Source organism: Paraconexibacter sp. AEG42_29 (assembly GCF_040581415.1).
GTDB lineage: Bacteria > Actinomycetota > Thermoleophilia > Solirubrobacterales > Solirubrobacteraceae > Paraconexibacter.
On the sequence record NZ_CP114014.1, the window covers coordinates 1,953,986 to 2,007,330 of the forward strand.

At 73.0% G+C, this 53,345-nt stretch carries 60 protein-coding genes and 1 tRNA gene (2 of these 61 running past the window's edge); 39 read left to right on the forward strand and 22 right to left on the reverse strand.

All coding sequences use genetic code 11. From position 1 onward, the window contains the following. The 3 genes in view from DSM112329_RS09385 to DSM112329_RS09395 are tightly spaced (at most 54 nt apart) and all read right to left on the reverse strand, a layout consistent with a single transcriptional unit that may run on beyond the window. A protein-coding gene (locus DSM112329_RS09385; protein ID WP_354701556.1) for an LLM class F420-dependent oxidoreductase crosses the window boundary here: on the reverse strand, positions 1 to 72 show its start. The gene continues 969 nt to the left of window position 1, outside the view; only the first 72 of its 1,041 coding nucleotides appear in the window; the start codon lies at positions 70 to 72; its stop codon lies off the left edge, out of view. A gap of 54 nt (positions 73 to 126) precedes the next feature. Next, positions 127 to 849 carry a glycosyltransferase gene (locus DSM112329_RS09390; RefSeq protein ID WP_354701557.1) on the reverse strand — a complete coding sequence of 241 codons (723 nt, stop codon included), beginning with the start codon at positions 847 to 849 and terminating at the stop codon, positions 127 to 129. Positions 850 to 861: 12 nt separating this feature from the next. Then, positions 862 to 2,544, reverse strand: coding sequence for an alkaline phosphatase D family protein (locus tag DSM112329_RS09395; RefSeq protein WP_354701558.1), 1,683 nt, complete (start codon positions 2,542 to 2,544; stop codon positions 862 to 864). Between the two features lie 151 nt (positions 2,545 to 2,695). On the opposite strand from DSM112329_RS09395, the gene DSM112329_RS09400 reads away from it, so the two are divergent. Beyond that, positions 2,696 to 3,091 carry a hypothetical protein gene (locus tag DSM112329_RS09400; RefSeq protein WP_354701559.1) on the forward strand — a complete coding sequence of 132 codons (396 nt, stop codon included), beginning with the start codon at positions 2,696 to 2,698 and terminating at the stop codon, positions 3,089 to 3,091. A gap of 27 nt (positions 3,092 to 3,118) precedes the next feature. Here DSM112329_RS09400 and DSM112329_RS09405 read toward each other — a convergent pair whose 3' ends face one another. Both DSM112329_RS09405 and zwf read right to left on the reverse strand, forming a co-directional pair. Further along, complete coding sequence (locus tag DSM112329_RS09405; protein ID WP_354702460.1) at positions 3,119 to 4,990, reverse strand: glycoside hydrolase family 15 protein; 1,872 nt, start codon at positions 4,988 to 4,990, stop codon at positions 3,119 to 3,121. 44 nt (positions 4,991 to 5,034) lie between these two features. Continuing rightward, positions 5,035 to 6,480: a glucose-6-phosphate dehydrogenase gene (gene zwf / locus DSM112329_RS09410; protein WP_354701560.1), complete on the reverse strand. Its 1,446-nt coding sequence runs from the start codon at positions 6,478 to 6,480 to the stop codon at positions 5,035 to 5,037. 114 nt (positions 6,481 to 6,594) lie between these two features. Between zwf and DSM112329_RS09415 the strand changes: the two genes are divergently transcribed. After that, the gene (locus DSM112329_RS09415; RefSeq protein ID WP_354701561.1) at positions 6,595 to 8,085 is read left to right on the forward strand and encodes a gluconokinase; all 1,491 of its coding nucleotides are present in this window, start codon (positions 6,595 to 6,597) and stop codon (positions 8,083 to 8,085) included. A 14-nt stretch (positions 8,086 to 8,099) separates the two neighbouring features. On the opposite strand, the gene DSM112329_RS09420 is transcribed toward DSM112329_RS09415, so the two are convergent. Beyond that, positions 8,100 to 8,516 (reverse strand): cupin domain-containing protein, encoded by a 417-nt coding sequence (locus DSM112329_RS09420; protein ID WP_354701562.1) that lies wholly within the window; start codon positions 8,514 to 8,516, stop codon positions 8,100 to 8,102. 144 nt (positions 8,517 to 8,660) lie between these two features. Between DSM112329_RS09420 and DSM112329_RS09425 the strand changes: the two genes are divergently transcribed. After that, positions 8,661 to 9,356: a hypothetical protein gene (locus DSM112329_RS09425; RefSeq protein WP_354701563.1), complete on the forward strand. Its 696-nt coding sequence runs from the start codon at positions 8,661 to 8,663 to the stop codon at positions 9,354 to 9,356. 27 nt (positions 9,357 to 9,383) lie between these two features. Here the strand turns inward: DSM112329_RS09425 and DSM112329_RS09430 are convergent, their stop codons facing one another. After that, positions 9,384 to 9,737, reverse strand: a complete 354-nt coding sequence (locus DSM112329_RS09430) for an STAS domain-containing protein (RefSeq protein ID WP_354701564.1) — start codon at positions 9,735 to 9,737, stop codon at positions 9,384 to 9,386. 213 nt (positions 9,738 to 9,950) lie between these two features. Here DSM112329_RS09430 and DSM112329_RS09435 point away from each other — a divergent pair, with 213 nt between their 5' ends. Then, positions 9,951 to 10,340: an ATP-binding protein gene (locus tag DSM112329_RS09435; protein ID WP_354701565.1), complete on the forward strand. Its 390-nt coding sequence runs from the start codon at positions 9,951 to 9,953 to the stop codon at positions 10,338 to 10,340. Positions 10,341 to 10,399: 59 nt separating this feature from the next. Beyond that, complete coding sequence (locus DSM112329_RS09440) at positions 10,400 to 10,747, forward strand: hypothetical protein (protein ID WP_354701566.1); 348 nt, start codon at positions 10,400 to 10,402, stop codon at positions 10,745 to 10,747. Between the two features lie 72 nt (positions 10,748 to 10,819). On the opposite strand, the gene DSM112329_RS09445 is transcribed toward DSM112329_RS09440, so the two are convergent. Next, positions 10,820 to 11,620, reverse strand: a complete 801-nt coding sequence (locus tag DSM112329_RS09445; protein WP_354701567.1) for a methyltransferase domain-containing protein — start codon at positions 11,618 to 11,620, stop codon at positions 10,820 to 10,822. A 304-nt stretch (positions 11,621 to 11,924) separates the two neighbouring features. Here DSM112329_RS09445 and DSM112329_RS09450 point away from each other — a divergent pair, with 304 nt between their 5' ends. The 9 genes from DSM112329_RS09450 (at position 11,925) to DSM112329_RS09490 (ending at position 18,685) form a co-directional block, all read left to right on the forward strand. Next, positions 11,925 to 12,644, forward strand: coding sequence for a hypothetical protein (locus DSM112329_RS09450; protein ID WP_354701568.1), 720 nt, complete (start codon positions 11,925 to 11,927; stop codon positions 12,642 to 12,644). Positions 12,645 to 12,730: 86 nt separating this feature from the next. Next, positions 12,731 to 13,189 carry a hypothetical protein gene (locus DSM112329_RS09455; protein WP_354701569.1) on the forward strand — a complete coding sequence of 153 codons (459 nt, stop codon included), beginning with the start codon at positions 12,731 to 12,733 and terminating at the stop codon, positions 13,187 to 13,189. A 38-nt stretch (positions 13,190 to 13,227) separates the two neighbouring features. Next, positions 13,228 to 14,085: a glucosyl-3-phosphoglycerate synthase gene (locus tag DSM112329_RS09460; protein WP_354701570.1), complete on the forward strand. Its 858-nt coding sequence runs from the start codon at positions 13,228 to 13,230 to the stop codon at positions 14,083 to 14,085. Continuing rightward, on the forward strand, positions 14,082 to 14,699 hold the full coding sequence (locus DSM112329_RS09465) for a polysaccharide deacetylase family protein (protein ID WP_354701571.1): 618 nt from the start codon (positions 14,082 to 14,084) through the stop codon (positions 14,697 to 14,699). The genes DSM112329_RS09460 and DSM112329_RS09465 overlap by 4 nt, the downstream gene beginning before the upstream one ends. Then, the gene (locus DSM112329_RS09470) at positions 14,696 to 15,799 is read left to right on the forward strand and encodes an acyl-CoA dehydrogenase family protein (RefSeq protein WP_354701572.1); all 1,104 of its coding nucleotides are present in this window, start codon (positions 14,696 to 14,698) and stop codon (positions 15,797 to 15,799) included. The genes DSM112329_RS09465 and DSM112329_RS09470 overlap by 4 nt, the downstream gene beginning before the upstream one ends. Continuing rightward, a complete protein-coding gene (locus DSM112329_RS09475) occupies positions 15,799 to 16,362 on the forward strand; it encodes an SAM-dependent methyltransferase (protein WP_354701573.1) in 564 nt (187 codons plus the stop codon). The genes DSM112329_RS09470 and DSM112329_RS09475 overlap by 1 nt, the downstream gene beginning before the upstream one ends. Before the next feature lie 4 nt (positions 16,363 to 16,366). After that, positions 16,367 to 17,104 (forward strand): glycosyltransferase family A protein, encoded by a 738-nt coding sequence (locus DSM112329_RS09480; RefSeq protein WP_354701574.1) that lies wholly within the window; start codon positions 16,367 to 16,369, stop codon positions 17,102 to 17,104. A gap of 39 nt (positions 17,105 to 17,143) precedes the next feature. Then, complete coding sequence (locus DSM112329_RS09485) at positions 17,144 to 18,097, forward strand: TIGR03557 family F420-dependent LLM class oxidoreductase (protein ID WP_354701575.1); 954 nt, start codon at positions 17,144 to 17,146, stop codon at positions 18,095 to 18,097. 180 nt (positions 18,098 to 18,277) lie between these two features. After that, positions 18,278 to 18,685: a Na-translocating system protein MpsC family protein gene (locus tag DSM112329_RS09490; protein ID WP_354701576.1), complete on the forward strand. Its 408-nt coding sequence runs from the start codon at positions 18,278 to 18,280 to the stop codon at positions 18,683 to 18,685. A gap of 7 nt (positions 18,686 to 18,692) precedes the next feature. Here DSM112329_RS09490 and DSM112329_RS09495 read toward each other — a convergent pair whose 3' ends face one another. Together DSM112329_RS09495 and DSM112329_RS09500 are read right to left on the reverse strand one after the other, a co-directional pair. After that, a complete protein-coding gene (locus DSM112329_RS09495) occupies positions 18,693 to 19,859 on the reverse strand; it encodes an FAD-dependent oxidoreductase (protein WP_354701577.1) in 1,167 nt (388 codons plus the stop codon). Between the two features lie 16 nt (positions 19,860 to 19,875). After that, the gene (locus DSM112329_RS09500; protein WP_354701578.1) at positions 19,876 to 20,091 is read right to left on the reverse strand and encodes a hypothetical protein; all 216 of its coding nucleotides are present in this window, start codon (positions 20,089 to 20,091) and stop codon (positions 19,876 to 19,878) included. A 110-nt stretch (positions 20,092 to 20,201) separates the two neighbouring features. On the opposite strand from DSM112329_RS09500, the gene DSM112329_RS09505 reads away from it, so the two are divergent. The 14 genes from DSM112329_RS09505 to DSM112329_RS09570 all read left to right on the forward strand — a co-directional run bounded on the left by DSM112329_RS09505 (position 20,202) and on the right by DSM112329_RS09570 (position 34,431). Further along, positions 20,202 to 20,274: transfer RNA gene (locus DSM112329_RS09505), tRNA-Gly, on the forward strand. Positions 20,275 to 20,526: 252 nt separating this feature from the next. Beyond that, a complete protein-coding gene (locus DSM112329_RS09510) occupies positions 20,527 to 22,596 on the forward strand; it encodes a hydantoinase/oxoprolinase family protein (protein WP_354701579.1) in 2,070 nt (689 codons plus the stop codon). Position 22,597: 1 nt separating this feature from the next. Then, positions 22,598 to 24,973, forward strand: coding sequence for a hydantoinase B/oxoprolinase family protein (locus DSM112329_RS09515; protein ID WP_354701580.1), 2,376 nt, complete (start codon positions 22,598 to 22,600; stop codon positions 24,971 to 24,973). 3 nt (positions 24,974 to 24,976) lie between these two features. Beyond that, on the forward strand, positions 24,977 to 26,095 hold the full coding sequence (locus tag DSM112329_RS09520) for a CaiB/BaiF CoA-transferase family protein (RefSeq protein ID WP_354702461.1): 1,119 nt from the start codon (positions 24,977 to 24,979) through the stop codon (positions 26,093 to 26,095). Positions 26,096 to 26,104: 9 nt separating this feature from the next. Then, positions 26,105 to 26,866, forward strand: a complete 762-nt coding sequence (locus DSM112329_RS09525) for a glucose 1-dehydrogenase (protein WP_354701581.1) — start codon at positions 26,105 to 26,107, stop codon at positions 26,864 to 26,866. A gap of 70 nt (positions 26,867 to 26,936) precedes the next feature. Beyond that, positions 26,937 to 28,094 carry an acyl-CoA dehydrogenase family protein gene (locus DSM112329_RS09530; protein ID WP_354701582.1) on the forward strand — a complete coding sequence of 386 codons (1,158 nt, stop codon included), beginning with the start codon at positions 26,937 to 26,939 and terminating at the stop codon, positions 28,092 to 28,094. Then, a complete protein-coding gene (locus DSM112329_RS09535) occupies positions 28,087 to 29,289 on the forward strand; it encodes a thiolase family protein (protein ID WP_354701583.1) in 1,203 nt (400 codons plus the stop codon). Before DSM112329_RS09530 ends, DSM112329_RS09535 begins: the two co-directional genes overlap by 8 nt. Further along, positions 29,286 to 30,083 (forward strand): enoyl-CoA hydratase/isomerase family protein, encoded by a 798-nt coding sequence (locus DSM112329_RS09540; protein ID WP_354701584.1) that lies wholly within the window; start codon positions 29,286 to 29,288, stop codon positions 30,081 to 30,083. The genes DSM112329_RS09535 and DSM112329_RS09540 overlap by 4 nt, the downstream gene beginning before the upstream one ends. A 2-nt stretch (positions 30,084 to 30,085) precedes the next feature. Next, on the forward strand, positions 30,086 to 30,865 hold the full coding sequence (locus DSM112329_RS09545) for an SDR family oxidoreductase (RefSeq protein WP_354701585.1): 780 nt from the start codon (positions 30,086 to 30,088) through the stop codon (positions 30,863 to 30,865). Positions 30,866 to 30,877: 12 nt separating this feature from the next. Beyond that, positions 30,878 to 31,003, forward strand: a complete 126-nt coding sequence (locus DSM112329_RS09550; protein WP_354701586.1) for a hypothetical protein — start codon at positions 30,878 to 30,880, stop codon at positions 31,001 to 31,003. 9 nt (positions 31,004 to 31,012) lie between these two features. Continuing rightward, the gene (locus tag DSM112329_RS09555) at positions 31,013 to 31,873 is read left to right on the forward strand and encodes an N-acyl homoserine lactonase family protein (protein WP_354701587.1); all 861 of its coding nucleotides are present in this window, start codon (positions 31,013 to 31,015) and stop codon (positions 31,871 to 31,873) included. After that, a complete protein-coding gene (locus DSM112329_RS09560; protein ID WP_354701588.1) occupies positions 31,870 to 32,631 on the forward strand; it encodes an enoyl-CoA hydratase-related protein in 762 nt (253 codons plus the stop codon). The genes DSM112329_RS09555 and DSM112329_RS09560 overlap by 4 nt, the downstream gene beginning before the upstream one ends. A gap of 148 nt (positions 32,632 to 32,779) precedes the next feature. Next, positions 32,780 to 33,769, forward strand: coding sequence for an NADPH:quinone reductase (locus DSM112329_RS09565; protein ID WP_354701589.1), 990 nt, complete (start codon positions 32,780 to 32,782; stop codon positions 33,767 to 33,769). 50 nt (positions 33,770 to 33,819) lie between these two features. Then, complete coding sequence (locus DSM112329_RS09570) at positions 33,820 to 34,431, forward strand: TetR family transcriptional regulator (protein WP_354701590.1); 612 nt, start codon at positions 33,820 to 33,822, stop codon at positions 34,429 to 34,431. A 22-nt stretch (positions 34,432 to 34,453) separates the two neighbouring features. On the opposite strand, the gene DSM112329_RS09575 is transcribed toward DSM112329_RS09570, so the two are convergent. Next, positions 34,454 to 35,107 (reverse strand): response regulator transcription factor, encoded by a 654-nt coding sequence (locus tag DSM112329_RS09575; protein ID WP_354701591.1) that lies wholly within the window; start codon positions 35,105 to 35,107, stop codon positions 34,454 to 34,456. 183 nt (positions 35,108 to 35,290) lie between these two features. Between DSM112329_RS09575 and DSM112329_RS09580 the strand changes: the two genes are divergently transcribed. From DSM112329_RS09580 to DSM112329_RS09590, 3 genes are all read left to right on the forward strand, one after another. Then, complete coding sequence (locus DSM112329_RS09580) at positions 35,291 to 36,511, forward strand: iron-containing alcohol dehydrogenase (RefSeq protein WP_354701592.1); 1,221 nt, start codon at positions 35,291 to 35,293, stop codon at positions 36,509 to 36,511. A 5-nt stretch (positions 36,512 to 36,516) separates the two neighbouring features. Further along, entirely contained in the window at positions 36,517 to 38,148 is a 1,632-nt protein-coding gene (locus DSM112329_RS09585; RefSeq protein ID WP_354701593.1) for an AMP-binding protein, read from the forward strand. A gap of 179 nt (positions 38,149 to 38,327) precedes the next feature. Further along, positions 38,328 to 38,495: a hypothetical protein gene (locus DSM112329_RS09590; protein WP_354701594.1), complete on the forward strand. Its 168-nt coding sequence runs from the start codon at positions 38,328 to 38,330 to the stop codon at positions 38,493 to 38,495. Positions 38,496 to 38,517: 22 nt separating this feature from the next. Here the strand turns inward: DSM112329_RS09590 and DSM112329_RS09595 are convergent, their stop codons facing one another. Genes DSM112329_RS09595 through DSM112329_RS09605 form a run of 3 tightly spaced genes read right to left on the reverse strand, consistent with a single transcriptional unit; the run spans position 38,518 to position 41,559 of the window. Then, positions 38,518 to 39,753 (reverse strand): FAD-dependent oxidoreductase, encoded by a 1,236-nt coding sequence (locus DSM112329_RS09595; RefSeq protein WP_354701595.1) that lies wholly within the window; start codon positions 39,751 to 39,753, stop codon positions 38,518 to 38,520. Between the two features lie 32 nt (positions 39,754 to 39,785). Further along, positions 39,786 to 41,192 carry a cytochrome P450 gene (locus tag DSM112329_RS09600; protein ID WP_354701596.1) on the reverse strand — a complete coding sequence of 469 codons (1,407 nt, stop codon included), beginning with the start codon at positions 41,190 to 41,192 and terminating at the stop codon, positions 39,786 to 39,788. A 40-nt stretch (positions 41,193 to 41,232) separates the two neighbouring features. Continuing rightward, positions 41,233 to 41,559, reverse strand: coding sequence for a 2Fe-2S iron-sulfur cluster-binding protein (locus DSM112329_RS09605; protein ID WP_354701597.1), 327 nt, complete (start codon positions 41,557 to 41,559; stop codon positions 41,233 to 41,235). Positions 41,560 to 41,629: 70 nt separating this feature from the next. On the opposite strand from DSM112329_RS09605, the gene DSM112329_RS09610 reads away from it, so the two are divergent. Next, positions 41,630 to 42,220 carry a TetR/AcrR family transcriptional regulator gene (locus DSM112329_RS09610; protein WP_354701598.1) on the forward strand — a complete coding sequence of 197 codons (591 nt, stop codon included), beginning with the start codon at positions 41,630 to 41,632 and terminating at the stop codon, positions 42,218 to 42,220. A 21-nt stretch (positions 42,221 to 42,241) separates the two neighbouring features. Here DSM112329_RS09610 and DSM112329_RS09615 read toward each other — a convergent pair whose 3' ends face one another. Genes DSM112329_RS09615 through DSM112329_RS09640 form a run of 6 tightly spaced genes read right to left on the reverse strand, consistent with a single transcriptional unit; the run spans position 42,242 to position 47,784 of the window. Continuing rightward, positions 42,242 to 42,640, reverse strand: coding sequence for a gamma-glutamylcyclotransferase (locus tag DSM112329_RS09615; RefSeq protein ID WP_354701599.1), 399 nt, complete (start codon positions 42,638 to 42,640; stop codon positions 42,242 to 42,244). Beyond that, entirely contained in the window at positions 42,637 to 44,025 is a 1,389-nt protein-coding gene (atzF, locus tag DSM112329_RS09620; RefSeq protein WP_354701600.1) for an allophanate hydrolase, read from the reverse strand. The genes DSM112329_RS09615 and atzF overlap by 4 nt, the downstream gene beginning before the upstream one ends. 3 nt (positions 44,026 to 44,028) lie before the next feature. Beyond that, positions 44,029 to 44,712, reverse strand: coding sequence for an isochorismatase family cysteine hydrolase (locus tag DSM112329_RS09625; protein ID WP_354702462.1), 684 nt, complete (start codon positions 44,710 to 44,712; stop codon positions 44,029 to 44,031). A 20-nt stretch (positions 44,713 to 44,732) separates the two neighbouring features. Then, positions 44,733 to 45,455 (reverse strand): alpha/beta hydrolase, encoded by a 723-nt coding sequence (locus DSM112329_RS09630; RefSeq protein ID WP_354702463.1) that lies wholly within the window; start codon positions 45,453 to 45,455, stop codon positions 44,733 to 44,735. Beyond that, positions 45,452 to 47,089 carry a regulator gene (locus DSM112329_RS09635; protein WP_354701601.1) on the reverse strand — a complete coding sequence of 546 codons (1,638 nt, stop codon included), beginning with the start codon at positions 47,087 to 47,089 and terminating at the stop codon, positions 45,452 to 45,454. Before DSM112329_RS09635 ends, DSM112329_RS09630 begins: the two co-directional genes overlap by 4 nt. Before the next feature lie 2 nt (positions 47,090 to 47,091). Beyond that, positions 47,092 to 47,784 carry an isochorismatase family cysteine hydrolase gene (locus DSM112329_RS09640; protein ID WP_354702464.1) on the reverse strand — a complete coding sequence of 231 codons (693 nt, stop codon included), beginning with the start codon at positions 47,782 to 47,784 and terminating at the stop codon, positions 47,092 to 47,094. A 189-nt stretch (positions 47,785 to 47,973) separates the two neighbouring features. Between DSM112329_RS09640 and DSM112329_RS09645 the strand changes: the two genes are divergently transcribed. From DSM112329_RS09645 to DSM112329_RS09655, 3 genes are all read left to right on the forward strand, one after another. After that, entirely contained in the window at positions 47,974 to 48,663 is a 690-nt protein-coding gene (locus DSM112329_RS09645) for a GntR family transcriptional regulator (protein WP_354701602.1), read from the forward strand. Positions 48,664 to 48,807: 144 nt separating this feature from the next. Further along, the gene (locus tag DSM112329_RS09650; protein ID WP_354701603.1) at positions 48,808 to 49,503 is read left to right on the forward strand and encodes a hypothetical protein; all 696 of its coding nucleotides are present in this window, start codon (positions 48,808 to 48,810) and stop codon (positions 49,501 to 49,503) included. Between the two features lie 103 nt (positions 49,504 to 49,606). Next, positions 49,607 to 50,398: an MOSC domain-containing protein gene (locus DSM112329_RS09655; RefSeq protein WP_354701604.1), complete on the forward strand. Its 792-nt coding sequence runs from the start codon at positions 49,607 to 49,609 to the stop codon at positions 50,396 to 50,398. Positions 50,399 to 50,482: 84 nt separating this feature from the next. Here the strand turns inward: DSM112329_RS09655 and DSM112329_RS09660 are convergent, their stop codons facing one another. Continuing rightward, positions 50,483 to 50,734, reverse strand: a complete 252-nt coding sequence (locus tag DSM112329_RS09660) for a hypothetical protein (protein WP_354701605.1) — start codon at positions 50,732 to 50,734, stop codon at positions 50,483 to 50,485. Between the two features lie 141 nt (positions 50,735 to 50,875). On the opposite strand from DSM112329_RS09660, the gene DSM112329_RS09665 reads away from it, so the two are divergent. The 3 genes from DSM112329_RS09665 to DSM112329_RS09675 all read left to right on the forward strand — a co-directional run bounded on the left by DSM112329_RS09665 (position 50,876) and on the right by DSM112329_RS09675 (position 52,466). Then, entirely contained in the window at positions 50,876 to 51,217 is a 342-nt protein-coding gene (locus DSM112329_RS09665) for a hypothetical protein (RefSeq protein ID WP_354701606.1), read from the forward strand. Positions 51,218 to 51,402: 185 nt separating this feature from the next. Then, positions 51,403 to 51,738: a hypothetical protein gene (locus tag DSM112329_RS09670; RefSeq protein WP_354701607.1), complete on the forward strand. Its 336-nt coding sequence runs from the start codon at positions 51,403 to 51,405 to the stop codon at positions 51,736 to 51,738. A 125-nt stretch (positions 51,739 to 51,863) separates the two neighbouring features. Next, on the forward strand, positions 51,864 to 52,466 hold the full coding sequence (locus DSM112329_RS09675) for a hypothetical protein (protein WP_354701608.1): 603 nt from the start codon (positions 51,864 to 51,866) through the stop codon (positions 52,464 to 52,466). 100 nt (positions 52,467 to 52,566) lie between these two features. Here the strand turns inward: DSM112329_RS09675 and DSM112329_RS09680 are convergent, their stop codons facing one another. After that, on the reverse strand, positions 52,567 to 52,959 hold the full coding sequence (locus DSM112329_RS09680) for a cupin domain-containing protein (protein ID WP_354701609.1): 393 nt from the start codon (positions 52,957 to 52,959) through the stop codon (positions 52,567 to 52,569). Between the two features lie 6 nt (positions 52,960 to 52,965). Between DSM112329_RS09680 and DSM112329_RS09685 the strand changes: the two genes are divergently transcribed. Next, positions 52,966 to 53,345, forward strand: the 5' end (the start) of a protein-coding gene (locus tag DSM112329_RS09685) for a helix-turn-helix domain-containing protein (protein WP_354701610.1). It continues 493 nt past the right edge of the window; 380 of the gene's 873 nt are visible here — the first part of the coding sequence; it begins with the start codon at positions 52,966 to 52,968; its stop codon lies beyond the right edge, outside the window.

Here is a 53,345-nt window from a genome sequence, read left to right on the forward strand (position 1 = left end):
CTTCGCGAGCGGCACGAGCTCGGTGGGTCCGGGCCCGACGACCCAATAGGCGAGGTGCAGGCTGAGCTCCATACCGGAGTAATATCAGACGTACGTTGGTACTGCCTCGGGTACGGGCGGGTGACGTCAGGCGGCGAAGCCGAGCGCCCGGGCCCGCGCGGCGAGGAACTCCATGTCCAGCGCGAACAGGTCCCGCCACTGATCGTGCGCGGTCACCTGGTGCTCGTGGTGGTAGTAGACGAAGGTCGGCGTCGCGACGTAGGAGCTCGCGTGGCGGGCGTCGACGCCGAGCATCAGCCCGATGTCCGACCCGCCGGCGAGCGCCGTCCAGCCGCCGGCCTCGCGCACTGCCACAGTGCGCCACATCGCGCCGGCCAGGTGCATCGGGACCCACCGCTCCGCCGCCCAGATGGAGGCGATCGCGCCGGCCTCCTGGCGTCCGGGGGCGAAGCGCGGCTCCGGGCGCCAGTCGGTGCCGTCGGGCCACCGCTCGACCCAGTCCCCGAACGCCATGGCGACGTCCGGGTCGGCGAAGGCCGGCGCGAGGCGGTCCATCGCCCCGGCGATCGGGACGTCGTCGCTGTCGGCGTTGAGCACGAGCGGAGCGGTGGCGCGGGCGAGGGCGCGGTTGCGAGTGACTGCGATCCCGTCCCGCCGGGCGCCTGCCTGGATCCGGACGCGGGGGTCGGCGCGGACCGCGTCCGGGAGCGCCAGCCGCGCGTCGTCCGGCCCGTCGATCTGCAGCAGCCACTCCCAGTCCAGGCGGGAGGCGCCGAGCGCCGCATGGATCTCGGCGAGGCGGTTCTGCGGGCGGGGCGCGGTGGCGGTCAGGACGGAGACGTCGGGCATACGACCCGGGGCCTACCCCGATTCGCCGCCGGCACCCACCTCGCGCTCCGCGTCCGTGATGACGCGGTCCAGGGACACGTGGAGCCGCGGCTCGCGCCACTCGTGCGCCTGCGTCTTCTCGATGCGCAGGCGCGCCGAGCGCCCGCTCAGGGACAGCGTCGCGATCTGGTTGTCGAACGTCGGCGTCTCGGGCAGCCGCCAGCGGACGGGAGGCTCGCGGACGCCGGCCGCCCGCGCGAGGCCTCGGGCGACCGCAGTGGCGATGCGCGTGTGCGCGCCGCGGAGCACGAGGCGCTCGTGCCGGTTGAGCGGGTTGCGGACCGGCGAGCAGACCGCCTGGACCACCGCGCTCCTGACCCCGCTCCCGCGCGGGAACCCGGCCTCGGCGAGGTAGGCGTGGTGCACGTCACCGGACAGGACGACGATCGAGGCGGGCGGCGTCCCGCGCTCACCCGCACCGACCGAGCGCAGCACCTCCGCGAGCTCGGCGAACGAGGTGCGGAACGCGGACCAGTGCTCGAGGTCGAGCGCCTGCCGGATGTACTCGCCGACGCGGACCCCCGTTCGGCCCCAGGCGCCCGCGCAGACCGCCTCGTTCCAGCCTTCGAGGGCGTGCACGGCGGGCGCCAGGAACAGCGGCAGCGTCGACGCGATGAGCAGGTGGTCGACGTCGCCGGTGAGCTGCGTCTGCACCCAGTCCCACTGCTCCGGCGCGAGCATGTGCCGGTCGGTGTCGTCGTCGATGACCCGGCCGGCACGGGTGTCGAGGACGACCATCCGCGAGCGCCCGAACCGGCGGGCGAAGCTCCAGCGGGTCCCGGCCTGCTCGTTCCGGGCCTCGCCCGCCCAGTACCTCAGCGTCGGCGCCACGTCGTCGGTGCTCCTACGGATCTCCTGGTAGAGGCGATGCGCGTCGAGGTCGGCCGGGGCCAGGTTCCCCAGGTGCTGGTAGACCCAGTAGGAGACGTAGGCGCCGATGATGCGCTCGTCCCACCAGTCGAGGGCGCGCATCTTGGCGCACCACGTCCCCGACGTGTTCCAGTCGTCGTGCACGTCGTGGTCGTCGAAGATCATCGCGCTGGGGACGACTGCCAGCAGCCAGCGCAGCGCCGGGTCGCCCCACGCCTCCTGGTAGAGCCAGGTGTACTCCTCGAAGTCCGCGACCTCCCCGCGGGCGCCGACGGTCAGGTCGCGACGCTCCCCGATCCGCTCGCGGATGGCGGGGGAGACCTCGTCCGCGTACACCTGGTCGCCGACCAGCAGGAGCGCGTCGGGCCACCGCTCCGGCGGCTCCGTGGTCATCCGCGCGGCCAGCGCGGCGAGGGCGTCGACCTCCCGCCCGGCCTTGTCGGCGTCCTTCGTCAGGACGTACGGCGGCTCGTGCGGGAGCGACACGCGGCAGGAGCCGAACGCGAGCATGAACTCCTCGTCGTTGCCGGCGGTGCGGATGCAGCCGCCGTCCTGGCCGGCCGCCGGCCAGACCAGCTGGTCGTCCAGGCGGACGTCGTAGGGGACGCGGGTGTCCGGCTCCAGCCCGCGGATGATCACGAGCGCGTAGTGGTGCCCGCCGACGTTGAAGGTGCGCTCGGTCGCGTCGCGGACCCGGACCTCGCAGGGGACATCGGTCTCCACCCAGACGGTCGCCTCCGTCTCGCCGACGTACCGGAGCAGGGGACCGAGGACGAGCGCAGGCATCAGGAGCGCAGTCTCTCACGCCGCGGGACGGTGGACGGCGGGCCGGCGACGCGAGCCGGCGGGTGGTCGGGCCGTGCGTCGCGGAGCGTCCATGCGCCGCGACCGGCGAGGCTGCGGTTGCGTGGGTTCGCCGCCGGACAATAAAGGGGGTATGCGCACCATCTTCGGACGCCCCGCCCTTCGGGTTGCCGCACCGCGGGGCCTTGCCGTCCTGCTCGCCGTCGGGGTGCTCGGTGGCTGCGGGGGCGGCTCGGACGACAGCGGCACCTCGTCGGGCGCTGCGTCGCCGCCGGCGGTGCCGGCCACCCCGGCACCGGCGGCCACCGCACCCGCGACCACGTCCGCCACCCCGCCGCCCGCACAGACCACCGGCGCCCCGATCACCGCAGCGCCTGCCGCCCCGGAGGCCACGCCGACGGCACCGCCCGCGACGTCGGCGCAGCCGGGGGAAGCGCAGATCGCGCCCCCGTCGCAGACGGCGCCGGACCCCGAGGAGTGCGTCGGCGTCGCCGACACCCGCAAGTGCGCGGAGCGCGGCCCGGGCTGATCGGCCCGGCCGCGGGTTGCCCGCTGGTCAGCTGCGCTCGAGCGCGCGGTCGAGGTTGTAGGCGGCGCTGATCAGCGAGAGGTGCGTCAGACCCTGCGGGAAGTTGCCCAGCTGCTGGCCGATCGGGCTTATCTGCTCGGCGTACAGCCCGAGGTGGTTCGCGTACGTGAACATCTTCTCCAGCGCGAGCTGCGCGTCGTCCAGGCGGCCGACGCGGGTGAGGGCCTCGACGTACCAGAAGGAGCACAGCGAGAAGGTCCCTTCGACCCCGTCGAGTCCGTCGGGGGAGTCGTCCGCGATGTAGCGGTGCACGAGCGTGTCGGCGACCAGCTCGTCCTCGATCGCCTCGAGCGTCGATACGAAACGCGGCTCGGTCGGCGCGCAGAACTTGACCATCGGCAGCAGGAGGACGGCGGCGTCCAGGACGTCGTCGCCGTAGCGCTGGACGAACGCGCCGCGCTCCTCGTCGTAGCCCTGGTCCATGACCTGCGCGTAGATCGCGTCCCGCACGCTGGTCCAGCGGCCGAGGTCCGCCGGGAGGCCACGGCTGCGCGCCATCCGCACCGCCCGCTCGATGGCGACCCAGCTCATGACCCGCGACACCGTGTGGTCCTGTGCGCCGGCGCGCGTCTCCCAGATGCCCATGTCCGGCTGGTCCCAGTGCTCGCACAGCCAGCCGACCAGCTCGGTCACGGCGGTCCAGGTGTCGTGCGAGATCGGCCGGCCGAGCTTGTCGTAGAGGTAGACCGAGTCGATGAGCTCGCCGTAGATGTCGAGCTGCAGGTGATCGGCGGCGCCGTTCCCGATCCGGACGGGTGCCGAGCCCGCGTGTCCGGTCAGGTGGTCGAGGATCGCCTCCGGCAGGTCGGGGTCGCCGTCGACGCGGTACATCGGCTGCAGTGGCCCGCGTTCGGTGGCCCGCCCGGTGCAGTCCTGCTCCCCGAGCCGCTCGTCGAGCCAGCCGACGAAGGCGTGCGCCTCGTCCGACAGGCCCAGGCGGAGCAGCGCGTACACGGTGAACGCCGCGTCGCGGATCCACACGAAGCGGTAATCCCAGTTGCGCTCGCCGCCGAGCTCCTCGGGCAGGCTGGTGGTCGGGGCGGCGACGATCGCGCCCGTCGGCACGTACGTGAGGAGCTTCAGCGCCAGGGCGGAGCGGTGGACCATCTCGCGCCAGCGGCCGGTGTAGGTGGACCCGGACAGCCAGCGCCGCCAGGCGGCCACCGCGGTGTCGAAGAGCTCGTCGGTGCGGTCGTGGTCGCCTGAGTGACGGTCGCCGGGATCGCCCGCGTGCAGCACGAAGCCCGCAGCCTCGCCGTGCTCGAGCGTGAAGGTCGCGCAGGCATCAGGGCCGTCGACCTCGAGGTCGACCGTCGCGCACAGCAGCAGCGGTTCGCCGTCGCCGTCGCCGTGGCCGTCGCCGACGAAGCGGACGGCGCGGCCGTCGGCGTCCGGGTCGAGGGTGTATCGCGACCGCCCGTAGTCCGGGCGGGGTGCGACGCGGACCGTCAGCTCCATGCGGCCGCGCACGCAGACGACGCGGCGGACGATGCGCTGGTGGTGCGGGTCCTCGTCGTCCAGGTCGTCCGCGCGCAGCGGCATCAGGTCCTGCAGCTCGACGACACCGTCCTGCGTCATGAGCCGCGTGATGAGGACGTTGGTGTCGGGGAAGTAGAACTGCGCGGTCCGGGCCCCGTCGCCGGTCGGGGCGATGGTCCAGCAGCCGCCGTCGTCCTCGTCGAGGATGCGGGCGAAGACCGACGGCGCGTCGAAGCGCTTGGGGCAGAACCAGGCGATGGTGCCGTCGGTGGCGATCAGCGCCGCGGAGTGCAGGTCGCCGATCAGCCCGTGATCGGCGATCGCGGTCACCGGCGCGCCCGATCCGCCCGGCCCGCCCATCTCGTCGTCGTCGCCACGTCCGCCGGCGCTGCCGCTGTCGCCGTTCACGACCCGTCGTCCTGCAGCCGCCAGCCGCGCGGGCCGGCCAGGTCCTGCGCCGCGTCCGGCCCCCAGGAGCCGCGCGGGTAGGGGAGCGCCTCCGGTGGATCGTCGAGGACGGGCTGGCAGATCTCCCAGAGCCGCTCGATCTGCTCGGCGCGGGTGAACAGCAGGCGCTCGCCGAGCATCACGTCGTGCAGCAGCCGCGCGTACGCCTCGAGCGCCGCGGCGCCGCCGAGCTCCTCCTCGACGTCGAGCCGCATCGTGGCCCGCGCGAGCTCGAGCGTCGGTCCCGGGACCTTGGTCAGCAGGTCGATGCCGATGGTCGGGTCCTCGGACAGGTCGAAGACGACCTCGGTGGGGGGTGTCCCGGCCGCGTCGTCGCCCGTCTCGTGGAGCGGGAACATCTGCAGCGGGGCATCCCGGAACCCGACGGTGATGGTGCGGCTGCTCGTGGCCATCGCCTTGCCGGTCCGCAGCAGGAACGGGACGCCGTGCCAGCGCCAGCTGTCGATGCGGACCTCGAGCGCGGCGAACGTCTCCCGCGTCGAGTCGTCCGCCACGTCGTCCTCGTCGCGGTAGCCCTCGTACTGCCCGAAGACGACCTGCGCCGGGTCGAGCGGCCTGATCGCGTCGAACAGCTTCGTGCGCTCCGCGTGCAGGGCCGCGGACTCCAGGCGCGTGGGCGGCTCGAGCGCGACGAGCGCCATCAGCTGCATGAGGTGGGTGACGATCATGTCGCGGAAGGCGCCTGTCTCCTCGTAGAAGGCGGCACGACCAGCGATGTCGAGGTCCTCCGGGACGTCGATCTGCACGTAGGCGATGTGGTCGCGGTTCCAGACCGGCTCGAACAGGCCGTTCGCAAAACGGAAGGCGAGGATGTTCTGCGCCGCCTCCTTCCCGAGGAAGTGATCGATGCGGTAGATCTGCTCCTCCTCGAGCACGTCGTGCAGCGCAGCGTTCAGGTCCTGCGCCGACGGGACGTCCATCCCGAACGGCTTCTCGACGACCAGCGCCGCACCGTCCGCGAGCCCGGTCTCGCCGAGCATTCCGACCATCGCCTTCATGGCCCCCGGCGGCACCGACAGGTACAGCAGCCGGTCGCCGTCCGCGCCGACCTCCTCCTCGGCGGCCGTCACGGCGTCCCGCAGGTCGGCGCCGTCGTCCGCGGACGAGACCACGAAGCTGATGCGCTGCAGGAAGGCATCGACCGCGTCCTGGTCCTCGACGTCCTCCGCGGCGTGCTCCTGCAGCGCGTCTGCGACGGTCTCGCGGAACTCGTCGTCCGAGCCGGGGGAATGGCGACCTGACCCGATGATGCGGTAGTCCTCCGGCATCAGGCCCTGGCGGTCGAGGTGCAGAAGCCCGGGGAAGAGCTTGCGGGCGGCGAGGTCGCCGCTGGCGCCGAACAGGACGAGGATGCGGTTGGCGGGCCGGGACGAGGCGGTCATGTGGCTGCGCTGACGGGGGACATGGCACCGGACGTACCCGCGGGACAGCGGATGATGCCTGCCGGCGCCTGACGCGGCGCGCGGCCGCGCCGGGGCTGTGTCATGGTCGCGGTCATGGACGTCGTCCTTGGAGCCGACATCGGGACGACCGCCACCAAGGTCCTTGCCTGCCGCGCGGACGGGACCGTCGTGGCGCGCACCGCGGCGCACGGCTACCCGCTGCTCGAGCCGGACGAGGGGCACGCGGTCCAGTCCCCGGACGTGGTCCTTGCGGCGGCCGCGGACGCGCTGCGCGAGGCGACCGCCGCCGCCGGGGCCGCCGGTGGACGGATCGTCGGCGTCTGCCTCTCGTCCGCGATGCACTCGCTGATCGGGGTCGACGACGGCGGGGCGCCCGTCACGCCCCTCATCACCTGGGCCGACACTCGCGCCGCGGCCACCGCGACCCGGATCGCCGTCGACCACCCGTCCCTGCACCGCCGCACCGGCACCCCGGTGCACCCGATGTCGCCGCTCGTGAAGCTCGCGCACCTGCACGAGCACGATGCCGCGACGGTGGCACGCGTGCACCGGTGGGTGGGGATCAAGGAGCTGGTCGTCGAGCGGCTGACCGGGACCTGGCTCGTCGACGCGTCGGTGGCATCGGCGACCGGGCTCGTCGCCCTCGGCCGGCAGGAGTACGACGCCGAGGCGCTGTCCGTCGCCGGGGTGGACGCGTCGGCGCTGTCGCCTGTCGCGGCGGTGACCGCCCAGGCCGGGCCCGTGACGGCGGCGGGCTGCAGCTGGTCCGGGGTGCCCGCCGGGGCGGTCGTGGTCCTGGGCGCGGGGGACGGCCCGCTCGCGAACCTCGGCGCCGGCGCGACCCGCCCTGGGGTCGCCGCCGTCTCCATCGGCACGAGCGGCGCGCTGCGCGTGACGGTGGACACGCCGCGCATCGACGACGCCGGCCGGCTGTTCTGCTTCGCCTCGACGCCCGGGCGCTGGGTGGTCGGCGGCGCGATCAACAACGGCGGGCACGTGCTCGCCTGGGCGGGGGACGCGCTGACCCCGGACCTCGACAGCCCCGAGGCCCTGCTTGCGCTGGCCGCGACCGCGCCGGTCGGCAGCGACGGGCTGCTGATGCTGCCCTACCTGCTCGGCGAACGCGCACCGCGGTGGGACACGCTCCCGAGCGCGGCCTACGTCGGCCTGCGCCGGACGCACGGGCGCCGGCACCTGCTGCGCGCGGCCCTCGAGGGGGTCTGCCAGCAGCTTGCGCTCATCCTGGACGCCGTGCGGGCTGCCGGGCATCCGGTGGACGAGGTCCGTGCCGGCGGCGGGTTCGCGACCGGCGAGCTGTGGCCGCAGATCCTCGCCGACTGCCTCGGCATGGACGTTGGCCTGCCCGCGGGACATGAGGGGTCGGCCCACGGAGCGGCGCTGCTCGGCCTCTGGGCACTCGGCCTGGGTGCCGATCCCGACATCGCTGCCGGCCGGGTCACCGTCGACCGCGTCGTACGGGCCGAGGCACGCGCGGTCGCCACCTACGCGGCGCAGCGGCCGATCTTCGCCGGCCTGTCCGACGCGCTCGCGCCGGCCTGGCAGGCGCTGGACGCGCTGCGCTGAGCGTCGAGGACGGTCTATCGCGACTGCGCGGCGTCGGGCGACGACTCCCAGAAGTCGTCGAGCTTGTGCGCGTCCCCGTGGTCGTTCGCCACCGAGAGCGCCCACAGGTCCACCGGCTCGTCGCCCTCATTGCGGTGCGAGCGCCGCGTCGCCGGCGCCACCCGGACCGCGGTCCCCGGCCCGACGCGGTGCACGTCGTCGCCCAGGCGCATCGTCAGCGTCCCGCGCGTCACGAGGTAGACCTCCTCGAGCTCGTCGTGAAAATGGCCGGTCCCCTGCTCGAAGTCCGAGTGCGGTGGCACGTGGATCATCGTCAGCGCCAGCTGCTCGGCGCCGAGCGCCCGGGTCAGCGGCCGGAACTCCCCAGGCACGTCGCTGTCGGCGTATACGTCCTCGGCATCGACGGCTCGGACGATCTCGTAGTCGCTCATTCTCCGCGGATACCCACGACCCGGTGGCCGGTGCAGGCGGCCCGGTGCGCACGATGACCGGCGGTCCCGTGGTTGATGGACGAATGACGGGCGACGCACCGTTCGTCCCTCATGGCGGCGCGCGGGATGCCGACCAGCGGGGGGATGACGCGTCTCCTCGCCGTCCTGCTCGCCCTGCTCGCGCTCGTGGTGGCCGCCGCCCCGGTCGCGAACGCCCAGCACCGTCCGTCGCAGTGGCCGGACGACCCGCAGGCCGGTCAGACGATCACCGACCCGGACGACGACGAGACCGGCGACGTCCCCGACGACGCGGGGGACCCGCAGGACGAGGACGAGGGAGCCGGCGAGGAGGACCCGGACTGGCCATGGCCGCCCGAGGTGCCGGACGTGGTGACCACGACGCTCAAGAGCATCAAGGGCAAGGTCGCCAGGATGCGCGTCGACGGCAAGGCCGCCATCCCGCAGGGCGCTCCCGTGGCCGTGCGCGCGATCCTCCGCGCCGCGAACGACATCGTCGGCAAGCCGTACAAGTGGGGCGGCGGCCATCAGCAGCTGCGCGACTCGGGGTACGACTGCTCGGGGTCGGTGAGCTACGCGCTGATCAAGGCGGGCAAGCTGCGCTCACCGCTGGTAAGCGGCGACCTCGCCAAGACGTTCGCCGCCGGCGCCGGGCGGCACGTCACCGTCTACGCCAACAAGGGCCACGTGTACATGGAGGTCGCGGGTCTGCGGCTCGACACGAGCAGCGTCGGCGACCCAGGTGGCAGGAAGGGCGTCCGCTGGCGGCCGCTGATCGGCAAGCGGGACGGCTTCAAGCGGCGCCACCCGGTCGGCCTCTGACGGTCCCGCCCGAGTGGGGAGGCCGCGCTACGGAGCGGCGGCGGTCGCGGCCACCGCATCGCCGAGGGTCGCGCGGACCGCGAGGACGTCGTCCAGGCTCGTCACCTCGAGGATCCGCCGGACCGGGCCGCCGGCGACGACGACGGACAGGCGGTCGGGCCGCTGCCGCTTGGCCGACAGGATCGCGCCGATCCCGGTCGAGTCCAGGAACTGCAGCCCGGTCAGGTCCACGACCAGCGCCGGGGCGGTCACCTCCTCGAGCGCAGCCTGGAAGCCGGGCGCCGTCGCCATGTCGAGCTCACCGAAGCAGGCGAGGACCTGGGTGGACGGATCGACGGCGTCGAGGGTCGTGCGGAACGGCGCGGGCTGGGGTACGGACATGCGAAGGAGGTCCTCGGTCGTTGCGGAGAAGTAGCCGTCCCGCGCGGCGCCCACTGAGAGCCCGCCGGTCCGAGGTGCGTTGCGGTCCGGTCGCGCGGTGGGCCCACGCGTCCGACCCGGGCAACCAGTGGTACGCACGGCTCTGCCGTCCCGATCAGTGTCGGTCCGCGACGCCTCTTGGGTGAACGGCGCGTCAACGGGTACGCACCTCTCATGGGTCAGGACTTCCGCCGCGGATTCGACGTCGGCCTGGCGGCCGCGTCGGAGGCGCGGCGCTGGCTGGTGGATGCGCTTGCGCTGCGCGGCCGCGACGCCGAGGACGTGGCGCTGCTGGTCTCAGAGCTGGTCAGCAACAGCGTGCAGCACGCCGGTCTGCAGGCCGGCCAGCAGGTCTCGGTCCGCGCGTCCCGCACGGATGCGGTGCTCCGGGTCGAGGTCAGCGACGAGGGCGGCCGGTTCGGCAAGGCCTCCGCGAGCCCGGACCGCCGTGACGGCGGCCGCGGCCTCGTCCTGGTGAGCGCGCTGAGCGACGACTGGGGCGTGCACCCCGACGACACCACGCGCCTGTGGTTCACGTACACGACGAGGGACGCGGCGGCCTGACGAACGGCGGGAGGGCCGGCGCGGTGTGTAGCGCTGCGGGGGCGGGGTAGCCGGTCGCCATGGCCGAACGATCGATGACCGGGGCAGCACGTGCCGCCGACCGCAGGACCGACGCGAGGACCGTGGTGCGCCGCTTCGGCGTTGCCGCCGTCGCGGCTCTGCTGCTCGGCGGCGGGGTCGCCGGCTGCGGCGACGAGAGCACCAGCGGCTCGGTGACCGGCGGCGGCATCGTCCCGTCGACGGGCACGGCCGGGGAGAGCACGCCGACGACCGTCCCGACCGGTACCGCCACGCCGACGACCACGTCGACGGCGCCGGAGGACCAGCCGGACGGCACCGCGACAATCCCGAACGACGCGGCCAAGGGCGGCGAGAGCGACTCGGGGAACGCGGCTCCGACGCCCTGAACCGGACGCCAGGAACGTGGCAGCGAACGCCACCGCAGCGGTGGCGTTCGCGGCCGGTCTGCCCGGCGGGGGTCAGCCCGCGGCGCGCAGCGCGGCGATGATGCGGCGGTGCCCGTCGATCTCGACTTCGTCGATGACCTCGATGGCGTCCAGGCCGACCATCGCGCCGAGCCGGCGCAGGCCCTCGGCGGGAAAGCCCCAGTGGACGAAGTCGTCGCCTGCGTAGACGTCGCCGGGGCCGTGCACGTCGAGCACCGGCTCGCTGCCGTCGCGGCGTGAGCCGTAGGTCTCGACGATGATCTCGCCGCCCGGGTCCAGGACGTCGGCGAGCGCCCGGAGCATGCCGACCGGGTCGGGGACGCGATGCAGCATCCCGAAGCAGAGGACCAGGTCGAACTTCTCACCCAGCGTCCCGACCTCGAGCGCGTCCATCTTCTCGTAGGCCACCTGCGACTTCAAGAGCGCGTGGATCGTGTCGAAGCCGGCGGCCGGCGCGAGGTCGATCCCGAAGCGGCCCTGGATCCAGTCGACGTACTGCTCGTTGTCGACGCCGACCACGCGCGACGCGCCACGCGACTCCGCGAGGAACGCGTAGAACCCGTCGAACGTGCCGACGTCGAGGACCCGGCGGCCAGCAATCCGCTCCGGACCGAGGGCGGGGATCCGGTAGCGATGGTCGCGCGCGAAGCCCGGGGTGTACACGCCCGGGGCGAGGGCGAAGGTGTGGAACCAGATCGGCACCGCATCGAGCGCGGCCTGGGCGTCGGGCCCGGAGATGTCGAAGGACAGGAGGTCGGCCACCGCCTGCTCCGCGGCCGACGTCTGCGGCACGAGCTCGAGCGGGTCGCCGACGGGCGACTGTACTTCGGTCATTTGCTGGCCTCCAAGGGCCTGGGGGCAGGTCGCCGTCCGGTCAGAGCGGAAACCCAGAACTACTGGTCTTAGCAGCAGGCAGCACAAACGAGCTCGTCCCGGGTGACTTTTCGGGGACGCAACGCCGTGGCGCCGACAAGACGCGGTTCGCCTGAGAACCTCGTGGCGCATTCGCGTTATGCCTGCGGTCTGTGAGGGAAGAATCGAGAAGGAGGCGGAGCAGACCGGAAGGCAGGCCGGTCCGTCTCACACTCAGGCAACCGAGCGTCCGGGCTCCGCGCTCGGCGAGAAGGAGTTGATCGCCATGGTCGACGTCCGACACGATGCCGCGCCCCCGCGTGCGCGCGCCCACGACGACCCGCGCGCGAGCGCGTGGCGGGAACGTGAGGAGGCCGTCGACGACCTCCTGATCGCGGCCGCGAGGCTGGCGCTCGTCGACCCGCCGGACTCGACCGGCGAGTCGCCGGCGACCGACCGGGTCGACCCTTTCGCGGGTTCGCGGCGGCGGCGATCGGCGGCCGCGGACTACGCCCGCCGGACGCTGGGCGGGGAGCCGGCGGTCGCGTCGCCGGCACCGAAAGCCCCGGGGCCTCGGCCGTCAGCGGCCGCGCGATCCGCGCCCGCGGAACCGGTGTCGTTCCGGCCGCGCCCGGCCCCCGCGTTCGCGCCCCGCCCCGCGTTCGCGCCCCGCCCCGCGTTCGCGCCCCGCCCCACGGTCACCCCGCGACCGGTCCCGCGCTCGGTGCCCGTGACCCCGCCGTCGCGCGCCGCCGTCTCCGCTACCGGGCCCGCTCACCAGCCCGCGACGAGCCCCGTCAGCACCGGGCGCGAGACCACCGTCGTCGGGATCGCGGCGCTCGTCGCCGTCCTGGTCGTCGTCGTGCTCGCGGTCGCGCTGAACCCGGGGGGCAGCAGTCCGCCCGCGCCGTCCGGGACGCCGGCCGCTGAGCAGGGGCCGGTCGAGTTCACGATCCCGTCCGACCCGAACCGCAACCTCCCGAGCGTGCCTCCGGTGAGTGAGTAGGACGCGTGGCGCAGACCGCGGTCAGCCCGCGACGAGCTGGCGTGCGGCGGCGTTCGCGCCGCGCGCCGCCGGGGCACGTCGGACCCATGTCACCACCCGGCGCCGACGACGACCGCACCCTCGACGCCCGCCATGCGCGTCCGGAAGGCACGGGTGACAAAGCCGTCGAGGCGGCCGGGAAGCTGACCGAGGCGCTGGAGACCCTCGGCCGCGCGCGCGGTCATCTGCTCTCGTTCCATCAGCTGGTGGGCGCGACCGACCTCGCCCTCGACGACGCCGTGGACCTTCTCCGCGAGGCCGGTCGCGACGACCTGGCGGACGCCGTCGCCACGGACCTCGTCGGCCGCAACGTGATCGCGGGGCGGTGGACGTTCCAGCTCGTGGAGGAGTTCGACGACGGCTACCACGCACGCTTCGCCGAGCACGAGCGGGCGGTGCGAGACGCGCTCACCGGGGGGCGGCGCCACGTCTTCGAAGCAGAGATGAAAGAGCGCAGGCGCACGCACGGTCGTCGCGGACACGAGGCGACGCCCGGGGACGTCTGACCGTTTGACCCGGGGGGGACGGGGTACGCGGCGGCACGATGACCGACCCTCGCTCGACCTGCCGCAACGACGTCCCCGTCCCGCTCGTCCCGCCTCACGACGGGCGGTCCGTCTCGGTCTGCCTCCCGGCCCGTGACGAGGCCGGGACCATCGCGGCGATCGTCCGCAGCTGCGTGGAGCTGCGGGACGCCGGCATCGTCGACGAGGTCGTCGTCGTCGACGACTCGACCGACGACACCGCCGCCGTCGCGGTGGCCGCCGGCGCCACGGTCTACGCGCAGCAGTCGCTGATGTCCGAGTTCGGCCCGGTGCAGGGCAAGGGCGACGCGATGTGGCGCGCGCTGTCCGTCCTGCGCGGGGATCTGGTCGTCTTCCTCGACGCCGACACGGCCGATCCCGGGCCGCGGTTCGTCACGGGGCTCCTGGCTCCGCTGCGTACCGATCCGCGGGTCCGCTTCGTCAAGGGGCACTACCGCCGCCCGCTGCGCGTCGGCGACATCGAGCTGCCGACCGGCGGCGGCCGCGTGACGGAGCTGACCGCCCGCCCGCTGCTGCGCCGCTGCTTCCCCGAGCTCGGCGGCATCCGCCAGCCGCTCGCCGGCGAGGTCGCCGCCGACCGCGCGCTGCTCGCCGCGCTCCCGTTCCACCTCGGGTACGGCGTCGACGTCGGCCTGCTCATCGACGCGTGGCAGGCGTGCGGGCGTGCCGCCATCGCCGAGGCGGACCTCGACGTCCGCCGCAACCGCCACCAGCCCCTGCACGACCTGCACGAGATGGCCTGCACGGTCGCCGGGGTCATCCTGGACAAGGCGAGCGGCATCGCCGCCCGTGACGAGGACCTCCGGCCGCCTATGCAGACCCTGGTCGACCCGACGCGCACGGCGGTCGCCGCATGACCGCCGGCGCCTCTTCCGCGGCCGGGGTCGCGCTGACCTTCGACGACGGCCCCGACCCGCGCTGGACGCCGGCGGTCCTGGACGCCCTCGCGGACGCCGGAGCCCACGCGACCTTCTTCCTCATGGCGCCGCGCGCCGCGCGGCACCCCGAGCTGGTCCGGCGGATCCGCGACGGCGGGCACGCGATCGGCCTGCACTGCGAGCGCCATGTGCGCCACAGCGAGCTGACCGCCGCCGCCCTGGAGGAGGACACGCGGGTCGCGCTCGGGCGTTTTGCCGACGTCGGTGAGCATCCCGTCCTGTGGCGGACGCCCTGGGGCATCGTCGCCGAACACACCCCAGCCGTCGCGCGGCGGCACGACCTCTGCCTGGTGCACTGGACCGCCGACACCGAGGACTGGGCCGGTCACGATCCCGACGCGATGCTCGGCCGGGTCGCGCCCGACATCCAGCCCGGCGCGGTGGTCCTCGCGCACGACGGGCTCGGCCCCGGATCCACGCGCGACGGCTGCGCGAACACCGTCGCGCTGATCGCCCCGCTGGTCGCGCTGGCCGCCGATCGCGGCCTCGCGTGTCGTGCCCTGACCGAGCCGGCCGTGGCGGTCCGCGCGTGAAGCCTACGACGACACCGCAACCACGGTCGGCGACCGCCGCTGCTGCGCTCGACGCCCTCGACGCGTCCGCCGTCGGCGCGGCGATGGACGACCACGACCGCCTGGCCGCGGGCGACTTTCCGGAGCACGGGTGGGCGCTGCTCGAGCAGGCCGGGCTGGTCGGCGCCACCGCGTCGCACGACGCCACCATCAGCGAGCAGCTCGCGCTCGTGCGTGCGGTGGGACGGATCGACGTGAGCCTCGGCCGCGTCTACGACGGCCACCTGAACGGGGTCGAGCGGCTGCGCGTGCAGGTCGATTCGGGGACCGCGGCCGCAGACCTCGACGCCGTCGCCCGCGGGGCGCTGAGCATCGGCGTCTGGGGCGCCGACCCCGCGCCCGGCGAGGGCGCACCGGCCGAGCTCCGGCGGACGGCGTCCGGCGACACCGTCCTGGACGGCGTCAAGGTCTTCTGCTCGGGGGCGGGCGGCGTGGACCGCGCGTTCGTCCTCGCGCGCGCCGCCGGTGATCCCGGGCCGGTCCGGCTCGCGTACGTCGACGTGTCCCGGCGCGCGACCGTCGACGCCGCGTGGTTCGGCGGCGCCGGCATGCGGGGGAGCGCGTCGCATCGCGTCGTCTTCCACGACGCCCGCGTCCTGTGGACGGCGCCCGAGCCACGCGCGCTCCTGGTGCAGCCGTGGTTCGCCGGGGACGGACTGCGGACTGCCGCCGGCTGGGCCGGCGGGGCGGACGCCGTCGTCGACGGCGTGCTCGCCGCGCTCCGCTCGAAGCCGGCCGCCAGTGAGCTCGAGCAGCTCGCGGTCGCCACCCTCGTGCAGGCACAGCGTTCGATGGACCTCTGGCTGCGCGCCGGAGCCGACGCCGTCGCCGCAGCCGCCGCGGACGTGGCCGACACGACATTGCTCGCCCGGGTGTCGATCGCCGCGGACGTGCGGACGATCCTCGCCGAGGCCGACCGCGTCCTGGGGTCGCGGCCGTTCGCGGCCGGCGGCCGCATCGAGCGGGCACGGCGGGACCTGCTCACCTACCTGCTGCAGCACCGGCTCGAGGCGCCGCAGGTGGCGCTGGGTGCACGCCGGCTCGCCGCGCCCGGCGCCTGATGTCGCTGCCGCCCGAGCACTTCGAGGCGCTCTACCGCGCGGACCCCGATCCGTGGGCCTTCGCGACGAGCGACTACGAGTCCGCGAAGTACCGGCGGACCGTGGAGGCGCTCGAGGACCGGCGTTACCCGCGCGCGCTGGAGCTGGGCTGCTCGATCGGCGTGCTCACCCGGCAGCTGGCCGGACTCTGCGACGTCCTCGTCGCCTGCGACGCCGCACCCACGGCTGTCGCCGCCGCGTTCAGCCGCGTCGAGGACCTCGACCACGTGGACGTGACGACTGCCGTCCTGCCGGAGCTCCCGGCCGGGCGCTGGGATCTCGTCGTCGCCTCCGAGGTCCTCTACTACCTCGACGACGAGGCGCTGGACCGCACGCTCGACGCGATCGAGAGCGTGCTCGTCCCCGGCGGCCGGCTGCTCGCCGTCCACTGGACGCAGCCGACGCGGACGTATCCGCAGCAGGGCGACGACGTCCATGCGGCGATCGAGCGGCGCCCGGCCTTGACCCTCGAGCACGGCGAGCGGCACGAGTCCTATCGGCTCGACCGCTTCACGCGGAGGTAGCCGGGTGGACTGGGTGGTTGTCCCCGCGCGTGACGAGGAGGCGCGGATCGCCGCCTGCCTCGGTGCGCTGTCGGCTCAGCCCGAAGCGCGGGCCGGCCGCCTCGGAGTGGTCGTCGTCCTCGACGGGTGCCGCGACCGCACCGCCGCCGAGGTCACCGCTGCCGCCCGCCGCAGCGCTCTGCGCGTCGTGACGACCGAAGGGCCTGGCGCCGGGCCCGGGCCCGCGCGCCGGCACGGCATGTCCGTCGCCCGCGAGCTCGCGGATCCCCGGACGCGCCTGCTGCTGTCGACCGATGCCGACACCCGCGTCGCCCCGGACTGGGTCGGCGTCCAGCGTCGGGCGGTCCGCGAGCGGGGGGCGCAGGCCATCGGCGGGCGCATCCTGCTGGACCCGGTCGAGGCGGCGCTGCTGGCTGATGGTGTCGTGGCCGCCCGCACAGCGGCGGCGGTCGGGCGCCTGGCGGCGGTCCGCAGGCATGCGCCCGAGGCCGAGCACCACCACTTCAGCGGTGGGTCGCTCAGCATCACCCCCGTCGCCTACGACCTGGTCGGCGGGATCCCGGCGGTCACGACCCTCGAGGACGAGGCGCTGGAGCGCGAGCTGCGGCGGGCCGGGATCGCCATCCACTACCTCGAGGCCGTCCGCGTCGTGACGTCCGCCCGCACCGACGGGCGGGCCCGCCTCGGGCTGTCGGACGCGCTGGCCGCCTGGGAGCGCGAGCGTGCGGTAGCCCTGCCGTAAGCCGTGGTTTCCGGGTCGGCTTCCGGGTACGCGCATCGGATGACCGAACTCGGCATCTTCTTCTCGTGCGAGGAGCGCTCCGCTCCTGACATCCTCGATGCGGCCGTGAAGGCCGAGCAGGCGGGCTTCCGGACAGCGTGGATCTCCGACCACTTCCATCCGTGGAACGACGAGCAGGGCAACAGCCCGTTCGTGTGGTCGGTGCTCGGAGCGGTCGCCCATGCGACGCAGGAGATGCGCTGGATGACGGCCGTCACGTGCCCGACCATCCGCACGCACCCGGGGATCGTCGCCCAGGCGGCGGCCACGACCGAGACCCTGATGCCCGGCCGGTTCCGGCTCGGGGTGGGGACGGGCGAGGCGCTCAACGAGCATATGTTCGGTGCCCGCTGGCCGGAGGCCGCCGTGCGGCGCGAGATGCTCGAGGAGGCCGTCGCGGTGATCCGCCAGCTCTGGGAGGGCGGCGAGCAGCATCACCACGGCACCCATTACACGCTCGAGGGCGCGCGGATCTACTCGCTGCCCGAGACCGCCCCGGAGATCCTCGTGTCCGGCTTCGGGGACAAGGCGATCGACCTGGCCGCCCGGATCGGCGACGGCTTCGTGAACGTCGGTCCGGACGCGGAGGCGGTCGAGCGGTACCGCGGCCAAGGCGGCAAGGGCGTCACGCAGACGGGGATCAAGGTGTGCTGGGGCGAGGACCGGGACGCCTGCCGGACGCTGGTGCACCGCCTGTGGCCGAACGACGCGCTCGAGGGCGAGCTCGCGCAGATCCTGCCGTCCCCCCATCACTTCGAGCAGGCCACGGCGCTGGTGACCGAGGAGCACATCGAGGGCTCGCTCCCGCTCGGTCCCGATCCCGAGGAGCACATCGCGGCGATCAAGGAGCACTTCGACGCGGGCTACGACGAGGTCTTCGTCAGCCAGATCGGCCCGGACCACGACGGTTTCCTCGCGTTCTACGAGCGTGAGATCCTGCCGCACTTCGCCTGAACGCCGCCGGCCGCGCCCAGCCGGGTCGAAATTCCGGCAACCTGCATAAGATGCGCGCCGGCCGCGCGCTCCATCGACGGGTGCGCGGCTGCAGATGGGCCACCTGTGCGTCGACCGTGTCCCAAGCACGATCGATGCAGTTGCATCCTGGACAGCTCGTACCGACCTGGAGTGGACCCGATGGGTGATGCATCCGCGCGCGATAGTGCGAACCCCGAAGTGGAGCTGCCGCGCGGCGAGGCGATCAGGTGCACCGCCGCAGGCGCCGAGATCTCGACGTTCGTCGTCCAGACGACACGCGGCTTCACCGGCCGCGGGCCGACGCGCACGCGGACGTTCGTCTCGGACGCGCTGGTCACGGTCGTCATGGAGGACGTCCTGAGCAAGGGGGAGCGCAGCCTCGTCCGGGAGGGCCGGGAGGACGACGTCCAGCGCATCCGGCACGCGGTGCACGACGTGCTGAAGCCGGTCTGGTCAGCCGCCGTGGAGCAGATCGTCGGGCGTCCCGTCGTCGCGTTCCTGAGCGCGCAGCACGCCGAGCCGGACATCACGATCGTGAACTTCGTGCTGGGCCGTCCGGCCCGGTGAACGAGCGCTACGCGGCGCCGGCCGCGATCTCGTCGCGACCGGCAGCGTAGTCCTCGTCGTGTCCGTGGGTGAGGACGCCGACGAGCCGTCCCCCCGCGCGGTACCGGACCGTGAACGCGCCGTCTGCCCCGTAGGTCTGCGCGACGTCGTCGTGGCCGTCGCCCCACGCGGCGTACTTGAGCGTCCGCTCGCCGATCGTCGACCAGAAGCCCGGCACGACGTCCCATTCGGCCTCGGCCCCGGCCGCGGTGCGGCCGGCGACATCGCCCTGCGCGATGGCCGAGCCCCAGTGCTCGACGTGGAGCGACCGGCCGGCGATGGCGTGCTGCGCCCGGCAGACGTCGCCCGCGGCCAGGACTCCTGGGGCTGCTGTCCGCATCCCGGCGTCCGCGGGTACGGCGCCGCCGTGCAGCGGGAGGCCGGCGCTGCGCGCAAGCTCGGTGCGCGGAGCAGCGCCGGCGGCCATCACGATCAGGTCCGCGCGCGCCGACCCGGCCGCAGTGTGGACCGCGAGCTCACCGGCCGCGCGTGTGACGCGCTCGACAGCGGCGCCGAGGGCGAGCGTGACGTCGTCCGCCTCGAGCCAGTCGCGCAGCCGCCGGCCCACGTCGTCCCCGAGGCGGCGTGCCTGCGGCAGCGGCTCGTCGGAGATCAGGTGCACCGGGTGCCCGCGGCGGCTGAGCGACGCAGCGACCTCACAGCCGACGAAACCCGACCCCATGACGATCACCCGGTGGCCTGGCTGCAGGCGGTCCACGAGGTCTCGCGCGTGCTCGAGCGTGCGGATCACCAGCACACCGGGGTCGTCCGCGCCGTCGATCGGGAGGCGGACCGGCCGGGCCCCCGGCGCGAGCAGGCAGTTTGCGTAGCTGAGCTCCCGTCCGTTCGCGAGGCCGATCCGCCGCGCCGACGGGTCCAGCGCCGTCGCGCGGCCGGCGACGAAGCCGACGCCGTTGGCCGCCGGCCAGCCGGACTCCTCGAGCGGCAGCGCGTCGGCGGTGACGGCGCCGCGCAGGTACTCCTTCGTGAGCGGCGGGCGCCGGTACGGCATGCGCCCTTCGTCCGCGACCATCACGACGGATCCGGCCGCGCCGACGTCCCGGTAGGCCCGCGCGCACGCCATGGCGGCCGGTCCGCCGCCGACGATGACGAGCTCGGCGTGATCCGGGGTCAACTGCTGCGCACCCGTCTCAGGGCCGCGTCTCGTCGTGCGGACGCTGGCTGCGCGTGACCCCGGTGGCCTCGGCGCGGAGCTCGTCGTCATGGGACGCGCCCATCGCGCTCAGCCCCACCGTTCCGCCGATCCCGATCACCAGCAGCGGGACCCACAGCACCGGACTTGCCTGGAGCACCAGCAGCACGGCGCCGAGGATGGCGACGGGCAGGAACAGCATCGACTTGGACACGACGGACCTCCGCTTTCGAATCGTCTTGTGCCCTCCGCGTGCCCCATACGGTGATCGGTCACTCGACGATCCGGCTCGCGGCCGCCCACCCCGCTACGATGAGCCCACGCGCGGGTGTAGCTCAGTTGGTAGAGCGTCAGCCTTCCAAGCTGAATGTCGCCGGTTCGAACCCGGTCGCCCGCTCCTCAGAAGACCTGCTCGTGGCAGGGTTTCTCGTTCCATGAAGCGGTGGCCCCGGACCCGTGGACGATTCCGCGGAATCGGAGAACTGCGGATCGGCCCGGGGCGGCCTGGTCCATCGCCTCCCGTGCAGCGGGCTGTGCCGGCGGTGCGTGGGGCAGGCCTTGGTCAGTCCCACGCGCCGACGTAACCCATGCGGGCTATTGCCCGCGCACCCGGCCGATGGCGCCGAAGCAGAGCGGCGACGCTGGCGGCGTGAGCTACAGCATCGGAACGGACATCGGCGGGACCTTCACCGATTGCGTCGTCGTCGACGCGCAGGGGCGGATCACCACCGGGAAGGCGCCGACCACTCCGTCCGACCGCTCGGCGGGCTTCTTCGACGCGGTCACCGACGCCGCCGGGAAGCTCGGCCTCGGGATCGAGGATCTGCTGGCGCAGACCGAGACGCTCGTGCACGCGACGACGACGGCGACCAACGCGGTCGTCGAGCACAAGGGCGCGACCGTCGGCCTGATCACGACCAAGGGGCACGGCGAGTGCCTGAGCATCATGCGCGGCGCGGGACGCTCGAAGGGTTTGGACGTCGACGATCTGCTGTACCTGCCGGGGACGAGCAAACCGCCGCCGCTCGTCGCCCCGCACCTGATCAGCGAGATCACCGAGCGCGTCGACTTCCGCGGCGAGGTCGTCGTCGCGCTCGACGAGGCGCAACTGCGCGGCGAGATCGCCCGCCTCCTGGACGCCGGCGCCGAGACCCTCGCGATCGCGTTCCTGTGGAGCCTGACGAACCCCGCGCACGAGCAGCGTGCCCGGGCGATCGCCCACGAGCTCGCGCCCGACGTGTTCGTGTCGTGCTCGCACGAGATCGCCCCGCGGGTCGGTGAGTACTACCGCTTCGTCGCGACGGTGATGAACAGCTACGTCGGCCCGCTGATGACCCGCTACACCGACCGCATCGACGAGGGCGCGCGTGCCCGCGGCTACCGGCGGCCGGTGCTGTTCGCCCAGTGCATCGGCGGGACGGCCCCCGCCGCCGAAGCGCGCCGCCGTCCGCTGCTGACGCTCGACAGCGGCCCCGTCAGCGGGATCGTCGCGTCCAACTTCCTCGGCGAAGCGGTCGGCTATCGGAACATCATCACCGCGGACATGGGCGGCACGACGTTCGACGTGAGCGTCATCGCCGCGAACCAGCCGCAGCGCCGCGAGTCGACGAACATCGACAAGTTCGAGATGTACCTGCCGATGCTCGACGTCGAGTCCATCGGCGCGGGCGGCGGCTCCATCGCCTGGATCGACCCGGCCTCGGGCACGATGAAGGTCGGGCCGCGCTCGGCCGGCGCCGAGCCGGGACCCATCTGCTACTCCCGCGGCGGCACTGAGCCGACCGTCACCGACGCCGACGTCGTCCTCGGGTTCGTCAACCCGTCGGCGTTCCTCGGTGGCCGCCAGCAGCTCGACGCCGAGGCCGCACGCGCGGGCATCGCGCGGCTCGGCGAGCAGATCGGCAAGACCGTGGAGGAGACCGCTGCCGGGATCAGCGAGATCGCCGACAACCTCATGGCCGAGAAGATCCGGCGGATGACGGTCTACCGCGGCTTCGACCCGCGGGACTTCGTCGTCTTCGCCTTCGGCGGTGCCGGCCCGGTCCACGCCGGTGCGTTCGCCCGTGACCTCGGTGTCCAGGCGGTCGTCGTGCCCATCGGCAACATCGCGTCGGTCCTGTCGGCGATGGGGACCGTCAGCTCCGACGTCGTCCACGTCCACGACAAGACGACCAAGCTGCTCGCGCCGTTCGACATGGACGCCCTGGACGTCGAGTTCGCGGCGCTGGAGGACGCGGCGAACGCCCAGCTCGTCGAGGAGGGCTTCAACCCGAGCGACATCGTCACCGTCCGCTACGTCTCGATGAAGTACGGCGCGCAGACGTTCGACCTGGAGATCCCGCTCGAGGCGGGCTCCGACAGCGCGGCGACGGCGGCGAGCTTCGAGGCCGCCTACGAGCAGCGGTACGGCAAGGGCTCGGGCTTCGCGCCCGCCGGCATCGAGATCATGCGTATCCGCGTCCATGCCAGCGGGCGTCTGCCGCGCCCACACCTGCTGACCGACCGCGCACGGCCCACGAGCAACGGCACGGCACCTGCGACGCGCCCGGTGTGGTGGCGCGAGCGTGGCGGCTGGATCGACACCCCGGTCTACACGGAGGTCGCCGGCCGCATCGACGGACCGGCGATCGTCGAGCTGCCCGACACCACCGTCCCCGTCCGCCCGGACGCGCACATCGATTGTGATGACCACGGCAACCTGATCCTGAGGTTCGACTGACATGACCGCCCTGACGAGCTCCGACGAAACCCACGCGATCGCGCGGGTGGCTGGGCCTCCGGTCCCGCAGATGCCGTGGGACGGAAAGCTCGGCCCCTACCGGCCCGCCGACCCGCTTCCGATCTCCGACAAGATCGCGCTGCACCGGGCGTCCGACACCGACCTGGACCCGATCACGTTCGAGATCCTCTCGACGAAGCTGTGGAACATCAACGAGGAGCACGCGGACACGATCCAGCGCGTCTCCGGCAGCCTGATCGTCGTCGAGTGCTACGACTTCAACACCTCGATCACGACCGAGCTCGGCGAGTCGGTGCTCTTCGCCCCGTACATCCAGTACTTCGGCGGGGCAGCCGAGTACATCGTCAAGTACACGCTCGAAAACCGCGGTGACTCGCCCGGCATCGAGCCGGGCGACGTGTTCATCTGCAACGACGCGCTGATCGCCGGCTCGCACGCGATGGACGTCGGCATCTACGCCCCGGTGTTCGTCGACGGCGAGATCTTCTGCTGGGTCTTCAACGCCGCTCACGTCCGCGACACCGGCGGCACCGCGCCCGGCGGGTTCGTCCTCGACGGGACCGACGTGTACTCCGACGCGCCGATGCTCCGCGCGGTGAAGGTCGCCGACAGGAACGGCATCCGCGCGGACATCGAGGACACCTTCATGCGGTTCTCGCGGGTCCCGCACCTGCTCGCGCTGGAGCTGCGCTCGCAGATCGTCGGCGTCAACCGGGCGCGGCTGCGGATCGAGGAGACCGTCGCCCAGTACACCGCCGCGACCGTCAAGGCGACCATGAACAAGCTGATCGACGACGCCGAGCAGTCGATCGCCGCGCGGCTGCGGCAGGTCCCTGATGGCCGCTGGACCGACGTGATTCACGCCGGCGGTGCTGTCCCCGGCGACCGCACGGTCCACAAGATCGTCCTCACCGTCGAGAAGCGCGGCGACGAGCTGTTCTTCGACAACCACGGCACCGACCCGGAGATCGGGACCATCAACTGCGGCTTCGGGCAGTGGCGTTCGGCGATCGGCTGCGCGCTGGTCCAGCTCCTCGCGTACGACCATCGCTTCTGCGTCGCCGGCGCCCTGCGGCGCGCGCACTTCGACTCCTACCAGGGGACCATCACGACGATCAGCCGTGACGCCTCGTTCTCCTCACTGCATGGCGCCATCGTCACGATCAGCCAGGCCGAGCGGATCCTCGCGAAGATGCTGTTCCCCGACCCTGAGTTGCGGCGCAGCGTCGGCGCGAGCTCCGCGCTGTCCAGCGCCGGCTACATCATCCACTTCGGTCTGGACCAGTACGGCCAGCAGTTCGCGACCGGCGTCCTCGACGCGAGCGCCGGCGGCGTCGGGGCCTTCAGCTTCCGCGACGGCATCGATCAGGGCGGGACGACGTTCTGGCCCAAGAGCGAGATCTCCGACGTGGAGACCGCCGAGCAGGCCTTCCCGTACCTGTACCTCTACCGCAAGGCCGCCCGCAACGCCGGGCACGGGAAGTACCGCGGCGGCAACGGCATCGCGTTCGCGCTCGCCGGCCACCAGACGCCGCTGCAGCTCTACACGATCATCAACGCCGCGCCAGGCCTGCCGACCCAGGGCGGCTTGTTCGGCGGCCACTGGAGCTCGACCACGCAGTTCCACGGCGTGGCCGCCTCGGACGTCGAGGCCCGGTTCGCGGCAGGCGAGCTGCCCGCAACCTCGGGCGAGATCCGCAGCCTCGCGGGGGACCACGCGGACCTGCGCGCCAAGGAGATCAACCGCAGCTTCTCCGGGTCCGATGTCGTCGAGGCGACGCTCTTCGGTGGCGGCGGGTACGGCGACCCGCTGGAGCGCGAGCCTGCGGCGGTGGCCGGCGACGTCCGCGACGGCCTCGTCCGCGCGGACCTCGCCGAGTCGGTGTACGGCGTCGTCCTGACCGATGCCGGCGAGGCGGACAGCCACGCGACCAGCGCCTTGCGCGACGCCCGCCGCGCCGCGCGCCTGGCCGACGGCGTGAAGCCGGACGCGAACCGCGACGACCGCTCGGCCGCGACCAGCGTCCGGCTCGGCGAGCAGCTCGGAGCGGCGTTCGCCGACGACGAGGTCGTCTACTGCTGCAGCGCCTGCGACAGCGTCCTGGCGCCGATCGACCAGAACTACAAGACGTTCGCGGTGCGCATCGACAGCCAGCTGACCGACATCGACGACCAGGTGTTCAGCGACCCGGCGCTCGACACCGACGCCCACGTGGTCTACTCGATGTACGCGTGCCCCTCGTGCGGGGTCGCGCTCGACAACGAGATCCGCATCGAGGGCGACGCTCCGGTCTGGGACATGCGCCCGGACCTGGCCTCGCTGACCGCAGCGATCCACGCCGCGCAGGCGGGCTGAGCCATCGCCGCCCCCGAACCTCCGGCGCTCCCGCTCGCGGGGGTCCAGGTCCTCAGCCTCGCGCAGCAGTACCCAGGGCCCTACGCGACGCTGCTGCTCAGCGACCTCGGTGCTGATGTCGTCCTCGTCGAGCGGCCCGACGGCGGTGATCCGTCGCGGCGCTACCCGGAGTTCTTCGCCGCGCTCAACCGCGGCAAGCGCTCGGTCGCGCTCGACCTCAAGGATCCAGACGGCCGCGCGGCGTGCCGGGCGCTCGCGCTGCGCAGCGACGTCCTGCTCGAGGGCTTCCGGCCCGGGGTCGCGGCACGGCTCGGCCTCGACCACGAGGAGCTCCGCAGCGAGCATCCGGGTCTGGTGTCCGTCTCGATCTCCGGCTTCGGACAGGACGGCCCGTACCGCGACCGGCCCGCGCACGACCTCTCCTTCATGGCGCTCGCCGGGCTCCTCGAGACCCCGGCGGATGGCCGCGCCCCGGCTGTCCCGGCGCTGTCGCTGGCCGATCTCGCCGCGGGGCTGTTCGGCGCGATCGCTGCACTCACGGGACTGGCCGCACGCGGCAGCAGCGGCCGCGGAGGCCACTACGACGTGGCGATGTTCGACGCCCTGATCTCGCTGCTCACGACCCTCGTCGTTCCGCCGCTCAACGGTGGGCCGGCCGAGGGGCTCGGCGACGATCCGGGCTACGGCGTCTACGCCACCGCCGACAGAGAGTGGCTGACGCTCAGCATCGCCTTCGAGGACCACTTCTGGCGCGCCCTCTGCGGGACGACGCCCGCCCTCGAGCCGTACGCCGGCGTCGATGCGAGCGAACGAGCCGCCCGCTCGGCCGAGCTGCGCGCAGTCCTCGCGCAGGCCATCGGCAGGCGGCCTATCGCCGAATGGGAGGCGCTGCTCGGTGCGGCGGACGTCCCGCACGCTGCGGTCCGCACGCCGTCTGCGGTCGCCGACGACCCGCAGGTGATCGCCCGCCAGCTGCTCACCAGCCTCCCCGGCGGGCGGCAGTTCGTTCGCCAGCCGCTCGTGGTCGACGGCGTGACGGCGGGCCCGCGCAGCGACGCGCCCGCCCTCGGCGAGCACACGCAGGCCGTGCTCGCCGAGCTCGGCGCCGCCACGACGCGATAGGACACCGACATGACCCAGCAGCCCAGCGACGGCAAGGTCGCGATCGTCCTCGGCGCGACACGCGGGATCGGCCGGGCGATCGCGCTCGCCCTCGGTGAAGCCGGAGCGATCGTCCTGCCGACCGGTCGCACCCACGACGCGGCGGCGGCCGTCGCCCGCGAGATCGAGGCCGCCGGCGGGCACGCGACACCGGTGGCCATCGACCTGCGCGATGTCGAAGCCACGACCGCGGCGATCGAGGACGCGGCGCAGGCAGCCGGCCGCCTGGACGTCGCGGTGGCGAACGCCGGCGTCAACCCGTACTTCAAACGCCCCGAGCAGCTCGCGCCATCCGAATGGGACGAGCTGATGGCCGTCAACCTGCGCGGCGCGTTCTTCGCCGTCCAGGCCGCGGGCCGGGTCATGCTCGAGCAGGGCTCCGGGAGCATCGTGTCGGTGTCCTCGGCGTCGGTCCTCGTCGGTGCGTCCCGCGGGCTGCCGTACACCGCGAGCAAGGGCGGCCTGGACGCCGTGACGCGCTCGCTCGCCCTCGACTGGGCGCCGCGCGGCGTGCGCGTCAACGGCGTCGCCCCCGGCTACATCGAGACCGACCTCACGGAGGGGCTGCGCGAGAACACGGCGCTCGCCGACGGCCTGCTGGCCAAGGTGCCGCAGGCCCGATTCGGCACGCCGGACGAGGTCGCCGCCGCGGTCTGCTTCCTCGCCTCGGAAGCGGCGAGCTACATCACCGGCCAGACCCTGTACGTCGACGGCGGCATGCTCGTCTACTGACCTGACCCGTCTGGGGGAGAGACGCCCCGGGCGTGTGGTCGCGTCCCGCGGACCGGGGGAGGGTGGGACTATGACCACGGTGACCCCGGCACCCGCGAGCGCGAGCGCGAACGCGGACCTGACCGCAGACCAGACCGACATCCGCGACCTCGCCCGGCGCGTCGCGACCGACCGCGTCGCCCCGTTCGCCGCCGAGTGGGACCGCGAGCACACGTTCCCGCGCGAGCTGTTCACCGAGCTCGGCCAGCTCGGCTTGCTGGCCGTCGACCTGCCGGCGGCGCTCGGCGGCGCGGAAGCCGGCGCACTCGCCCAGGCCCTCGTGCTGGAGGAGCTCGCCCGCGCCGACGCCGGCGTCGGCACCTCACTCGTCGTCCACTACGCCGTCACCGCGATCCTCGCCGCGAACTGCAGCGACGAGCAACGAGCACGGTGGTTCCCCGCGCTCGCCGACGGCTCGCAGCTCTGCGCGTTCGCGCTGACCGAAGCGGACGCCGGCAGCGACACCGGCGCCATCCGGACCCGCGCATCCGGCGGCCGCATCACCGGCACGAAGCAGTGGTGCACCACCGGCTCGCACGCGGCGGTGATCGCCGTGATCGCCAAGGACGACGACACCCCCGGACGCATCTCGGCGTTCCTGGTCGAGCCCGGGGCGGACGGCTTCGCCGTCACCCGCGAGGAGGACAAGCTCGGCATCCGCTCCTCCAACACCGCCGACCTCTCCTTCGACGGCACGCCGGGCGAGTACCTCGGCGAGCCCGGGTCGGGCCAGCGGATGGCGCTGGCCGGCCTTGGCGGCGGCCGCATCTCCGTCGCCGCCCTCGCGACCGGGATCGGACAGGCGGCCCTCGACGTCGCCACCCGGTACGCCCGCGAGCGTCGTGCCTTCGGGAAGCCGATCGGGGCGCACCAGGCGATCGCGCACAAGCTCGCGGACATGGCCACCGACGTCGCCGCCGCCCGCGCCCTGACGCACCGCGCCGCCCGCCTGAAGGAGGCCGGCGCCCCGCACGTCATTGAAGCGTCACAGGCCAAGCTGTTCGCCAGCCGCGTCGCCCGCAACAACGCGCAGGAGGCGATCCAGGTCCTCGGCGGCTACGGATTCTCGCGCGACTTCCCCGCCGAGAAGCTCTACCGCGACGCGAAGATCACCGAGATCTACGAGGGGACGAGCGAAATCCAGCGCCTCGTCATCAGCCGCGACCTGCTCGGTGACCTGCATGTCTGATCCCGTCATCGTCGGCGCCGGCATGACCCGCTTCGCCCGCGACAAGACGTCGACGCTGAAGTCGCTCGCCGAGGCCGCCGTCACCGCCGCCCTCACCGATGCCGGCCTTGACGCCGCGGACATCGACCTCGTCGTCGCCGGCAACGCCGCGGCCGGCCTGACCACCGGCCAGGAGATGATCCGCGCGCAGGTCGAGCTCTCGGGCACCGCCCTCGGCGGCGTCCCGATGCTCAACGTCGAGAACGCCTGCGCCACCTCCTCCAGTGCGCTGCACGTGGCGACGATGGCGGTCCGCTCCGGCGAGTACGAGACCGTCCTGGTCCTCGGCACCGAGAAGATGACCTCCGAGGACAAGACCGCCACGCTCGCCGCGATCGCGTCCGGCGCCGACGTCTCGCAGCTCGCCGCGTACACGCGCGAGCTCACCGGCCGCGACGGCCCCGCGGAGTCGTTCTTCATGGAGGTCTACGCGCAGCTCGCACGGGACTACATGGAGCGCACCGGCGCGACCCCCGCCGACTTCGCGCAGGTCGCCGTGAAGAACCATCACCACGGCACGCTGAACCCGAACGCGCAGTACCGCGAGGAAGTGACTGTCGAGCAGGTGCTCGCCAGCCGCATGGTCGCCGACCCGCTGACCGTGATGATGTGCTCGCCGATCGCCGACGGCGGCGCTGCCCTGGTCGTGACGAGCGCCGAGCGCGCCTCCACGCGACGCGACCCCGCCCGAGCCGTGCACATCCGCGCGTCGGCAACCGTGTCGGGCGTGGCCGGCGGCAGCTCGCCGTCGCCCGCCGAGCGTGCCGCGGCCAGGGCCTACGCCCAGGCCGGGATCGGCCCGGGCGACCTGCACGTCGTCGAGGTCCACGACGCCGCCGCCCCCAGCGAGCTGATGATCTACGAGGAGCTCGGTCTGTGCCCGGCCGACGGCGGGGCGGAGCTGCTGCGCTCCGGTGCCACCGCGCTCGGGGGTCGCGTCCCCGTCAACCCCAGCGGCGGACTGACGTCGAAGGGCCATCCGCTCGGCGCGACCGGCTGCGGGCAGATCGTCGAGCTCGTCGAGCAGCTCCGCGGCGAGGCGGGCGACCGCCAGGTCGACGGTGCCCGGTTCGCACTGGCCGAGAACGGCGGCGGCTACCTGCACCCCGACCCGGCGGTGTGCGTGATCACCATCCTCGAAAAGGCGGAACGATGAGCACGGCGCAACAGACCGACGCCGTCCTGCACGAGCAGCGTGGCGCGGGCCTCTGGCTCACGCTCAACCGGCCGAGCAACCTCAACGGCCTCTCGCCCGAGATCCTCGACGGCCTCCTCACCGGCATCACCCGTGCCGAGCAGGACCCCGCCATCCGCGCGGTGGTCATCACCCACGCAGGCCGCGCGTTCTGCGCCGGCGCCGACCTCGCCCACATCCAAGCGCTGCAGGAGCGCGAAGGCACCGCGCTCCCGTTCCTCGAGGAGGTCGGCGTCGCGTTCGCGCGGATCGAGGCGAGCCCCGTGCCGGTCATCGCGGCCGTCGCCGGGATCGCCGCCGGCGGGGGCCTCGAGCTCCTGCTCTGCTGCGACATCGTCCTCCTCGCCGAGGGCGCCCGGGCCGGGGACGCGCACGCCACGTACGGCCTGCTGCCCGGCGGCGGGTCGTCGGCGCGGCTGCCGCGGGCAATCGGCCGGCAGCGCGCCAAGCAGCTCCTGTTCACCGGGGACCTGCTCCCCGCCCGGGAGTTGTTCGCGCTCGGATTCGGCAACGAGGTCCTGCCGGACGACGCGCTTCCCGCACGGGCGCAGGCGCTCGTGGAGTCGCTCGCGCAGAAGAGCCCGCTCGCGCTCGCGCGCGTGAAGCGCCTCGCCGACGACGGCCTCGAGCAGACGCTCGCCGTCGCCGTCCGCAGCGAGCTCACCGCGGTCGCGCTGCACGAGCACTCCTTCGACCAGCAGGAAGGCGCCGCGGCCTTCCACGCCAAGCGCCGGCCGGCGTTCGAGGGGCGCTGAGCATGTTCGACCTCACGGGCAGGACGGCCCTCGTCACCGGCGCCGGGCAGGGCGTCGGCCGGGGCATCGCGCTCACGCTCGCCGCACAGGGCGCCGCCGTCGCGATCAACGACTTCTTCCGGGAACGGGCCGACGCCGTCGCCGCGGAGATCACCGCCGCGGGCGGCCGCGCGGTCGGGTTGCAAGCGGACGTCACCGACCTCACGTCGGTCACCGGCGCCGTGGCCGAGGCCGAGGAACAGCTCGGCGCCGGTGTCGACCTGCTCGTCAACAACGCCGGCAACGCCGGACCGAGCCACAACATCGACGACCCGACGCCATTCTGGGAGACCGGCCCCGAGGACTGGGCGCCGTGGATGGCGACCAACTACTACGGCGTCCTGAACTGCGCGCGTGCCGTCCTGCCGGGCATGGTCGAGCGCGGCCACGGGCGGATCGTCTCGATCGTCTCCGACGCCGGCCGGGTCGGCGAGCCGAACCTCGTCGTCTACAGCGGCGCCAAGGCCGGCGCCGCCGGCTTCACCCGGGGACTGGCGAAGGCGATCGGCCGCCACGGGATCACGGCCAACTGCGTCGCGCTCGCGACGATGCGCACCCCCGCGACCGAGCCGCTGCTCGCAGACGCCGACCTCGCCAGGCGCGCGCTGAAGCCCTACGTCGTGCGGCGCTTCGGCGAGCCGTCCGACGCGGCGGCGGCCGTCCTCTTCCTCGTGTCCGACGAGGCCTCGTGGGTGACCGCGCAGACCTACCCCGTCAACGGCGGCTACTCCGTTTCGACCTGAGGACTCTGGCGCATGACCGAACGCACCTTCCGCGACTTCTGGGAGCGCCGCGTCGCGCTCACCCCCGCCGCCTACCGCGCCCTCGCGGAACGCCAGGCGACCGGCAAGCTCGTCCCCGACCTCACCCCCGACAGATAGCGAGCCGACATGGCCACCACCATCACCGTCCTGGAACTCGGCAACGTCTCCACCGACTCGACGTTCGCCAGCCGCGGCCGACTCCCCGGTCAGGCCACCACGACCCATCCCGTCTACGGGTACCTCATCCGCGGCGCGTCCGACAAGCCCATCCTCGTCGACACCGGCTATCGCAACGCCGAGGTCCTGGAACGCGTCGGGTTCACCGTCGACACGCCCGACGGGTTCGGTCTTGCGGCGCAGCTCGCCGCGCAGGACCTCGAGCTCGGCGACCTCGAGATGGTCGTCATGACCCACCTGCACCTGGACCACAGCGGCGGCATCGAGCACATCCCGGCGCACGTCCCGCTCGTCGTCAACCGCCGCGAGCTCGAGTTCGCCGCCGGCGGATCGCAGACGCTCGCCTACCCACCGGAGGACCTGCACCCGACGATCGACCGCATCTTCCAGCCCGGGGCGATGCGCTTCATGGACCTCGAGCTCACCGGTCCGATCGAGATCGCCGAAGGCGTCACGTGCCACCTCACCGGCGGCCACACGCCAGGGTCGATGACGCTCCGCGTGGACACCGACGACGGCGTGGCCACGATCTGCGGCGACGTCGTCTACGACGCCGTCTGCCAGCTGATCCAGCGACCCCAGGTGCTCGCCGCCGCCGAGCCGCAGATCTCGAACAACTTCGCCGTCAGCTCCCTCGCCGAGAGCGCGGCGATCAAGCGCGCCCTGAACGGCACCCGGTACCTGATGCCCTCCCACGACCCGGTGTCGGTCATCGAGCTGAGCGAGGTCGTCGCGATCCTCGACGGCCACACCGTTCCCGGCCCGAGCACGCCCGTCGACGACGACGCCACCAGCAGCCACCTGTCATGAGTGCGCCCGTCCAGCTCACCGTCGACGACGGCGTCGCGCGACTGACCCTCGACGGCCCGATCACGCAGGACTGGGCGGACGCCTTCGCCGCCTGCGCCACGTCGTTGACCGGCCGTGAGGACGTCCGCGTCGTCGTCCTCGGCGGCACGGGCCGGTTCTTCTGCCCCGGCGGTGACCTGGGATCCATGGACGAAGACGTGGAAAGCGCCGTGCGGCACCTCGCGCAGACCCTCCACGTCGGGCTGCTGGCGCTCCGCCGTCTGGACGCTCCGAGTGTCGCCCGCGTCCACGCGACCGCCGCCGGCGCAGGCCTGTCCGTCGTCCTCGCGTGCGACGTGGCGATCGCTGCGCGCTCGGCGTCCTTCACCACCGCGTACAGCGCCGTCGGCCTGTCGCCGGACGGCGGCGCCACCTGGCTGCTGCCGCGCCGCGTCGGCTGGCCTGCCGCCACGGAGCTGCTGATGAGCAGCCGCAGGGTCGGAGCCGACGAGGCCGCCGCGCTCGGCCTGGTGGCCCGCGCCGTCGACGACGGCGAGCTGGACGCCGAGGTGCAGGCGCTCGTCGCGACCTTGGCGGCCGGGCCCACGCGGGCCTACGGCGAGATCCGGCGGCTGCTGGACCGGTCGGCGACGTCGTCGTTCGCCGACCAGCTCGACGCGGAGGCGACGGCGATCGGCCGGTCGGCGGCGTCCCCGACCGGCCAGGCCGGGATCGGCGCGTTCCTCGAGAAGCGCCGGCCGGACTTCGCCGGTCTCTAGCCGGCCGGGGCAGGCGCGAGCGCCGGCACGCCGATCTTTCCCGGTCGGGGCATGCTCATGAGAGCCGCGGCGGCCCACACCACCCCCGAACGAGGGACAACGACCGACGCTGCTGTCGCTCGCGACGCAACGGGTGCACAGTGGGCTCATGCACGCAGCGTGGTACGAGCGCACCGGTGAAGCCGAGGCGGTTCTCGAGGTCGGCGAGATCCCCGACCCGGAGCCGGGACCCGGGGAGCTGCGCGTGCGTGTGCACGTCTCCGGCGTCAACCCGGCTGACGTCAAGCGCCGCAGCGGATGGGGTGGGATCGCGATGGAGTTCCCGCGGGTCATCCCGCACGACGACGGCGCCGGCATCGTCGACGCCGTCGGGCCGGGAGTCGACTCCTCACGCATCGGGGAGCGGGTGTGGCTGTGGGACACGCGGGTCGGCCGCGCGACCGGCAGCGCCGCCGAGCACGTCTGCGTGCCGGCGCGCAACGCCGAGTCGCTGCCCGACGAGATCGACTTCGCGCAGGGCGCGTGCCTGAGCACCCCGGCCCGAACGGCGCACCAATGCCTGGTCACCGGAGACGGCGTCGCCGGCAAGACGGTGCTGGTCGCCGGCGCGGGCGGCGCGGTCGGTGAGGCGACCGTCCAGCTGGCACGCGCCGCCGGCGCCACGCTCGTCATCGGCACGACCGGCCGTCCGCAGAGCCGCGCGATCGCCGAGGCGGCGGGCTGCGACCTGGTGCTCGACTACCGGATCGACGACCTCGCCGCCGCCGTCATGGACGCGACCTCCGGACGTGGCGTGGACCGCGTCGCCGAGGTCGACCTGGCCGCGAACATCGACCTCGACAGCCGCATCTGCGCCGTCGGCGGCACCATCGCCTACTACGCCAGCGACTCCGCCCACAAGCCCGTCATCCCCGTCTGGCGGCTCCTGAGCCGGACGATCGACCTGACGCCGGTCCTGCTCTACAACCTCACCGGCCCCGAGCAGCGCCGCGCTGCCTCCGACGTCGGCCGCTGGCTCTCCGAGGGGCGCCTGCGATCGACGATCGGCCGGCGGTTCGCGCTGGCCGAGGTCGCGGCCGCGCACACGGCCGTCGAGCAGCGCACGTTCGGCGGCAACGTCGTCATCGAACTCGCATGAGCCCTTCCCGCGCAACCAGGACCCGGCCGTTGATCTGCGAAGCTGACGCGGTGGGCACCCCCGACGCTCGTCCATCTCTGACGCCCGTCAACCCTGGCCGCGCCGCCGAGGCCCGCGACGCCGCCATCCAGCTGTTCGCGCAGCGCGGCTACCGCGGGACGACGATCAACGACATCGCCGACGTCATGGGCATCCGCGGCCCCTCGCTGTACAAGCACGTCACGTCCAAGCAGGCGATCCTGCGCGACATCGTCGTCTCGACGATGGACCTGCTGCTCGAGCACCAGCGCGACGCGATCGCCGCCAGCGACGACCCGGCGGTGCAGCTGCGCGAGATGACCCGGGCCGTCGTCCGCGACCACGTCGAGAACCGCCAGCGGGCGTACGTCTGCATGCGCGAGCTCGCAAGCCTCGAGTCGGACGCCCGCGCCGAGGTGCAGGCACAGCGCGACGAGTACTGGCACGCCGCCCGCGCCGTCATCAAGGCCGGCATCGCCACGGGTGTCTTCGACGTCCGCTCGTCGGCCGTCACCACCTTCTGCCTGATCGAGCTGGCCTCCTCGCCGGCCACGTGGTACGACGCCCGCAGCGCGCTCTCCCACGCGGAGATCGCCGACCAGGTCGCGGAGATGTGCCTGCGCCTGGCCGGACACCGCGGCTGATCGCGGCCTACGCGCGCCGCCGTCAGGTGACGGCGAGCGTCAACCCGAGCTGGCGGCCGCGCTGCGCAGCCTCGGTCCGGTTGCGGACCTTCAGCTTGCGGTAGATCGCGGCGGCATGCTGCTTGACCGTCTCCTCCGCCAGATGCAGGCGCGCGGCGATCTCACGGTTGGTCCCGCCGTCGGCCATCAGCGTCAGCACCTGCGCCTCGCGGGCGGACAACGCGCCGCCGCCCTGGGGGGCCGGCGCTGCGAACAGGCGCTGCCCCGAGGCCACGGTCAGGACCGCGTCAGCGAGCTCGGCGGCCGGCAGCGTCTTACGCGCGACGCCGGTGACGCCCATGTACTGGGCGGCCTTCGGAGCGATCGACGCCCGCCCCGCCATCAGGAGCACCCGCAGTCCGGGCCGCGCGGCCGTCAGCGCCGCGGTCGTCGCAGCGGCTTGCTCGTGCCCGAGATCCAGGTCGACGATCGCGACCACCGGCTTGTAGCGGGAAGCCAGCAGGACGGCGGAGGCCGTCGAGCTCGCAGTCAGGCATCGCGCGATCCACGGCTGCTGGGACAGCACCAGCCGCCAGCCGCACTGCACGACCTCCTCGTCGTGGACGACGAGCACGCCCACCCGGTCGGGGCGATGCTCCACCGGCACGGACGCGACAGCAAGCATGGACTGGGACATCGACCTTCCTCCTGGGCAGCTAGCTAATGCTCGCTAGCCTAGAGTGGACCGGATGGATTTGCAACCGCGGCCGGTGTCCTCCGGGCCCTGCCATCCCCCGCTTGGGGCATCGGCAGCGCAGCGCGGCACCGCACCCGTCCCAGCGTGGCAAGGATCAGGAGGCCCCGCTTCTCGAGGAGACCGATGACCGAGCAGACAACGACGGCCGCTGCGCCGTCCGGCACCTTCCTGTTCCCCCAGACCAGCTCCGTTCGCTACGGGCCCGGCAGCATCGCCGAGCTCGGACCGGTCGCTGATGAGCTCGGCGCCGCGCGCGTGTTCGCGATCACGACCGGGTGGGTCGACGGCCTGCAGGACCAGCTGGCTGAGGCACTCGGCGACCGCTACGCCGGCGCCTTCCTCGGCACGGAGATGCACGTCCCGCGCTCGTCAGTGCTCGCCGCTGCCGAGGCAGCCCGCGAAGCCGGGGCGGACGCGATCCTCTCCGTCGGCGGCGGCACCCAGATCGACTGCGCCTCCGCCGTCGGCATGGCCCTCGCGTGCGACATCCGCACCGACGCGGACTTCGACCGCTGGCGCGTGCGCTACACCTACCCCGACGACCTGCACGTCCCCGACATCCCCGCGGGCGTCGTGCCGCACATCTCGATCCCGACGACTCTCTCAGGCGCCGAGTCGACCAACATCTTCGGCGTCACGGACCCTGCGCGCCACACCAAGGACGCCTACAAGAACGCGCAGTTCGTCGCGCACACGGTGATCCTCGACCCGGAGCTGACCGTCGACGTCCCGGACTGGCTGTGGGCCTCGTCGGGCATGCGCGCCGTCGATCACGCTTTAGAGGGAATCCTCTCCAAGCGGCACATGCCGATGGCGGACGCGCTCGGGGTCGAGGGCCTGCGGATCATCGCCGGGCACCTGGAGCACTCGGCGGCGAACCCGTCGGACGTGCACGCCCGGATGACGTGCCAGCTCGGCGCGTGGCTCTCGATCTACGCGGCCACGAACGTCGGCGTCGGCCTCTCCCACGGCCTCGGACACCAGCTCGCCGCGCAGTTCGGGATGATCCACGGGGTCACCTCCGCCTGCATGCTCCCGCACGTCATGGCGTTCAACGCGGACGTCACCGCACCGCGTCTGGCGCGCATCGCCGAGGCGCTCGGGGCAGCAACCCAGGCGACGCCAGAGGCCGAATCGGCCGCCGCCGGTGTCGCGGCCGTCCGCGAGTTCGTCGACCGGCTCGAGCCGCTCGGCGTCCCCCACACCCTGCAGGCCGCCGGCGCCCGCTACGACGAGCTGCCCGACGTCGCCGACCACGCCCTCACCGACCTCTCGGTCGCCGTCAACCCCAAGCCCGTGACCCGCGACGACCTCATCGGCCTGCTGCAGGCCGCCTGGAGCTGACCCTGATGAGCACCACCGAACGCATCCCGACCGTCCCGGCGGACAGCCCACTCGCCCTCGAGCCTGCGGCGCGCTCGCGCATGAGCGTCGGCACGCTCATCGCCCGCGCCCTCGACAACTTCGGCAGCGAGACGCTGCTGATCGACGAGGACGGCAGCGTCACCTACGCCGAGTTCCGCGACCGCGTCCTGCGTGGCGCTTCCGCGCTGAAGGGCCTCGGTGTCGTGCACGGAGAGCCGGTCGGCCTCGTGGCCGCGAACACCCGAGGGTTCTGCGAGGTCGAGTACGCCTCGGTCCTGTCCGGGTTCGTCCGCTGCGCCGAGGTCCCGCGCCTGCACCCGACCGAGGTCGCGGGCATGTTCGCCGCCGCCGGCGTCCGCGTCGCCGTCGTCCAGCCCGACTGGGTCCAGAAGCTCACAGCCGTCCGCGACCGCATCCCGACCCTCGAGCACATCGTCACGCTCGGACCCGCCGTCGACGGCGCCGCCGCTTGGGATGACCTGCTCGCCGCCGCGCAGCCGGAGCCCATCACCGACCTGCCGGCCGCCGAGGACGACGCGTGGCTGGTGTTCTCCAGCGGGACGACCGGCGAGCCGAAAGGGATCGTCCTCACACACGGCGGCCTGGCGAACATGGTCCGCAACATCCACGGCGAGGTCGGGGAGCTCGACGAGACCGACGTCCTGGTCCACGCGGCACCGCTCGGTCACATGAGCGGGTGCCTGTTCGTCGCCTCGATGATCCGCGGCGGCGCGCAGCTGCTCATGTCGAGCTTCGACGGCACCTCGCTCCTGCAGGCCGTGGAGCGACACCGCGTCACCTGGATGATCGCCGTCCCGACGATGCTGGTGCAGCTCACCGACCTTGCGGAGGAGCTCGACCTCGACACCTCGTCGCTGCGGCGGATCATGTACGGCGCATCGCCGATGATGCCCGACCGCCTCGTCCGCGCGATAGCCGTGTTCGGCGACATCTTCGTCCAGGCGTACGGGCTGTCCGAGGTGCCGATGCCCATGACGCTCCTGCGCGTCAGCGCGCACCGGTTCGACCCGGCGCTTCCCCCGCCGCAGCGGCTGAAGTCCGCCGGCCGTCCGGTCGTCGGGGTCGAGCTCGAGGTCGTCGACGAGCAGCGCCAGCCGCTGCCGCGCGGTTCGGTCGGCGAGATCGCGATCCGCAGCGACGTGCGCATGCGCGGCTACTGGAACCGGCCCGAGCTGACGGCTGAGGTCCTGAGCGACGACGGCTGGTTCTACACCGGCGACGTGGGCCGCTTCGACGAGGAGGGCTACCTGTACATCGTCGACCGCAAGAAGGACATGATCGTCTCCGGCGGCTTCAACGTCTATCCGAACGAGGTCGAGCAGGCCATCAGCGCGCTTCCGGGCGTGCTGGAGGTCGCCGTCGTCGGCGCCCCCGACGACCGCTGGGGCGAGGCGATCGTCGCCGTCGTCGTCCCGCGCCCCGGCGTGACGCTCGTTCCGGACGCGATCATCGCCGGGTGCCGGGAGCAGATCGCCGGCTACAAGTGCCCCAAGAGCGTCGAGGTCTGGGACGAGATCCCGAAGAGCCCGCGCGGGAAACCGCTGCGGCGCGCCGTTCGCGACCGCTTCTGGCAGGACGCCGGCCGGAGCATCTGATGGACATCGGTGTCTCCGTAGGTGCTCGATGCCCTGGCCGAGCACCCACCCGCCCAGCGCGACCGGGCGGTGACGGGCACGAGGCCGATCGTGACGGCCAAGGGTGGGCGATGGCATCACCGGACGTGGCTCCGGACAGGTCGCGTTCGGTCGTGGGAGCTCCCGGGCACAGAGTGGTCATGCAACGCAACCTCTCTGCCCTCGGCAACCTCCCGATCGTCATCTGCCTGGTCGGCCTCGTGCTGGGCGTCGTCGTGTCATGGAGCCTGGGTGCCATCGTTGCCGGCATCGGTGTCGTGCTCGGGCTGTACCTTGCCGTGGTCGACCACAGGACCTCGACCCGTTAGCAGCCGGTGTGGCAGTGCAGGGTCACGTCGATGCGGGCGTGCGGAGGAGTGAGGCCAGCGGCGTCTGCGGATCGGCCAACAGCGCACGATCCGGCGAGATGCCCTCGGCGATGGCCCGCTTGCTGAACATGAACTCCTGCGCCCGGTTGACGCAGTCGGCAGCGACGAACCTCCCCTCAGCGAAGTAGAAGCAGGCGAAGTCGCGACCGCTCGCCGGGTCGCCGCGCAGCACGATGGCGTCGTAGCCGGTGCTGAGGCCGGCGATCTGGAGCTTCAGGTCGTACTGGTCGGACCAGAACCAGGGGAGGGCGGAGATCGCCTTCTCCTGGCCGCAGATCGTCGCCGCCACGGTCTTGGCCTGCTCGACCGCGTTGGAGACGCTCTCCAGGCGGAGGCGACAGTCGTAGCGCGCGTCGAAGTAGTTGGCACAGTCCCCCGCTGCGAAGATGTTCGGATCCTCGGTGCGCCCGTGTGCGTCGATGACGATGCCGTTGTCGACGGCCAGCCCCGCGTCGAGCGCCAGCTCGACATTCGGCAGGACGCCGATGCCGACGATGACCAGGTCGGCGGCGATGGAGTCGCCGTTGGCGAGTCGGACGCTGCTGACACGGCCGTCGCCCTCGAGCGCCGCGACGGCGGCGCCGAGCTGGATGTCGACCCCTTCCTCGCGGTGGACGCGATCGTAGAACGCCGAGACCTCGGGGGCGGTGACCCGCTGCAGGACGCGGTCGGCCACCTCGATCACGGACACCGCGACGCCCAGCTTCCGCAGTGAGGCCGCCGCCTCCAGGCCGATGTAACCGGCGCCGATGATGACCGCGCGGGCGGCGGTCGCGAGGCTGTCCTTGATGGCTCCGATGTCGGCGGCGTCCCGCAGGTAGTGCACGCCGGCGAGGTCCATCCCGGGGATGGTCAGCGGACGAGGTCGGGCTCCCAGGCAGAGCACGAGCTTGTCGTAGCCGACCGTCTCGCCGTCGTCCAGGCTCACGGTCTCGGCCTCGCGGCTGATGGCGGTGACGCGGGCCTGGCGGAAGACCACCCGCTCCTTCTCATAGAACGCCGCCTTGCGGATGAGCAGGTCCGCGAGGCTCGTCGTCCCCGCGAGAAACGTCTTCGACAGCGGTGGGCGCTGATAGGGCAGCGACGGTTCGTCGCCGATCAGCAGGATGTCGCCGGTCCAGCCGCTCTGGCGCAGGCTCGCGCACAGCTGTGCGCTCGCATGGCTGGCACCGACGATGACCACCCGGTTGGTGTCCATCCTTGTTCCCCGATCGCCGCTGTCGCCGGCGCTCAGGCGGCGGCCGGCTTGGGCGTGAGCTGGACCATCATCTTCTCGTAGCCCTTGACGAAGTTCGACTGCACGTACTCGGGCTCCCCGATGACGTCGATGCTGTCGAACCGGGCCAGGAGCTCCTCCCAGAGGATGCGCAGCTGCATCTCGGCGAGGCGGTTGCCCATGCAGCGGTGCACGCCGAAGCCGAACGACATGTGGTTGCGGGCGTTGGGCCGGTCGATGATCAGGGCGTCCGGGTTCTCGAACTTCCGCTCGTCGCGGTTGCCCGAGGCGTACCACATGACGACCACGTCGCCCTTGCGAATGAACTGCCCGCCGAAGTGGACGTCCTGCGTGGCGACCCTGCGCATGTAGGCGAGCGGGGTCTGCCAGCGGATGACCTCCGAGACCATGTTCGGGATCAGCGAGGGATTCGCCTTGAGCTTCTCGAACTGGTCAGGGTGCTTGCTGAGGGCGAGGACGCCGCCGGACATCGAGTTGCGGGTGGTGTCGTTGCCGCCGACGATCAGCAGCGTCAGGTTGCCGAGGAACTCGAGCGGCTTCTTGATCAGGTCCTTGGTGTCCTCGGACGTCTGCATCAACGTGATGAGGTCGAACCCCGGCTCCTCGCCGGCCTTCCGGCGCGCCGCCTTGTCGTGCCAGAGCGCCGTGAAGCCCTTCGCGAGCTCCTCGATCGCGGCGTAGCAGTCGTCCTGGTGCGAGGTGCCGCCCGTGCCCTCCGCCGTCCCGCTGATGGTGTCCGACCAGTACGTCAGCTTGCGCCGCTCCTCGTACGGGAAGTCGAGGATCGTCGCGAGCATCCGGCCGGTGATCTCGATGGACACCCGCTGGACCCAGTCGAACGGCTCGTCCGTCGGCAGGCCGTCGAGCACCTCCTGGACGCGCTCGCGGATGAGCCCTTCCATCTCCTTCAGGTTCTTGGGCGCGACGACCCCCTGCACGGCCTTGCGCTGGACGTCGTGCTTGGGCGGGTCCATCGCGATGAACATCTCGATGTCCAGCGGCGGGGGCCCGAGGACGATGTACGGCTCGGCCGAGAAGACCTTCGCGTTCGAGTCGACGGCCTGGATGTCCTCGTAGCGCGTGACCGACCAGAAGGGGCCGAACGGGCTGTCCGCGAGGTAGTGGACCGGCGCCTCGGCGCGGAGCCGCGCGAAGTACGGGTACCACTTCTGCTGCCGGTTCATGAAGGGGTTGCTGACGTCGATCTCGGTCAGCGGCACATCCGCCGGATCCGGAATCGGCCGCTCGGTGAAGACCAGCGGCTTGCTCAGGCCGGCCAGGCGCTTGGCCTTCTCCACCAGGTGCGCGGCCCGCACCTGCCGATCGACAGGGACAGTCGCCTGCACCTTGTCGGTCACTCTGGTCTTGGCTCTGTCGAGAACGCTCTCGGTGGTAGTCATGGTTCGCTCGCTCAGCTGTCGTATGGGTAGAAGGTCATGCCTACATCTGGAACTCGGGGAGGTGCACCTTCAGGCCGTCGAAGCTCGCGCACGCCTTCAGCTGACACGAGAGGCGCGAGTTCGGCGAGCACTCGGGCGACATCTCGATCATCTGGCTCTCCTCGTCGGAGCGGGTCCCGGTCCTGTCCACCCAGTCGTCGTCGACGATGACGTGGCACGTCCCGCACGACGCCTCGCCGCCGCAGTCGCCATCGATTCCGGGTACGCCGTTGCTCGTGGCGAGCACCATGAGGGACTCGCCGTCGACGAGATCGACCTCGTGGGCGGTGCCGTCGTGCGTCACGAACGTGATGGATCCTGTGGACATGGAACGACCATACGTGAGTGCTTTACATGATGTCAAGCCATAACGTTCTGGCGGAGTGTAATGTTGCCGCATGGCCGTCCTGTCCCGACGCTCCGAAGGCTCCGACGCTCGACGGGCCACCGAGGAGGCGCTCGTCGGTGCGACCCTTGCCTGGCTTGGCGAGGGCGTCGCGTACGCGGATCTCTCGATCGAGCAGATCGTCAAGCGGGCCGGCCTGTCGCGTCCGACGTTCTACGCGTACTTCCGCGACAAGCGCGCGCTGGTCCTGCACCTCGCCGTCGCGTTCGAGGAAGACCTGGCCGCCGTGGCCGAGCCATGGCTCGAGAACGCGGCCGGCAACGTGCGGGACACGCTCGAGGGCGTTCTGGGCGTCTTCCAACGGCACGCGGCCACGCTGGGCGCCGTCGTGGAAGCCGCCACCTACGACGACGAGGTCGCAGAGTTCTGGCGCGCGTTCCACGGCCGCTTCCGTCCCGGGGCGGAAGCCCGGGTCCGGGCGGGGACGCCGGATCTCGATGAGGAGTCCGTCCGCGCGCGCGCCTTCGCCCTGATCTACATGACGGAGAGCTCCATCACCGCGCATGTGCTGCGGCCCTCGGTCGGCGAGCACGAGCTGGTGGCGCAGCTCGCGTTCGTCTGGGACGCCGCGACCGCCGGCTGACGGCGGTGACGCAGATCGACGTCAGCGAGCCGCGTCGGCGAGGTAGGCGGGCCAGCTGCCGTGGGATGAGATGTCGGGGGCGCCGGCGAGCGCCACCGCCTCGCAGGTGAAGCCGACGACCCCGCGGCCGTCCTCGAGCGTGACGCGGACGAGCGCCATCGGCTGCGGCAGCGCGGCCGCGAAGGAGCCGAGCGCTGCCTCCGCGAGCGTCCAGAGCTCGCCCTCGATCGCCGCGCCGCCGCTCGCGACACGGACGAGGCCGGGCTTCGGCGGGTTCGTCGCGAGTGCGTGCAGGCGGTAGTCGGGGGTGGTGCGCAGGGTCCCGGCGAGACGTGCGCCGCGGGAGGTCAGCTCGTGGTTCAGCGGCTGCCCCTGGCGGTGTGCGCCGACCACGAACAGCGCGGTCTCGGTCGCGGTCACGGGAGCACCGACGCAGGGACGGCCTGCGGCACGGCCGCGGTCCACGCCGCCGCGAGGGCCAGCAGCGTCCGGTCGGCACCGGCAACCGCGACGAGCGTCACGCCGAACGGCGGGCGGACCACCTCGCCGCCGCGATCGAGGACCGGGACGGCGATCGCGCAGAGGTCCAGGAGGTTCACCGAGTTCGTGTAGGTGCCAAGTCGCCGGTTGACGGCGATCGGCTCGGCAGCGACCTCGGCGAACGTGGGGATCGTCGGCGCGGTCGGCAGCAGCAGCGCATCGATGCCGCCGAGCAGCTCCCGGGTGACGAGACGCAGCTCGGCCAGCCGGTGCATCGCCCGGAACGCATCGGCCGCTGACGCCGTGGCCCCGCGGCCGACCACGGCGGCGACGGTCGGATCCAGGCCGGCCGGCCGGGCGTCGAGGACCGCGGCCAGGTCCGCGTAGCGCTCCGCGAGCCACGGGCCGTCGTAGAGGAGCCGCGCGGCCTCGGCGAGCGGCGCGATGTCGACCGCCACGACCTCGGCGGCGAGGTCGTCCGCGGCGTGGGCGAGCGCGCTCTCCCAGCCGCGCCGCGCCGGCCCGTCGAGCGCCTGCAGCCCAGCGGCATCGGGCACGGCGAGCCGGACCCGGTCGCCCGGCGACCATGTCGCAGGGGCGCCGGCGTCGCGCCCGTCCGTCCGCGCGAACGGGTCGTGGGCGTCGGGGACCGCGCACACGTCCAGCACGCGCGTGGCGTCGGCGACGTCCCGCGTGAAGACCGACACGCAGTCGAGCGAGCGCGACGCCGGGAGGACGCCGCGGGTGCTGATCACGCCGCGGGTCGGCTTCAGCCCGACGATGCCGTTGAAGGCCGCCGGGACGCGCCCGCTGCCGGCCGTGTCCGTCCCGAGCGCGAAGACGACCGTGCCGTCCGCGACCACCACCGCCGATCCGGAGGACGAGCCGCCGGAGACGTAGCGCGGATCGAGCACCGACGCACAGGCGCCGTAAGGCGTGCGCGTGCCGACCAGGCCGGTGGCGAACTGGTCGAGGTTCGTCTTCCCCACGAGCAGGGCACCGGCCTGAAGCAGGCTCGCGACGACCGGCGCGGTGACGGTCGGCACGGTCGCGAAGCCGGGGCACGCCGCTGTCGTCGGCAGCCCCGCGACGTCGATGTTGTCCTTGACCGCGAACGGGACGCCGCACAGCGGCAGATCGGTCCGGTCGTCGAGCACCGCGGCGGCGGCGAGCAGCGCGCCGGGCTCGACGAGCGTGATCCACGCGGGGTCGGCGCCGGCCGCCGACCCCGGACCGTGCAGCCGGGCGACGAGGTCCCGGGCGACCGCGCTCGGCGTCGAGCGGCCGCTGCGGATCGCCTCGAGATGCGCCGCGATCGACTGCATCGGCTACGCCTCGAGGACGGCGAGCAGGTCGGTCGACGAGGCCACCGCCCCGAAGACGCCGCCCTGCATCGTGACCATGTGCAGCGCGGCGAGGTGGTTCGCGTGGTCGGTCGCCCCGGTGCAGTCGGACAGGATCAGGCACTCGTAGCCGAGGTCGTTCGCCTCGCGCATGATCGTGTGGACGCAGACGTCGGTCGTGATCCCGGTCATCACGAGCGAGTGGACGCCGCGGGAGCGCAGCTGCAGGTCGATGTCCGTCGCCCCGAACGCGCCCTTGGTGGGCTTGTCGACGATCATCTCGCCGGGCAGCGGCGCGAGCTCCTCGATGATCTCCCAGCCCGGCTCGCCGCGGACGAGGATACGGCCGCACGGGCCGGCGTCCCCGATCCCCGCGCCGATCCGCTGCGCGCGCCAGAGCTTGTTCGGCGGGCAGTCGGACAGGTCGGCGTTGTGACCCTCGCGGGTGTGGAGGACCGGCGCGCCGCGCGCCCGCCAGGCGGCGAGCAGGCGCTGCGTCGGCGCGATTCCCGCACGGACCAGGTCCAGGTCGTAGCCCATCGTGTCGACGTACCCGCCCGGGCCGCAGAAGTCCGTCTGCCAGTCCACCAGGACGAGCGCGGTGCGGGCGAGGTCGATCGTCCCGGTGTAGGGCCACGGGTAGGGCCGGCTGGCGACGGTGCCCGCGATGGTCATGGTCTCGGTGGTGCTCATCGGATGGTCTCCTGGAGGGGCGCGTGGGCGCGGATCGTGTCGGCGAAGGTGCGCGGTGCGTCGTACTGGGGAAGGTGAGCGCAGCCGGGGACCGTGATGACGGGCGCGCCGGTGCGGTGGGCGAGGGCGGCGGCGACCCGGTGGCGGAGCGGCGGGCTCAGCGCGCCGACGGTGCACACCAGGCGCTCGCCGACCGCGGGGCCGAGCTGCGGGTCGAAGGCGAGGAAGGCCGGGGCGTCCCGCTCGATCAGGGTGGCCCGGGCGAGCACGGCGTCCCGCACGGGGGCGTCGAGGGCCGCCCACGTGCCCGGTCCCGCGAGGGCGCGGGCGAGCCCCGCCCCACCGCCGGCCGCGAGCGCGCCGCGGACCAGCTCGCCGAGGGCGGGGACGAGCGCCCCGACCGCCGGCTCGTGAGCCACGGCGCGGATGAGCCGCTCGGGGTGGCTGATCGCCATCGCGAGCGCCACGGTCGCGCCGCCGCTCATGCCGGCCACGGTCGCCCGGCCGACGCCGGCCTCGTCCAGGACGGCGACGACGTCGTCGACGTTCTCGGCCACGGTCGCCGCCGGCGCGAGGCCGTCCCGGCTCCCGTACCCGCGGCGCTCGACCACCAGCACCCGGGCCCCGCGGTCGCGCAGGGCCCGGGCGAGCGGCGCCACGGTGTCGGGACCGAACCCGACACCGTGGACCAGGACGACCGGATCAGCGGCGGAGGTCAGGCCGGGACCGCGACGGGCTCGGGCGTCTTGACCGCCGCCGGGACCTTGCCGGACTCGATCGCCTCGGCGAGCTCGTCGTCGACATCCATCGGGTCGGTCGGGTCGCGCTCGCGCTCCGGGACCTTCAGCAGGTGGAAGCCGAGGCAGACGACGCCGGACAGCGCGTACCCGAGCCCGACCTTCGGCGCCTCGAACAGGTCGACCTCCGCACCGTGGATCAGGCCCACCGAGGCGAGTGCGCCGCCGATGAAGCAGAACGCCGCGGCCTGCACGAACCGGCGGTCGATCAGGAAGACCGCGATCGCACCCAGGACCATCCCCGCGAGCACCGCCCCCTGCCCGAGCGTGTTCAGGCCAGGGAAGATCACGCCGGCGTTGGTCAGCGCGTCCGCTCCGACCTTGTCGACGTTGGTCCCGGCCGCCGACAGGGTGCTGTCGACCAGGCCGTACCCCCAGGCGGCGATGTTCGGGATCATCGCGATGACGATGGCCGGGTAGTGCGCCCGCGGGACCGCCTTGAACGCCTGGGCGCCGATGACAAGCCCGATGTAGAGCAGGACCGGCACGATCGCCGGGATCGGCAGGAGCGCGCTGAGCAACGGGAACATGCCGAGGACGCAGAGCGCGAAGATCAGCACGCCGGTGGCGAGCGAGTAGGCGACGCGTCCGCCGGCGTCCTTCCAGCCCGGGTGGCCGATGTAGACGGCGGGCGGGAACGGGCAGCCCATCGCGGCGCCGACGCAAGCGCCGGTGCCGTCGGCGAGCAGGACGGCCCGCAGGTCGTAGTCGTCACCGGCGGCCGAGGCGCTCTCGACGTTGCTCATCGCCTCGGTGAAGTTGTAGATCCCGAGCGGGATCGCGGTCGCCAGCAGCGGCGAGATCTCCTTCAGGCCGTCCATCAGGAGCCCGAACTCCAGGCCTGGCAGGCCGACGCCGATCTCCTTCGCCGCGGTCTCCACGTCGGGGGCCGACATGTAGCCGCCGGCCCAGCCGATCGCGCTGCCCAGCAGCAGGGCGGCGAGCCCGATCGGGACGTTGCCCGGCAGGCGCACGCCGGAGACGAACCCGATGATGATCACCGTCAGGACCGGGAGCGCGATCCAGGTCGCCTCCCACATCTGCGCCGCGGGCCGCATCGAGATGAACGTCACGGAGATGCCGGCGAGCATCCCGAGCATCGCGGCGCGGGGGGTCAGGCGGCGGACGTACGGCCCGACGAACGCCCCCAGCAGGATGATCACGCCGATGATGAACGCCCACGCGACGCCGGCTGCCCAGGCCTGGATCGGGTCCTTGGTCTGGAGGTAGACCGGCAGCATGATCACGAGCGTCACGATGAACATGTGCGGGACGCTCGGGCCGTAGGGCAGCGCCGTCACGTCCGTGCGGCCGGTCTTCGCCGCGAGCCGCTTCGCGAGGTAGAAGTAGAAGACGTTGCCGATCAGCAACTCGATGCCGAGCGCCGGCAGGATGACGCCGGACACGTCGCCGGCCGGGATGTTCACGACGAACAGGACGAGCCCGCTGAGGACGAGCACGTTCACCAGCATGTTCACGAACAGGCCGAAGAACGCATTGAGGTCCCCGCGTGTCCAGAACGGGATCGTGGGTGGGCTGAGGGCAGGGGTCGACATGGTCAGGCTCCGAGGTCGGCGGTGACGGGGGCAGGGGCGAGGACGGCGAGGAGCTCTTCCGACGGCGCGACCCAGCCGAAGATGCCGCCCTGGGCGGCGATCATCTGCAGGCCGACCGCGTGGAACTCGGGGAAGTAGGAGCCGCAGCAGTCGCTGACGACGAGGCACTCGAACCCGCGGTCGTTGCCCTCGCGGACGGTGGTGTGGACGCAGACCTCGGTGGTGACGCCGGTGACGATCAGGTGCGTGATCGCGCGGTTGCGGAGCAGGAGCTCGAGGTCGGTCGCGTAGAACGCGCCCTTGCCCGGCTTGTCGAGGACGACCTCACCCGCGATCGGCGCGAGCTCCGGGACGATGTCGTGGCCCTCCTCGCCGCGGACGAGGATGCGTCCCTTCGGTCCCGGGCTGCCGATGGTCACGGCACCGCGGCCGCGGGCGAGCTTCGCCGGCGGGCAGTCGGCGAGGTCGGGCCGGTGACCCTCGCGGGTGTGGACGACGAGCATCCCGGCAGCGCGGGCGGCGGCAAGGACGAGCTGCAGCGGCGGCACCACGCGGGCGAGGAGCGACACGTCGTTGCCGAGCAGCTCCCCGAAGCCGCCCGGCTGGAGGAAGTCGCGCTGCATGTCGATGACGACGAGCGCCGTCGTGGCGGGATCGAAGTCGAACTCGTACGGCTGGGCTGGGACGCTGAGCATGCGTGGCTTTCCCCCGGTCTGCGCCGGTGTCGGCAGGGTGTGGTCGGCGACGGTCGACAGCGTTGTATGCAACGTCGTCGACAATGTCTCGCGCAGCTTCCCGTGGCGGGGGCGCGTCCACATCGGACTGACGGTCGAAACCGGTTCCGCCCTTGGGCCACAAACGACGCCCGGTACGCTGAGCCGCGCATGCCGCCCCGTACCGCGCACGCCGACCGGGTCTATGCCCAGCTCCGCGACGGGCTCCTGCGCGGCGACTTCCCCGTCGGCCGGCGGCTCGTCGAGCAACAGCTGGCGGCGCGCTTCGAGACCAGCCGCACGCCGATCCGCGAGGCGCTGCGGCGCCTGGAGGGCGACGGTCACCTCGTGCGGGACCCGGCCGGCGGCCTCAGCCCCGCGGTCCCCAGCGTCCGGTCGATGCGCGACCTCTACGACGTCCGGCTGGCCATCGAGGAGCTCGTCGTCCGCCGCGCCGCGACCGCCGGGAACCGGGGCATCCTCGATGCCCTCGCCCAGGACTGGCGCATGCTCGAGGCCGAGTGGAGCGGCGGTCGCCACGGCGACGGCGGACCCGGTTTCGTCATCCGCGACGAGGACTTCCACCAGCGCCTGGCCCAGGCGAGCGGCAACGCCTACGCCGAACGGCAGCTCAACGACGTCAACGAGCGGATCCGCATCCTGCGCATCCACGACTTCACGCTGGAGGAGCGCGTCCGCTCGACGATCACCGAGCACCTCGAGATCGTCGACGCGGTGATCGCCCAGGACCCCGACGGCGCCGCGTCGTTCATGCGCGCGCACGTCCAGCGCAGCGCGCTCGTCGTGCGGGAGCGCGTGGGTGAGGCGCTCGCGCGGATGTTCGACGAGGACGCCGACTGACGCTGCCGCCATCGCCGTCGCCGCCGCCGCCCGAACGGGTTGTGCTCCGCCCGCGAGCACCTTGGGGTGCCGCAGGCAGGCGCGGAGGCGTTCAAAGGCAAGTTCCCACGAGCTGCACGAGCTGTCGCAGGCTAGGTTCGTGCGGTGTTGTACGAGCGCTTCGTCGAACGCGTCGGCCGGGTCCGCTACCGCCAAGCTTGTGAGGCCGCACGTGCCACCGCGGCATCCACCGGCAAGGGCGCCGACCTGCGCGAGCCGTGGCCGGATGACCTCGAGGACGTCCCGCACGAGCTGGCGGACGTCTGGTCCGAGCCCGGGGCCCCGCTCGACACCCGCCTCGACACGGCCCTGCGGTTCCTCGCCGAGATGCCGTGCTACGCGAACACGATGATCATGACCGGCTGGTTCCACGACATGACCGCGACGCAGACGGCGCGCGTGTGGGACGCCTACCGCGCGGCGCTCGCGGGACCCGACGAGGGCCTCGCGGCCGTGGTCGCCTACTCGTTGTGGGTCGACTACTTCGAGGACGGCCGGACGTCCGAGGACGCCTTCGCGGCGATGACCGTCGCGGGCGGGACGGACCGGGATCGGCGCATCGCACGCGTCCTGTCCGTGGCCGGGCCGGCGCCGTGGGGGCCCAAGCGGCGGCTGTTCGACGAGCTGATCGCGGACCAGCGCTGGCATGCCGACATCCTCGAGGCGGTCAAGGGGAGCCTCTTCGACGCCTACGGCCAGGCCGGGACGGACGCGGGCGACATCCTGCGGCGGCTGGACGTGCCCGCCGCCTCCGCTGCCGACGTCGAGCGGGCCAGGGACGCGGCGGCGCGCATCCGGTGAGGACGCGGGTGCGCGGTCCGGCGGGTTCTGGGCGGTGCCCCGGCAGGGGGTGTCGGGCCGTGCGCAGCGGTCGGTCTGCTCCTGCGCTGTCAGACTCGGGCGCGTGCCGTCCCGGTCCGCTCTCCCGCGCTGCGTCGCCCAGATCCTGGGGTGCGCGGTGCACGAGGTCCCGCCGGCGGACGAGGGCGCCGACCCGATCGCGTGGACCGGGGCGTGGCTCGGGCGCCGCGGGCTGACGCTGGTCCCCGTCCCGGACGCGCCGTCGTTCGGCTTCGGGGGGCCGTGGATCGCCCGGCTGGCCGACGGGCGCTTCGTCGTGCGCTTCGGTGCGCCGGAGAGCGACACGATCGACGATCCGGACGGGGGCGCCGCGGCGGACGTGGTCGCCGGCTGGACGGTCGTGCCGCTGGACCTCGCCGCCTGGACGCCGCCGGCCGTGCGCGAGCCCACCGCCGGCCACATCGAGGCGGTCCTCGTCTTCGCCGAGCCGACCGGCCCGGCCACCGCCGTCGCGGCCGTCCTAGCGGTCCCCGGTCGCGGGCTCGAGGGCGATCGCTACTGGGCGGGGACCGGCTCGATGGGCGGCACCGAACGGCCCGGGATGCAGCTCACGCTGGTCGCCGCCGAGGACCTCGAGGAGCTCGGCATCCCGGCCGACGTCGCGCGCCGCAACATCGTCACCCGTGGTGTCGATCTGGATGCACTCATCGGCCGCGAGTTCCGGGCCGGCGACGTGGTGCTCGTCGGCCGTCGCCGGTGCGAGCCGTGCGCGCACCTGCAGCGCCTGAGCGGGGACCGCCCGGTCCTGCGACCGCTCGTGCACCGGGGCGGGCTGCGGGCGGACGTCGTCACCGGCGGCACGCTGCGTCCGGGCGACGCGGTCGTGCCGCGCTGACCCAGCCGGGCGGGGTCGCGCCGGGGTCGGGCGCTCGGGGGCTTGCTCGCCCGGGGTCGTGGGTGTGCCAGGCGAGCGCCGCGGCTACTCGCAGCCGACACCGTCGCGGTCGGCGTCGAGCCGGTAGTGGTCGCGGCCGACGACCCGGACCGGTCCCTTGACGTAGTACGGCCCGTTCCCGCTGCCGCCGGCGCAGTCGTAGTCCGAGACGTTCGGCTTCAGGCAGGCGCCCTTGTACGCCGGGTCGCACCGCTGCTTCGCGTCGGCCGGCATGACGGCGGCGGTGCTGCAGACGGCGGCGGCGACCACGGCCGCGATCGGGTGCTTGATGCGCATGCTGCCGCCATCGACAGGCACGCGGCCGTTCTCGAGCACGCCCCAGCGCGCGTGTCCGCGCCGGAACCGTCCGGCTCTGGGTCCTCGTGCCCGGCAGGGTCCCGGGCGGCTCGTCCGCGATGCGCGGGTTACCCTCGGCGGATGTCCTGGGCCGCCCGGCAACGCGTGATGCGTGCACTCGCGACGTCGGCGCTCGTACTTCCGATGTCGTTGCTCGCGGTGTTCGTCGCCGACCGGGAGTGCAACCACCTCGAGGGCGATGTGGCCGTGGCCGTGGGCCCGCGCGGTGATCGGTGCGACGCGCTCATCGCGGACTGGCGGTGGTCGGTGCTGCTGCTCGCGCCGCCGCTCGCCGCGTTCTGCGTGGTGGCGGTGCTGGGTCGGCGGCCGTGGATCGCCTGGACGGCTTGGCTCGGGGCGACGGCGCTGGCCCTGGTGCCGGTGGCGCATCTGTCGACGCTGCGGGCCTACCCGCTGGCCTGAGCCGACTGTCTGGCCCGCCGAGTGAGAGCGCAGGTCGGAATACTCGCCGCGTCGGTGCGCGAGAGCCCGGGGTAGGGTCCGGGCATGCGTCGTAGACGGCTTGGGTCAGCGGTCAGCGTGCCGCTGCTGTCGACGGCAGGCGACAGCGGTCCGGTCGCGGCGCTCGGGAACGACACCTGCCGCTGATGCTCGAGGACCTGCCAGAGGACGCGTGGGACCGCTGGTTCGCGCGCCGTGGGCACCTTGATGTCACCCTGCTGCTGTTCGCGGCCTGGGACCCGGTCGGCGTGCGTGACACGCCCGAGGCCTACGACGAGTACGACTCGTACGCGACCGCCTGCCTGCGGTTCGTCCAGGCCGACGATGCTGAAGGCCTCGCGCGCACGCTCGCCGAGATAGAGCGTTCGAAGATGGGCTTCCGCACCCCGGCCGAGCGACTCCGCGAGACGGCGACGACCATCGTCCAGTCGGCGCGCGCGAGCGCCCAGCGCTGGCTGCTCACGGAGGCCGACGGCCCCTGACGAGCCCGCTCGCGACCGGGTCCGGGCGATGGTGCCGGTGGACGGGCACCCAGTTGTTGACCGACGGTAGATAAGTGGTACGCTCCGACGCGTGGAGCTCTCCCCGCGGCGCGAAGCCGACCCGGATGCGTGACGCCGGGACCTGGCTGGCGATCGCGGCCGTCGCGGGGGTCGTGACGGCCGGTGCCGTGGTGCGCGGGTGGGCGGTGCTCGTCGTGTCGGTCGTCTGCGCGCTCGGCTTCGTCGTGAGCGGCGCCGAGGCGCTCTCGTGGCTGTGGCTCATGGCGATCCTGCCCGTGCTCGCAGCGGCTGCGCTCGTGGGGTGGGGGCTGCGTGCCGTCGCGGGGCCACGCGCATGGCTCGCGCCGGGGGCCTTCCTGGTCGCCGGCGTGATCGCGGCAGCGGGCCTCGCCGCTCAGCGCGCGGCACTGGACCCTGTCCCCGACGCCGTCGCCGCGCGGCTCCCGCACGACACGGGGGCACTCAGCCTGCTGTGCTTCAGGGAGGCGCCCGTCAGCCAGCGACGCTCCGCCCGGCGTCAGGCGCAGGCCCTGACGCGTGCGGTCCGCCAGCGACCCGACGGCCTCGTCACCGTCGTCCGTGTCCTCGCCGAAAGTCCAGGGACGGTCCGAGAGGACCTGACCGTGACCGAGCTCGCGCGGGAGAGCCTGCAGCGCGCGAGCTGCTCGTCGCCCGAGGCCGACGCGGTCCGCCGGGCCCTCGGCTAGGACCAACGACCCCTCGTCCACGGGCCGCGTTCCTCGCGACCTGGAACATCACATGGATGCTCTGGGTCGCACGGAGACGGGGGACGCCCGGAGGCAGCGATCAGTCCGCCGGCCAGAAGCCCGGGTCCATGTGCGACTCGTTCTCGGCGTGCCCGCCGAACGCGAGGACCTCCATGCCGTCGGGGCCGGCCTCCCACTCGCGGACCGTGGCCGGCGGGCAGTAGACCATGTCGCGGGGGCCGACGTCGACGATCTCGTCATCGAGCTTGAAGCGGCCGCTGCCGGCGAGCACGAGGTAGATCTCCTCGGAGACGTCGTGCCGGTGACCGAAGCCGACCCGGCGGCCGGGACGCATCAGGTAATGCCCGAGGCCGACCCGCTCAGCGCCGAGCGCCTCGCGCGGGAAGCGCGCCTCGCCCATGTCGGCCATGCCGAATCCGGGCGCCAGGTCGTCCGCGTCGTCGAGGTTGCTGATCGTGTGCGTTGTCGTCATGGGACGATGATCGGGGTCGCCCGCCGGGAGGTCTTGGAAGAATCCGACACGATGGAGAACCCGCGCGGCATCCTGCGTCCCGGCGCCGTCGGCGAGCTCTTCTCGCTGGATCGACCGCTGCCGCCACCCGACCTGTCCGGCGTGATCGACCACCACTGGATCGTCCGCTGGGACCTCCGCGGCCGTCCCTCGCACCGCTCCGAGGTGATCACGCATCCCGCCGTCCACGTCGTCTTCGAGCCGACCGGGGCGTTCGTCTACGGCGTCCGCCGCCGCCGGGACACGCGGATCATCGCCGGCGCCGGCTGGGCGGTCGGGACGAAGTTCCTCCCGGGCGGGTTCACCGGCCTGGCCGGCCGTCCGCTGGCGGACCTCACGGACAGCGT

What these genes read in the sequence shown, in the direction of transcription:
- DSM112329_RS09635 (WP_354701601.1), bottom strand. Translation starts at nt 47,089, where the DNA reads ATGTCGACCCCTGCCCTCAGCCCACCCACGATCCCGTTCTGGACACGC.
- DSM112329_RS09400 (WP_354701559.1), top strand. Translation starts at nt 2,696, where the DNA reads ATGCGCACCATCTTCGGACGCCCCGCCCTTCGGGTTGCCGCACCGCGG.
- DSM112329_RS09580 (WP_354701592.1), top strand. Translation starts at nt 35,291, where the DNA reads ATGACCGAGCAGACAACGACGGCCGCTGCGCCGTCCGGCACCTTCCTG.
- DSM112329_RS09490 (WP_354701576.1), top strand. Translation starts at nt 18,278, where the DNA reads ATGGGTGATGCATCCGCGCGCGATAGTGCGAACCCCGAAGTGGAGCTG.
- DSM112329_RS09530 (WP_354701582.1), top strand. Translation starts at nt 26,937, where the DNA reads ATGACCACGGTGACCCCGGCACCCGCGAGCGCGAGCGCGAACGCGGAC.
- DSM112329_RS09545 (WP_354701585.1), top strand. Translation starts at nt 30,086, where the DNA reads ATGTTCGACCTCACGGGCAGGACGGCCCTCGTCACCGGCGCCGGGCAG.
- DSM112329_RS09535 (WP_354701583.1), top strand. Translation starts at nt 28,087, where the DNA reads ATGTCTGATCCCGTCATCGTCGGCGCCGGCATGACCCGCTTCGCCCGC.
- DSM112329_RS09405 (WP_354702460.1), bottom strand. Translation starts at nt 4,990, where the DNA reads ATGGGCGGGCCGGGCGGATCGGGCGCGCCGGTGACCGCGATCGCCGAT.
- DSM112329_RS09430 (WP_354701564.1), bottom strand. Translation starts at nt 9,737, where the DNA reads ATGTCCGTACCCCAGCCCGCGCCGTTCCGCACGACCCTCGACGCCGTC.
- DSM112329_RS09610 (WP_354701598.1), top strand. Translation starts at nt 41,630, where the DNA reads ATGGCCGTCCTGTCCCGACGCTCCGAAGGCTCCGACGCTCGACGGGCC.
- DSM112329_RS09465 (WP_354701571.1), top strand. Translation starts at nt 14,082, where the DNA reads ATGACCGCCGGCGCCTCTTCCGCGGCCGGGGTCGCGCTGACCTTCGAC.
- DSM112329_RS09645 (WP_354701602.1), top strand. Translation starts at nt 47,974, where the DNA reads ATGCCGCCCCGTACCGCGCACGCCGACCGGGTCTATGCCCAGCTCCGC.
- DSM112329_RS09450 (WP_354701568.1), top strand. Translation starts at nt 11,925, where the DNA reads ATGGTCGACGTCCGACACGATGCCGCGCCCCCGCGTGCGCGCGCCCAC.
- DSM112329_RS09565 (WP_354701589.1), top strand. Translation starts at nt 32,780, where the DNA reads ATGCACGCAGCGTGGTACGAGCGCACCGGTGAAGCCGAGGCGGTTCTC.
- atzF (WP_354701600.1), bottom strand. Translation starts at nt 44,025, where the DNA reads ATGCAGTCGATCGCGGCGCATCTCGAGGCGATCCGCAGCGGCCGCTCG.
- DSM112329_RS09670 (WP_354701607.1), top strand. Translation starts at nt 51,403, where the DNA reads ATGCTCGAGGACCTGCCAGAGGACGCGTGGGACCGCTGGTTCGCGCGC.
- DSM112329_RS09555 (WP_354701587.1), top strand. Translation starts at nt 31,013, where the DNA reads ATGGCCACCACCATCACCGTCCTGGAACTCGGCAACGTCTCCACCGAC.
- DSM112329_RS09475 (WP_354701573.1), top strand. Translation starts at nt 15,799, where the DNA reads ATGTCGCTGCCGCCCGAGCACTTCGAGGCGCTCTACCGCGCGGACCCC.
- DSM112329_RS09540 (WP_354701584.1), top strand. Translation starts at nt 29,286, where the DNA reads ATGAGCACGGCGCAACAGACCGACGCCGTCCTGCACGAGCAGCGTGGC.
- DSM112329_RS09390 (WP_354701557.1), bottom strand. Translation starts at nt 849, where the DNA reads ATGCCCGACGTCTCCGTCCTGACCGCCACCGCGCCCCGCCCGCAGAAC.
- DSM112329_RS09420 (WP_354701562.1), bottom strand. Translation starts at nt 8,516, where the DNA reads ATGAGCGACTACGAGATCGTCCGAGCCGTCGATGCCGAGGACGTATAC.
- DSM112329_RS09460 (WP_354701570.1), top strand. Translation starts at nt 13,228, where the DNA reads ATGACCGACCCTCGCTCGACCTGCCGCAACGACGTCCCCGTCCCGCTC.
- DSM112329_RS09590 (WP_354701594.1), top strand. Translation starts at nt 38,328, where the DNA reads ATGCAACGCAACCTCTCTGCCCTCGGCAACCTCCCGATCGTCATCTGC.
- DSM112329_RS09515 (WP_354701580.1), top strand. Translation starts at nt 22,598, where the DNA reads ATGACCGCCCTGACGAGCTCCGACGAAACCCACGCGATCGCGCGGGTG.
- DSM112329_RS09660 (WP_354701605.1), bottom strand. Translation starts at nt 50,734, where the DNA reads ATGCGCATCAAGCACCCGATCGCGGCCGTGGTCGCCGCCGCCGTCTGC.
- DSM112329_RS09485 (WP_354701575.1), top strand. Translation starts at nt 17,144, where the DNA reads ATGACCGAACTCGGCATCTTCTTCTCGTGCGAGGAGCGCTCCGCTCCT.
- DSM112329_RS09525 (WP_354701581.1), top strand. Translation starts at nt 26,105, where the DNA reads ATGACCCAGCAGCCCAGCGACGGCAAGGTCGCGATCGTCCTCGGCGCG.
- DSM112329_RS09440 (WP_354701566.1), top strand. Translation starts at nt 10,400, where the DNA reads ATGGCCGAACGATCGATGACCGGGGCAGCACGTGCCGCCGACCGCAGG.
- DSM112329_RS09675 (WP_354701608.1), top strand. Translation starts at nt 51,864, where the DNA reads ATGCGTGACGCCGGGACCTGGCTGGCGATCGCGGCCGTCGCGGGGGTC.
- DSM112329_RS09665 (WP_354701606.1), top strand. Translation starts at nt 50,876, where the DNA reads ATGTCCTGGGCCGCCCGGCAACGCGTGATGCGTGCACTCGCGACGTCG.
- DSM112329_RS09435 (WP_354701565.1), top strand. Translation starts at nt 9,951, where the DNA reads ATGGGTCAGGACTTCCGCCGCGGATTCGACGTCGGCCTGGCGGCCGCG.
- DSM112329_RS09575 (WP_354701591.1), bottom strand. Translation starts at nt 35,107, where the DNA reads ATGTCCCAGTCCATGCTTGCTGTCGCGTCCGTGCCGGTGGAGCATCGC.
- zwf (WP_354701560.1), bottom strand. Translation starts at nt 6,480, where the DNA reads ATGACCGCCTCGTCCCGGCCCGCCAACCGCATCCTCGTCCTGTTCGGC.
- DSM112329_RS09640 (WP_354702464.1), bottom strand. Translation starts at nt 47,784, where the DNA reads ATGCTCAGCGTCCCAGCCCAGCCGTACGAGTTCGACTTCGATCCCGCC.
- DSM112329_RS09595 (WP_354701595.1), bottom strand. Translation starts at nt 39,753, where the DNA reads ATGGACACCAACCGGGTGGTCATCGTCGGTGCCAGCCATGCGAGCGCA.
- DSM112329_RS09395 (WP_354701558.1), bottom strand. Translation starts at nt 2,544, where the DNA reads ATGCCTGCGCTCGTCCTCGGTCCCCTGCTCCGGTACGTCGGCGAGACG.
- DSM112329_RS09605 (WP_354701597.1), bottom strand. Translation starts at nt 41,559, where the DNA reads ATGTCCACAGGATCCATCACGTTCGTGACGCACGACGGCACCGCCCAC.
- DSM112329_RS09425 (WP_354701563.1), top strand. Translation starts at nt 8,661, where the DNA reads ATGACGCGTCTCCTCGCCGTCCTGCTCGCCCTGCTCGCGCTCGTGGTG.
- DSM112329_RS09455 (WP_354701569.1), top strand. Translation starts at nt 12,731, where the DNA reads ATGTCACCACCCGGCGCCGACGACGACCGCACCCTCGACGCCCGCCAT.
- DSM112329_RS09550 (WP_354701586.1), top strand. Translation starts at nt 30,878, where the DNA reads ATGACCGAACGCACCTTCCGCGACTTCTGGGAGCGCCGCGTCGCGCTC.
- DSM112329_RS09680 (WP_354701609.1), bottom strand. Translation starts at nt 52,959, where the DNA reads ATGACGACAACGCACACGATCAGCAACCTCGACGACGCGGACGACCTG.
- DSM112329_RS09415 (WP_354701561.1), top strand. Translation starts at nt 6,595, where the DNA reads ATGGACGTCGTCCTTGGAGCCGACATCGGGACGACCGCCACCAAGGTC.
- DSM112329_RS09600 (WP_354701596.1), bottom strand. Translation starts at nt 41,192, where the DNA reads ATGACTACCACCGAGAGCGTTCTCGACAGAGCCAAGACCAGAGTGACC.
- DSM112329_RS09445 (WP_354701567.1), bottom strand. Translation starts at nt 11,620, where the DNA reads ATGACCGAAGTACAGTCGCCCGTCGGCGACCCGCTCGAGCTCGTGCCG.
- DSM112329_RS09585 (WP_354701593.1), top strand. Translation starts at nt 36,517, where the DNA reads ATGAGCACCACCGAACGCATCCCGACCGTCCCGGCGGACAGCCCACTC.
- DSM112329_RS09560 (WP_354701588.1), top strand. Translation starts at nt 31,870, where the DNA reads ATGAGTGCGCCCGTCCAGCTCACCGTCGACGACGGCGTCGCGCGACTG.